Below are 57,671 nucleotides of genomic sequence, written 5' to 3'. Positions count from 1 at the left end.
CGCTGATCGTCACCAGCAACAAGCCCTTCGGACGGTGGGGCGAAGTGTTCGGCGACGACGTGGTCGCCGCCGCCATGATCGACCGCCTCGTCCACCACGCCGAAGTCATCTCGATGAAGGGCGACAGCTACCGGCTCAAGGACCGCGACCTCGGCCGCGTCCCCGCAGCCACCAAGACCAACGACTGAACATCAACAACCAGCGAGGGGGTCAACATTCGGCCGGAGCAGAGGGGTCAAAGTTCAGCCGGCGTTGACAGCCCGCAATCGGGGCGGCGATCTCCCCTCCTTGGATCAGCGAACCAGCGGCGTCTGGGACCCGGGGAGCAGACCGACGGTTCCGGCCGCGCTGGTCACGATGCGGAAAGCCGAGACGATGCGTAGACCGCGCACCAGCAGCTTCTACTGGACCTAATCTGGCAAGCGGCCGGAACTCCAGCGCCGGACAACGACTAACGCGACCGGCGACCTTGCCTGTTCGGGCTCGGCAGAGCCCCTGCCAATGCTCGTGAAAGGTACTGACCGATTGGATCGAACGCGCTGAGGAAGCCGAGGAGACGGGCGCTAGTGTAGGTCCATCTTGGACGTGCAAGCGGATCATGGGCCAAAGCCTCCAAGCGTGGGGACACAGGACAACCACGGCGAGCCCCGCCCAATGCACTGATCATTTGTATGGCCTGTTGCCGGCTAGCTCGCAAGCAGCCATCGGGCAAGAGCAGGCTTGAACCGTTGCACCCCGTCAACGGCGACCGGCCACGACCAGTCCATGTCCCAGGTTCTTCCCCGGGCTGGTGGGAACAATCATGATTGAAGTGCACAAGGAGGCCGGCCTCACACAAGGGACAAGCGGACAGACTGCTCCAGCGTTCGTTGACCTGGTGCCCGGCACTACCGTGCGGCACGCCCCAAACTGGCGATACCCTTCCCGCGAAACTGCACGGCCGATCGGAGGCGACACCATCGAACAGGCCGAGAAAACAGGCCCCGGCTGGCTCACGTCGCGGGCCAGCCGGGTCAGATCTCCGAGGAGTGGCTTCAGGCCAGAAGAGGATGTCGCCGAGATTCTGCTGATCACTGAAGGGCTGGCGGGATGGGCTTGAGGCACCGTCGAGGCTCACGGTGTACCAGCCAGCGGAGTCGTTGATCGCCACTCATCTTCTGTGGGGCGCGGGCAGGACCGTCGATCGGAAAGCCTTACTCGTCGGCGCCACCTGCTCGACCATCACCGTGCCCGCAGGCACGTCGACCGTAGCCAGAGCGACGCTGCCGTAGTACTGGCGCGAAACGTCGCGGGAAGAAGCACACAAGAACGGAGCCTCGTCGACCTGCGTCTTGCAGTTGTACCGGAAGCCTCCTGTCGTGGAGTCGAGCTGCTGAAGGCGACCACCCCACAGACCAGGAGATCCTTGTGTCTCACGCTGACGCAGCGCTGACTCACCGTCTCGGCGATCGTGCGGCTCTCGCAGGCTTCCGCGCGCTACCAACGGGTTGGGTCGTCTAGTCGACAGTGCCAGCGGGATAGAGCGTGAAACATTGGCTCTTGCCTCCAGTCCGAGGCAACCGGAGGAGTACCCGATGCCCAAGATCCCCGCCACTAAAGTGGTTCCCGCTAAGGCATCTAGAGCCCCAGTTGAGCAGGAAGGGGTTAGGCCAGAAGGTCCCTCTCGACACACCGATGACCTGGTCCGACGCGTTGACGAACTTCGGCGCACGTTTCAGACGGCAAGCGCGCTGCACCTACTCAATGACGTCCTGATGGGGCAGCCGGAACCGACCGACGCCCTAGCCGTCGCACACGCTCGGGTGCTGCTTGCTCGGCACCGGCCGGACGACGCCGCTGGAGTGCTTCGTCGCGCATACGAGTTGAATGGAGGCACGGCTGATGTGTCTGCCTGGCTGATTGCGAGCCTCAGCCGGGGGCACCACTACGTCGCGGCCACGAATCTGGCTGCCGAGGCATCCCAGATTCATCCCACGAGCGCACTAGTACGCATCTCGACCGGCCGCCTTTTGATCGACCAGTATCGGTTCGAGGAGTCTGTGCCGTACTTCCAAGAGGCATACACGCTCGATCGAGATGATCCACGAGCGCTCCGTTGGTTGCTGCATGGGCTACGCCAGACGCGCCGGTTCGACGAGGTCGATACGGTCGCCACCACGATCGGTCTGACCGCTGACCCGCCTCGCATCGAGTACGCCCGAAGTCTGCTAGACCGCTACCAGTTCAAGCGGGCACTTGCCGAACTCGACCTGGTCGCCGCCACTCCTGCAGAGGTGGCCGCCCTACAGGTACGACTGGAGGCGCTACGCGGCCTGCGCCGCCTGGCCGAAGCTGAGCGGTTGGCACACGACGCGATCGGTGAGAGGGAGGATGACCCTCGGCCCTGGCTCGAACTCGGACACGTCTTTCACGAAGGTCACCGCCACGAAGACGCTCTAGTGGCTTTCGAACGGGCTCATACCATCGACCCGAGCTCTGCCGACGCGCTTGAGTGGCGCACGACCGAGCTAAGGCGCTTGCGACGCTGGGACGACGCCGAGCGGAGCGCTCACGATGCCATTGCCCGCAGGCCGGACGCGCCGCTGCTGTACGTTGAACTAAGCTACTTGCACGAGGACCAGCACCTCTTTGAGCGTGCCATGGCGGCCGTCGAGCAAGCCCTTGCCATTGACCCACGCCTCGTTCCAGCCCTGAGTCAGCGGATCGATGTTCTGCGGCAGCTACGGCGGCTCGACCACGCCGAGCAGGCGGCTCTCCAAGCAATCGACGTCCGACCCGACTCGACGGTGCTGCGACTGGCTCTCGGCTACGTGTACGACGAGCAGCGCGACTGCGAGCGTGCCTTGACGGCCGCCGAGCAGGCCCTTGCCATTGACCCACGCTACGTTTGGGCCATTACGGGTCGCATCACGCAGCTTCGGCAACTTCGGCGTTTTGAGGAGGCCGAGCAGGCCGCCCGCGAAGCGATCAACGATCGCCCAGACTCCCCAGAGCCCTACCTCCAACTCAGCTATATCTACGACGATCAGTGCGACTACGAACGCGCCTTAACGGCCGTCGAGCAAGCCCTCACCATCGATCCACGGCACGAATCGGCCCTCGGCTGGCGAATTCTCGGCCTACGGCGGCTACGGCGTTTCGAAGAAGCCGAACAGGCCGCGCGCACGGCAGCCGACGCCCGGCCCGACTCCCCGGCCCCGTACCTCCATCTCAGCTACATCTACGACGAGCAGCGCGACTGCGAACGTGCCTTGACGGCCGCCGAGCAGGCCCTTGCCATTGACCCACGCTACGTTTGGGCCATTACGGGTCGCATCACGCAGCTTCGGCAACTTCGGCGTTTTGAGGAGGCCGAGCAGGCCGCCCGCGAAGCGATCAACGATCGCCCAGACTCCCCAGAGCCCTACCTCCAACTCAGCTACATCTACGACGATCAGTACGACTACGAACGCGCCTTAACGGCCGTCGAGCAAGCCCTCACCATCGACCCACGGCACGAGTGGGCACAGGCTTGGCGGGTCACAGAACTACGGCAGCTGCGACGTTTCGAAGAAGCCGAACAGGCCGCGCGCACGGCAGCCGACGCCCGGCCCAACTCCCCAGACCCGTACCTCCAGCTCAGCTACATCTACGAGGACCAGCACGACTACGAGCGCGGCTTGGCGTCCGCCGAGCAAGCCCTTGCCATCGACCCACGGCACGAATCGGCCCTGGGCTGGCGGATTTTCGGCCTACGGCGGCTACGGCGTTTCGAAGAAGCCGAACAGGCCGCGCGCACGGCAGCCGACGCCCGGCCCAACTCCCCAGACCCGTACCTGCAGCTCAGCTACATCTACGACGATCAGTTCGACTACGAACGCGCCTTAACGGCCGTCGAGCAAGCCCTCACCATCGACCCACGGCACGAGTGGGCACGGGTTTGGCGGATCACAGAACTACGGCAGCTGCGACGTTTCCAAGAAGCGGAGCAGGCCGCCCGCGAAGCGATCGACGATCACCCAGACTCCCCAGCCCTACATGTGGAAGCCAGTGCCGTTCACCGAGACCGACATGACGACGAGCAGGCTCTAGCAGCCGTCGAGCAAGCGCTCACCATTGACCCACGGCATGAATGGGCCCTGGTGTGGCGGGTTAGTGGACTACGGCGACTGAGACGCTACAACGACGCCGAGCAGGCCGCCCGCGAAGCGATTGAGAGGCGGCCCCAAACGCCCGCGCTATACCTTCAGCTCAGCTACTTGTACGACGATCAGTACGATTACGAGCGGGCCTTGACGGCCGCCGAACAGGCCCTCGCCATCGATCCCCGACACCAATGGGCACAGGCTTGGCGTATTACAGAGCTTCGGCAGCTGCGGCGCCTCGACGAGGCTGAGCGGGCCGCCCGCGAGGCGATCGACGCCCGCTCCGACTCGCCAGCCCTTCGATTAGAGCTGGCAAGCGTTGCGGAGGACAGGGGACAGTACCGACAAGCCCTCGACTGTGTACAGGGCGCCCTTGCCCTCGACGCACGCAATGATACGGCGCTCACAGCACGCATCCGGCTACTGCGCCTGTCGCACGACCTTGCCGGCGCGCTAGCCACCGCCGCGAAGGCGGTCGACACCCGCCCAGACAGTGTCGACCTGCTGAGTGAGTTGGGTCAGGTACACGTTGCTCGGCACGAACATCAGAAAGCTCTTGCCGTGTTCGATCAGGCCCTGGCCCTGGATCCTGGGCATGTGCAGGTCGTCGAGCGCCGGGTGAACGTACTTCAACAGCTTCTACGCCACTCGGATGCCGAGCAGGCCGCGCAGATGGCGTTGAGGCTGCGGCCGAGCGATCAGACGCTGCACCTAAGCCTCGGGCGGGTCTTCGAAGACCGACTACAGACGCGTCAGGCGCTCGCCTGCTACGAGGAGGCAGGACGGTACAGCGCGGCAGACCCTCGGGTGTTGGTGCGCCAATCAACCGCGCTGCGCGCCTTACGTAGTTACGCCGAGGCAGAGCGGTTGATCGCCCTGCTGGTACGTGAGCAGCCTCACCTACGTGAACTGGAGGTGGAACTGGCGCGGATTCAACACGACTCCGACAGATTATCGGCATCACGATCAACATTCGGCCGGCTAGAACGCACTGCCCTATCGGACGAGGAACGCGCTGCTTCCATCGCCGGCCTGGGTTGGGTCGAGTTCACGTCCGGCGACTATGTGGCCGCCGAGGAGCAGTTTGGCCGAGCGGTCGAACTGATGCCACACGACCGAGAGTACCGTTTGGGCAGGGCATGGGCGCTGGTACGGCAGGACGAGCGTGTCCAATGGGAACAGGCGGAGCAGATCTGCTTCGCATTGGTCGACGAGCAAGTCGACGCCGCCGCGTTGGTGTGCTTAGGCGTGATCGACTATCGGTTCGGCCGGCTGCCTGCTGCCGAGTACCACCTCACACGGGCGCTGGAGGTCGACCCATACAGGGGTAGCCACACAGACCTCGCTGCCTTGTATACGCAGTTGGGTCGTTACGACGAGGCAGAAACGCACTTGCGCATTGCCGTTGCACAGGATGCCCACAACGCCCCGGCGCACGTCGAACTGGGGCATCTGCGTCTGCTCACGGAAGAGCCGCAGGAGGCGGCCCGCCTTTTCCGGGGAGTGCTGCGTACGGATCCGTCAGTCCAGGAGGCCGCACTTGGTCTTGCCGAGGCGCTCACGGCGCTGGGGCAGTCGCGGGAAGCAGAAGACGTGTTGCGGGAGGGCCTGAGCAAGGCGGCCGTACCGTGGCGGCTGCACCTGGCCTTAGCCCGCCTGCTCTTCCACCAGGCCGACGCGACGCAGAATGACGACGTCTTTGCCGAGGCGTACGCCGAGGCCATTGAGGCGATTAAGGGCGTTCCCGCCGGTGAACCAGACCCGTACTACGTCGCGGCCGTCTGCAAGGCTCGGCTCGGTGGAATCTCGTCGGTCGGCGCAGTGGGCGACGCACATTCACGACGTCAAGCACTGCAACATCTTCGCCGCTGCTTGAAGATTGACGAAGGTCACGTGGACGCACAGCGCGTGGTCCAGTTGCTTGAACGGGAAAGCCGTACCGCCCGCAGCGCCGCTCTCGGCACGGCCACCGTCGCTGCTGTCGCGCTCGGTCTACTCTCCGTGATGTGGACCGCGTTCTTCTTGTCAAACCGCGTCACGGTCGTCATGATCACCACCATAACGCCGATCCTGGTAGGACTGGTCGCCGTCGCCGTCTTGCTGCCCTCGCTCGTCCGCCTCAAGCTGCCCGGTTTCGAGGCGGATCTCCAAGCCGGACTTGGCCCGATCACGTCGGGCCCCACTGGCGATGTCGCAATCCGTCCGGGCAACCTCGCGATAAGCGCAGGGCCGGTAGGGTATCCGCACAACCAGCGCCGTTGGGAGTACCGCGAGCGAAGGTGAGAGCATCCCTCGCAAATTCCTGAACCGAGGGTGCTGTTGTACACGGACGGCTTCGCGAATCGCTCCCACGTTGCGGGAGTTGGCCGCTACATTCAGCGCCGAGCGCTCGTGGGGGACGCGCAAATTTGATCCCAGGAGAACCTCATGTCGAGCCTCGTTCAAGGCTTGTCATTGCTTGTCAAAACCCCTTGTTACCAACAGTAAACGGATCAAGCTTGTCATTGCTTGCCGAAGATGGTCGTTGAGCTGTGAAACACAGCATGGCACTCATCGCCTCTTGTCACCCTTCGCCAATGATCGGGCGGGGTTTTCGGGGGGTAAACGGGGGTGAGTTGTGTTGGTGCGATGTGTGCGTTCGTCAGCCAGTTGGTCGCCGGGCGACGCTGCCAGGCCCAGTCAGTGATGCTGCCAGCTTTCGACCTGAAGCTTTGACAGCCAGTTGATCTGTGCGCAAGCTGCGGGGCATCGGGAGAGACCACCGGGCGGGTTGGCTGCTAGCGTTCGCCGCCATGTGGATCGAGGAGATCGTGGCCGGGCGACCGGCGTGGCGGCACATCCCGTCGGGAGTCGTATTTCGCGAGGTTCCGGGCGGCGTGTTCCGGATGGGGCTGTCCGAGGCGGAGCTCGATGCGGTACGCGCCATTGAGCGCAGCGGCGGTGTCGAGGACACCATCGACCCGTTCCTTGCCAGCGCCACGGGCGCACAACCGGTACGCGAGGTGCACGTCGAGTCGTTCCTGCTCGCCCGGCACCCGCTGACCGTGGCGCAGGTCCGGTCCTGGCTGCCCGAGTACGACGACAACTACGCCGAGGCGGACACCGGCACGGCTCGGCTCGAAGGCGACCTGGAGGGCCTGCTCGAGTTGTTGCCGTTCCAGCTGCCCAGCGAGGCGCAGTGGGAATACGCAGCCCGGGCCGGCACCACCACGCTGACCTTTCACGGTGACGGGAAACCCGACGAGGACCAGCTTCTCGACGATTTCGGCGACGAGACGCGGACGGCAGCCAGCGAGAACGCGTTCGGGCTGGCGGCGATGGGCTCGGCGAACGAACTCTGCGCCGACGTGTGGATCCCCGGCTTCGACGGCGCACCGTCGACCGCGCGACCGCGGACCGGAGACGGGCCCCGGACCGTACGCGGCGGAGCCGCCGATCTATACCCGTGGCAGGGCTGTGACGAGTGGCTGCTACTGCTCTCCGCCACCCGATACGAACACGCCGACTTCACAGCCATACGCCCGGCCGCACCACTGCCACCCCACTAAAAACTCCTAACTCTTTGAGCGCTGCAGCCGGCGCCAGCAGATGATGGCGCATGCGAGGGTGAGGAACGCTTCGTGGATGTCGTCGCGGATCTCTCAGCGGATCCGAAGGCGGCGGAACCAGTGCAGCAGATTGATGGACTGCTCCACGACCCCTCGTCGGGTGCCAAGCCCAGAACCGTGACCGACGCCGCGTCGGGCGATGACGGGTGTGATGCCGCGCGTGCGTAGCTCGCGTCGGTACTTGTCGAATTCGTAGCCGCGATCTGCATAGATTCGGTCGGGCCGTTGCCGGGGCCGGCGGCGGATGCCCTTGGTCCGGGGGAACCTTGTCGACTCAAGGGCAGCAGTTATGTGACGTCGTGCCGGTTCCCGGCGGTCAGGGACGCGGCGAGGGGGATGCCGCCCGCGTCGGTGATGACGTGGTGTTTCGAGCCTGGCTTGCGGCGGTCGACCGGGCTCGGACCGGTTTTGGGCCACCCTTGAGTGCCCGGATGTGGGAGCCGTCGATCACCGCCCGCGACATGTCCAACTGCCCGGCGGCCCGCAGTCTACCGAGCAACACCTCGTGCAGCTGCTGCCACACACCGGCGTCGTTCGAGTCCCGCAATCTACGCCAACAGGTCATCCCAGAGCCGAAGCCCAGTTCCTGAGGCAGGTACTCCCACGGGATCGCGGTGTGAAGCACGAACAAGATTCCGCACAACACATTGCGGTCGTCGAGGGGCTTACGGCCCGGAAACCGGTGCCGCCGTGGCGGGCGGGGTGGCAGCAACGGCTCGATCTCGGCCCAGAGTTCGTCCGAGACCGTTCACCTCGTCGACGTCGGCGACCATCGTCAGGGTCAGCAGTGGCGGCTCGACCACCTCGGCCAGGCAAGGCAGCAAGCCGGTCGTGCCCGTCGAGGCGCAGTCAGCCGCCGATGGTCTCCTGGGAACTCAGCGTTCAGCGACGAGATGGAATGTGGAAGCGCTAGCCACTGCTCAACTCCACTAACGATGCCCTGAGGCGGGCGAGCCGAAAGATCGCAGCGGGTCGCTGCTCAGCTGCCAGAACGGTAAACTGAATTTCTTCAAGGTCCACCTCCGCGAGCCGGACGAGCTCGGAAACTCTTGAGCGATCGTTCTCGAACAACGAAATTGCCGACTGCAAAGCAGCTTGGATCTCATCGAGAGTAAGCAATTCGGTTTCAAAGTCCCGGATGGCAGCGTTGAGGCGAGCTGCGATCTTGGCGTTGTATTCAGACATAATCATCGTGTCATCACCGTAATGACGATGCTGTCCTCGGTGACGACCTTGACGGTACCACTGTTATACATTAGTCGTGATTCACCCTTCGGCCCCTTCACGGGTACGCCTTCAATGTTCGAAAGGACATCATCGACAAAGCTCGGCGCAATGCCCCGTCCCTGACCCACAATCCCAGCTGGGCTACCCAACCCACCCGGCTGCAATCGATCTACGGCGTGTCGCGTGTAGAGCCGGTCCCCGACTTGGGCGTACTCGCGACCACCCTGCATGACCTTTGGATAATTCTGCCAGGAAGTCCATGGCACGCTCACTTTACCGCTCGCCGAACTAGCTTTGGCGGTGGTTCTGGCGGCGGTGACGGTGACGAGGGCGCGGCTGGCGACCCCGAATCCTCCGGCCATGGCGACTTCGGCCACGATTTCGCCGGCGTACATCATCGATTCGGGACACGCCGCGACGCCGCAATCCCATTCGAAGCCGTACTGGTTGAGGCAGTTGGTGTAGTCCAAGCGCCCACCGCCACACAGGATCAGGATCTCCGCTTTGATCGGGTCGAAGTCCTTCTCAACCACCGCCATGCGATACGTAAGGCAGTCACCCTCGTGAGCCTTGCAGTTGATGTTGTCGTCGGTGTAGGTCGCGAGGAAGGCGCCCTTTGCCGCAATTCGGGCTGCCTTTACGTTGTTGTCGCCGACGGCGCTGCTGCCACCCGACGACCCCTTGCTGCCGCCACCAGAGGCAGACGGCTTAGCCGCTTCTCTTTCTTGGTCAATCCGCTGGCCGCCGCCGGGGTCGAGGCCGCTGGGGTCGGAAAGGGTGATAGGGCTGTTGTTGGCGTAGGAGTAGGCGTTCCAGTGTTGTGGGTCGGTCAGGTCCATGAGCGGGTCGACCGAGATGAACCGACCCAGACTCTGGTCGTACTGCCGCGCTCCGATGTTGACGAGGTTGGTGGGGTCGTTGTCGCCGCCGACGAAGCCCTTGTTGTTGGGCCAGGTGGGATTGGACCCGCGCGGGGTTCCGTAGGGGGTTTGCCGGCGGATGTCTACCTTCTGAGTGCCGGCGTTGATGGCGATTTGTTGGGTGCCTTGGTGGTCGCTGTAAAGCCAGGTCAGGTCGGTGACCGCTGAGCCTGCGGTGCGGCTGGCGCAGGTCACTCCGGCGAAGTCGTAGTACCGGGTGCCGATGTTGGCGCCGCCTTGGCGGCGGATTTCCTGACCGGGTAGGTACAGGGTGGTGCCGGTGGTGTCGCGGCGGATGAGTCGGACACCGTTGGTGTCGTAGATGTTGGTCTCGATGGTCGTGCCGCCGGATGTGACGGTGGCGAGCTTGCCTTCGGGGTCCCAGCCCAGTGTTTGGCTGTTGGTGCCTGTTGCGCAGTCGTTGGCGGTGTTGCTGGCGGGCCGGCAGGTGGTGTTGCCCGCGTTGTCGTAGCCGTATTTGGTGGCCACCGCCGGTTGTCCGGGAGCCGCGGTGGTCATTTGGGTGACGGCGTGCGGGCGCACGACGCCTTGACCACCATTGGGTACGACGTAGTCGCGGGTAGTGTTCCCGCTGCTGGTACGGCTGGTCTCGTTGAGCCGGCTGCCGGTGTCGTTGACAGTCCAGTCATGCCAGTAGGGCGCCGGCCCACCGAGGTTGCCGACGGTGGGATCGGTGTCGCAGGAAACCTCGGGTTTCGGGGTCCACGCCGTCGTCAATCGGCCCAGGGTGTCTTCACGGAAGCACTGAACGTCCGCCTGACCAACCTCTGGGGTGTCAGTGATTGATTCGAAGTTGCCGGCGTCTTTGTAGAAGTAGCGGCGGTCCGAGACGGTGCCGACACTCGTTGATCGCTCGACTTTGATTCGGTCGACGCGGCGGGTCGATTCCTCCCGGTAGACAGTGTCCTGGGTGAACGATGCATTGTTGCCGGGGACCTTGTAGATCGACCCCTTACGCTCGCCGTAGGCGGTATAGGCGGCGGTTGCCATAGTGCTGGGGGTGGGAGAGCCGGTGATGCTGGTGTCCAGCCGGACGGGCATCCCGGTGGTGGCGTCGTAGTCGGTGGTCAGTTGCTCGGTGACCAGGCCGCCGCCACCTGGGTACGAGATCGTCGTCGGGGCGCCGGTGAACTGGGAGTATCCGTAGCCGTAGTTGTAGGTCGCGTCGAGGCCGGTCTCGACCGGCGGGATCACGTAGTTGGCCCCGGTCGGTTGGTAGCGCTCGGTGAACCCGCGTGCCTGCCACTTGTAGGCGCTTGCCGTGCCGGCTGAGTTGTATTCGTAGCGGATGCTCTGGGTCAGCTGCCCTCGGAATCCCGGCTGCCCGGTGTAGAGGGTGTCGTACTTCCATTCAGCGCGCAGTCGTCCGGTCGCTGAGTCGTCGCGAAGCTGTGTCTTGCGGCCCAGCTGGTCGTAGACGTACCACAGGGCCTCCCCTCGGGCGTCGACGGTCTTCCGTAGGGTGTCGTCGTCGTTGAAGGTGCTGGTCGTGGTGCCCTTGTCCGGGTCGGTGGTGCGCCATAGGCGACCCTTGGCGTCGTACTCGTTGATCCATTCGTTCTTGGCGGAGTCGGCGTGCTTTGTCGCCTGACCCTTGCGGTTGAAGACGTACGTCGTTTCGAGGTAGTCACCGTCGACACCGCTGGATGTGGTGTGTTGCCGCAGCGCGACGGTCCGACCCTCGACGTCAATGACCGTCGTGGTGGGGGTTCCGCCCTCCGGTGGGGTGACCTTCGTCAGGTCACCCTCGTCACTGGTGACGGTGCGCCATCGCTCGACGAGGTTTTTAACAATATCGTCGCCAGCAAGGAAGATGCTGTTGGTGGGACGTGATGCCTCGTCGTAGAGGGTTCTGGTCACCGCAGGAAGGGACCAGTCCGGCTCCCACCAGAGGGTGCCCGCCGGCGCCCCGGGCTCCGCGTGGGCGGCGTAGGTTGCCGCCTCACGCCCGATCTCGTCATAGATGGTGTCGGTGACGACCCGGTCGCTGCTCCCGCCCAGCGACGGCGTCTGGGTTTGGCGTGGACGCAAAAGACCATCAGTGATCTGGTACGACGTGATGTAGTTGCCGTCAGCGTTCAGGGTCTGCGACGTGACGTAGGGGTAGCTGTCGCGCCCGGCTGCGAACGTGTAGGTGTACCGGGCGGACGGGGTGTTCGGGTTGGCGGCGCTCGTCCACCCTTGCTTCCATACCCTGGCAACACGTCCGAGCGCGTCGTACTTCACCTCAGCGGTGATCTTGCCGTTGGGGTCGGTGGTTTTCGTCGTCGAGCCCCAGTAGGGGTTCGTCTCGACTTTCGACGACCAGCTCAGATGGTTGGTGCTGGTGACCAGCGTGATGGGTCCGCCCACAGGCGGCGTATACGTGGTGGTGGTGAGGTTGCCTCTGATGTCCGTGGAGGTCCGCTGCTTGCCAGCGAAGTCGTAGGTTGCCTGGGAGGTCGTCTGCCAGACCGTTCCGGTGCCGGCGACCCAGTCTTGAAGCTGTTCGGTCTTGGTCGTCGATCCGAAGGTGGGTGCGGTGTCGACGCTGGTCGCGCCGTCGTAGTAGGTGCGGGCGTCGGAGATGATGTCGTCGACGCTGGTGGGGTTCGTGCCGCAGGCCAACGCGGTGGTCGTGGTCTGCTTGACCAGTTGCGTGAGGTTCTTCCCTACGTTGCGGTTGTATGCGTAGCTCACGCACTTTTCGTCGCCAGCCTTCGGGAATTCACCGTCGTCCTGCGACCAGTTGGTGGTGCCGTACGTCTGGTCGTAACTGTTGGTGCTGCGGGACGTGCGCCACCCTCGGGAACCATCCACGCCAAGGGCGGTTGCGACGTATGTCGTTTGGGTGTTGACGAAGCGTGCTTCGACGGGATCGCCGTTGATGGTGCGGCTCGCGGTGGGGTTCGACCGCCACGGCACGTTCACGGTCTTCGACACCGGTTTGGTGTCGACACCGTTGTAGACGATCTGCTCGCGGACCTGCCCGGCGAACTGGTCCTCGTCATAGACGGTCTCCGAACCCAGCGACGCGGGCACGGTCACGCTGCGGGTGCCGCCGGAGGGGCTGAGCCTGTCGCCGTGCATGCCCCGTAGGAACGTCGTCTTGGTCAGCGTCTGCGGGTTTCCGTCGTCGCCGACTCGGGTGTTGACCTGGCTGTAGCCGCGCCACTGCCCCCACGTCTTACGATCCGGCCTGGTCAGGCCGTCATCGTCGTCGAAGTGCCACGCCGGGGAGCCTGGGTAGTCGTACCAGGTGTGCTTGGTCGGCGATTGGTGCCCGTCCTTGAGTTGGACGTCGTCCTCGGCCACGTGTTCGACCCGGTACTTGTGCCACCACTCGGTGACGAGCTTGTTGCCCGTCGGGTCGTTCGGGTCTGGCACCTTGACGGGGTAGCAGCGGCGCGTGTTGCTCTGCGGTGCCAGGGTGTCGACGATGGCGGCGGTGCATTCGGGTCGGGAGTAGTCGACCTTGATGCGGGCGCCGGTTTCCGTGACGATGCTCGATAGCCGCAGCCAGTTGTCGGTGGTGCCGTGCTCGGTGTAGACCCGGTTGGGCAGCGACTCGGCCTCGAACGTCACCGGCGGCAGGGTGATGGTTCCGCCGACCAGGCCCTTGTGGTCGATGCGATCCAGCCACAGCCCTCCGTGGGTGGAATCAGCGGTGGCCGAGAATGTGTGCCCCAGGGTCCAGGACTCGACGGGCTGCCAGGCCGGGGCAGTCTTCGCGGGGTCCCAGGTGTCCCACACCTGGGTGGTGACCGACTTCAACCGCTTGGCGGTCCAGAACGTCGGCGTGTACTGCTGGGGACAGGATGTGGCCGAGGCCTTGCACTCCTGGTCCCAGGGGGTGTCCTTCCAACTCGCTGTCACCGGGGCGGCCTCGGTGCCACAGTTGCTGAAGCAGCGCATGTCCGTCTCGAAGAGGACCTGTGCGTACGGGGTGGTGCTGCGCTCGGTGACACCGTGCGTCGCGGTCGTCCGGTCGTACGTGCCGTAGTCGATGCGCTTGAGGTAAGCCGCCCGGTCATAGGCAACGTCGTCGGAGTCGGTGACGTTACGGGCGTACTTGTTGGTCTCCTTGCCATACCAGAAGGACATGGTGTTGCCGCGCACGTCGACGACGTAGTCGAGGTTCCACCGCCACGCCTGCACACAGTCCGATCCGGCGAAGGTGCTCTTCGCGCACGGCTCGCCGGAATGGTTGCCGAACACGGGCACCGTCAAGGTGGAGTTCGTCGCGGTCGACTGGCCTGGCAGGTTGTGGCGGCCGAAGAAGTACTGGGTGCCGTCGGTGGTGGTCACCTTCCAGTACTCACCCACGTCACCGAAGGTCGCATCGCCGGAGTCCCCGTTGGTCGCACCCGTCAGCTTCTCGATCTTCGAGCCGTCCTCGGTACGGGAGTGCCACCCCTTACCGGCTTGGAATACCAGCTCACCGCCGCGGCCGTTGAGGCTCATCGTCGCGTTGTCGGACCGCCAACACTGATCGCCGGTCCTCGTGGTGTTGGTCGCCCCGTTCTTCATGTCGTCGGCGCAGGGTACGTACCGCCGCTCGATGTAGCCCGAGGAGTAGTCGAAACCCTCACCGATCCACGACGGCTGGTTGTTTGTGACCTCCGAGCGGCCATCCACGGTTGACGACGAGTAGCTCAGGGCGACCGATGGGGATGGGCCGGTCGCGGGCGGCACACGTAACGGGTAGTCCCACACGAAATCCCCGGCATTGCCGCCGCTGGACCAGGTCGACGAGGGTGCGAGGCTCGTCGCGCCGAAGTCACCGTCGGATCCGGAAGGTGCCGCGGCCAACATCAGGAAGGACCCGGCCGGGGCCGTGGCCGATGTGACGCTCACGTCGGCGGTGGCGATGCCTGCGGCAGCGTCGTTCTTAGTGGGCAGCAGCACTGCCCGGCAGCTCGGGCTGGCGGCGTCGCTCACCGCACACGGTGGAACCTGCCACAGGCGCAGGCGTGACGCCCAGGACCCGCCGGCGGCGTAGCGGAAGGAGTCGTAGTTGACCGACACCTTCGCCACGCCGGTCGGTGCACCCTGCGCGGCGCTCACCTGCAGCATCAGACCATCGCGCCACGCCTGTGGGAGGGTGGCCCGGTCCACGATCTTCACGTCGAGCTGTGAAAGGGGCTCACCGGCCTTGCCGGCGCCCCGATCGACCCAGACCGGTAGGGCACCTGCCCGCACGCCGCGGCCGCTGGCCGTGCGTGCTGACGCCGCAGCGAGGTCGACTCGGGCAGCTGCGGGCGCGGGCCACTTAGGGGCTGGCGCGGGGGCGGAGGTCACGCGGTTCTGCTGCCATGCCTTGCCACCGGCCACCGGGCCACCATCACGGTCGAGCTTTTCCGCCGGCGGCTTCGACGGCTGTCGCGCTTCGGCAGCGACCGCCGGTGCCGGGACGTAGGGCACCAGGGACAGCACCAGTGCCGCGACCACCGACCCGACCACTGTCAGCCGCCGACCGCTGCTACCACGATGACTCCGACGAACCCACCGCGAGCCGCGCGCAGACCGTGCCGACATGAGCTGTTCCTCTCAACAACCGCTACAAAGCTTGGGGATTCGAAAGGGCGAGACCGACTGGTCTCAGACCGACTGAGGGCTCCGGCCCGGCCCCGTACTAGGGCCGAGCCCGAAAAACGATGTTCTACTGCAGAACTACCGGTGCCACAGAACTGTCCCGCCCGGATCGACCAATACCAGGTCGCCTCCATCGCGCAGCACTAGTTGGCCTGCGGCTGTGCCCCCGGTTCTGGAGCTCCACAACGATCTGCGGTCACTGCTGTAGACAACCAGGTTGCCGTCCGTCTGCAAGATCGTGTAAGCGCCGGGATTGCCCCAGGTTCCGGTATCCCAGATCGGGAAACCCGCCTGGCTGAGCACGAGGTTGCCGTCGTCCTGCATGAGGAGTTGGTAGTTGCCGACATCGGAGCGAAGGTATTCACCGGCGGCGAGACTTTCGTCCTCGACCAGAGAGTTGGTGCCGGGAGTGGCCGGCACTCGGGAGTTGTATGAGTTGAGCACAGCGGTGTCGGTCATAGCGCCCTGAAACACGGCGACGTCGTCGATGCCGCCGGTCCATTGGTCAATCACCTGGTCGTGCCACAACGCGCGGCCTACCAGCAGCGGCCCGCTCGATGCCATCGGAGTGAACGGAACGTCTTCGACTCCATCGAGGACGCCGTTGACGTACAGTCGGATTTCCTTACGCCCTGCGTCGTATACGCCGGTCAGGTGGGTCCAGACCTCGCTTTCGGCGGCGTTGGTTGATCTCACGCTCATCGTCGAGGTTGTTGTCACATCCTCATCGCTCAGCACGAACTGCCACTTGGCGACATCGGACTGGTACTTCAACCAGAAGGCGCTTTCGTGGACCCCGCGCTGCGACACTGCGGTCCGCATCCCGACCGGGCTGCTCAACATGACCCAGGCAGACACCGTGAATGAATGGTCGGTTCGCAGAACGGGCTTTTCTTGCCACGTGTTCAGCTCATTGCCCTCGGCGTCTGTGTGGGGGGCGAGCTTGACAGCGCTGCGTCCGTATTCCTGTGTGCCCTCCTCGAAGCCGTCGTCGGGGAAGTACTGGTAGTCCAGCCACAGTCCCTGGCCCCCGCCGTAGCCCGCTGCGATCTCCGAACCCTTCGTCAGCGCCAACCATCGATCCCACAAGGTCACCGAATCAGGTGCCTCGCAGGAATCCCGAAAGTCGGTGACATAGCAGGACTGAGCGTCCTCGAAATCCCAGCTGCCGACGGTTATGGGGGTGATGATCCCCGGCTCGTTGAAACCTCCGGACAGGGGATCGGTCGCTGACTGGCCGGTGAAGTCTTGGGGAACCAAGACCCGGTCGAAGACCTGCACGTCCGCGAGGTTCCCGTGCCACCAGGCGGCCACCGACCTGCCGATGTAGAACGGCCGGGTCGCGTCGTTGAAGCCCACGACACCGGACGCCGTCGACTCGAGTGTCCCGTTGACGTAAAGCTTGAGGGTGTTCTCCGCTGAGTCGTACGCGGCGGCGAGGTGTGTCCAGGTGTTGGTCTGCGGCACGGAACTCGACCGTGCGTTCCACCAGGTGACCGTGCCCGAGGTCGCGGACGGCATCTGCGCCACCCACCGGTCCGTACCTTTCTGGTACTGGACATATAGCGACGCCCACCCGGATGCATCCTTACTCGCCAACGGCCGGTCTACCGACTTGTCCGTCAGCCGCACCCAGCCTGCGACACTGAACGATTTCGACGTGTCGACGGCCTGCCCGGAGGCTTGAGCGAACGATGACGTCCCGTTGAAGGTTGCCGTCTGGCCGGAGGCCAGACGGACGTCGTTGACCCATGTCATGTTCGATGCCGTCAGCGGGGAAGAGGTAGGAGACGGCACCCCGTCCGCTAGCGCCGCCGCCTGATTCATCCCTGGGTAGGTTTCCAAGCCCCACCTCGCCGTCGGTCCCGACGATCGAGCGACGGTGAACTCGACCGAGCCGTGGCCCTCGTTCAAGGTGGCATCCACGGCTTTGACCAGCAGCACGTTGCGGCCGAAACTCGCCGCCGTCACGTCCACCTCGGCGAACCGGGGGTTCGTTCCCTGCGCGTTGACAACGCGTGTTGCGGCGTCCCAGCCATACATGAACGTGGCAACGTCCGTGTCGCTGGACTCGATCCTGACCCTGCCCCTCATGCCTGGTCCTGCCGGAAGCGTGACCATCCGCGCCGACACTGACGGCTTCGAGGTGTCCACCTTGAACTGGCACCAGCCGGACCATGGACCCGTCAAGGAATAGGGGGCCTTGTCTGTGCCTCTAGCGCGGAACGCATACGTCGGACCCGTGGTCACAGACACCGCCGTGCTGGTGGCACGCGAGTTGGGGCTGATGCCGCTCTTGTTCGGTGGCGCCGTCTTACGGGCAGGGGACGTGTCGGTCACCGCGCCCATGCCATTGGCGGGCACTTGGATCCATTCGAAGGCAGCGGTGAGGGAGTCGGATTTATCCGCGTCGGGAAATACCGCCGAGAACGTTGGGGTCAAGGTGCCGATCGTCAAGGCACTGGAGGCGGGACAGGCCACACCCGCGACCTGCAGACCGTTCGGCACGCCAGGCTTTGAGTCATAGTCGACGTAAAGCTTGGCGTCGTTCGGGAGGAACTTCTTCCACCTTCCCTGCGTCGACTCACCAGACCCGTCTGACGCTCGCGCGGTGAAGCCGAAGGTGATGTTGTTCCAGCTCTTGGTTGCCGCGGTCTGAAGCTGCGCCGTCACCGTCGAACCCTCGAAGTTCATCTTCATGTTCGGCTGGATCGTGTCGCAGCCGCCGGCTTCGTTCGCGTGCCCGGAGGCGGTGTCTAGGAGAGTCGGGATCAACATCTTCGACCAGCTTGCCTTCATGGTCGAGTTGATCGCCGAGGAGAAGTACATAGACGCCACGGTGCTGTCACACGAATACGAGTGGGTCAAGTTCATCTCAACCCGCGCGGATTCGATGTGTTTTCCTTTCAGGGACACCCCGTTAGCGGCCGTCGAGAATTCGAAGAACGATCGGTACAGGGCATCGGTGTCCGGGTTCAATCCGACTCGCGCGACGGAGTATTCGGTGTTCGTGGAGCCGTTGTGAGTGGCGTAAGCCCACTTCGCCTTGTACACCGACCATGCCGGGTCGATGAAGATCGGAAAGACCGCGTCGGGTGCCTGCAGCAACTCCGTGTCGGGACGCAGGACGAGATCGGAGCCCGCCATCTCCACCGCCACCGGTGCCACCTGAGCGGCATCACCGGCGCCCGCTGGCGTCGACTCCGACTCCGACTCCGTCGGCGCAAGCCTGTTGCGTGCGGAGCCTCCGGCGCCCGCCCCTGTTCGGGAGTCCCACATCACCGCCGGCTCAGCCGAGGCGATAACGGACCTGCCGGCAGTGGCGCGCAGCCCTCCTCCCGACTCGGGACGCACCTCGACGTCTCCGCTCAACCCGAATCGGATCTGGCGCACTGCCGGATTCGCGGCGGCCGCCGCCGACTTCACCACCAGCGTATGGCCGAAACCGGTCCGGGTTGCCCGTACCACAAGGTCCACATCGGTCAACACGTCGTGGTAAGTGGCAGAGTCCCCCACCACGTCAGGGGCGGGCAAGGCGCCGCTGGGCCACGACATCATCATCGCCTTGCCACCGCGCTTGAGGGTCACCAGCGGGCCGTTGCCACCACCAGAAAAGGCCACGTCCGCCACCGACACCGCGGGACGCCACGTACCGTCCGCGTCCGCCGCGAGGTCGAGATCGATATCGGCCCAACTCCCAGACTTACGAGTGCGCTGCGGCGCGGCGGCCGACTCGAAGCGCAGCCTCCCATCAGGCTGTGCCACCACCTGCGTCAGTTCAGTGCGTGAACCGTCCACGAGCACCGGCGCACCGCAAGCCGCAGCCATCGCCGATGCCTCGGCCTCTGAAGGTGCGGCAGCCGTGCAGGTCGGAGCCGCCGCAGCGGCCCGTGCGGGGGTTGGTGTGACGAGCAAGCTGCCGACGACAGCAGCCACTATCCACGCAGCCAGCCCGCGATGGCATCGTCGGCCCATGCCACACGTCCAATCGATCAAGGAGCAGTGGCAGAGACGATAGAGCCAGTCATCTCTCCGCTCGGCCCCCTAGAGCCACACCTTGGCGTCGACCGTGGGCCTCTGACGAACGATTGATCATTCGCGATCGATTGCTGTGCCCCTCTGAACTGGCTTCATCACTTTGCGCAACCACAGCCAGATCGGCCAGCCTCCGAAGTGATATACATCACGATGGTCGTCAGTGGTTGAGTCGACGCGCCTCCGGGTTCTTCCGCGGACCATCCGCGCGTTCGATTTGCCAATGAACCTGCCGACGACGGCGTTGCCCCGTGCCGCTCTCCACCGCCGCACCGCGTCATCACCGCTTGGGTCTGGCGGTAAGGTCCGCGACGCAACTCCGGCACAGAGGCGACGGCGGTTGTGGCGTCGACGATGTCCCTGCCGGTCGTATCGGTTCCCTGTAGGACCCGAGAGCCCTCGGCGCCCGGCTACGCGGGGTACTCACCGGATATCAACACCCCCAAGATCACGGTTAGGCGTCGGGTCCGATCGAGCCGTTGACCCACCGGCGGTTCTCCCGTGTGCTGTGCGCCGGCAGCACACCCGAATCGAGAGGGCACGACAATGAAATCCACGGCTTCGGGACCGGAACCCGTTACGCCGTCGGGACCACGCCAACGTCGGCGATGGCTGGCGGTCGCGCTCACCGGGCTGCTACTCGCCGGGGCCGCCGGGGTGACGGCCTGGCGGACGAGCGCCACCCGCTCACCGGCATCCACCGAAGCCCCCGCCCTGGAATCGGGCCCGGAACTTTTCTCCGGGCTGCCCGACCGGCTGCTGCCACCGCCCACCCCGACCGCCCTGCCCACCGACCGGGCCGTCGGACGGGCAGCCCTCCTCTACCAAATCCGCGACCCCAAAAGCTTCACCGCGGCGAGCAGCGGCTTACCTCAACTGCCGACCTACCTGGTGACCGCAACCGGTGACCAATTCAGCGTCGGACCGACCACCATGGGCGAAGTCAATCAGTTGCTCTCCCCCGACGGGCAGTGGTTAGCCCAGCGCCGAGACCGGCAATGGTGGATCCGCGACCTGACCGGCACCACCGACCTGCCCGTCCCACCCGGGCACGAGGTGCGGCAGTGGTCGTCCGACGGACAAGCGATGCTGCTCGGGCAAAGCACCCGCACCAGCGAGACGTTCACGACATTCACCCTGCCCACCGGGGAGCTACGCCCGCTTGCGCTACCCGCGATGCCACCCCGCCGAATGCTCGCCTTCCTCGACGGACGCGAAGTAGCCACCACCGAGTTCAACCTCGGCCCAAACCACCAGCCGCGCAGCCAACTCACCATCGCGATCCAGGACATCGACGGCCACACCCGTTCGGTGTCGATCCCCACCACCCAACAGGTAGGACCCGGCGACATTCGCGACGCACTCGTCCCGCTCGTACGCGGCGGAGGCGATCCGCCGACCGTATGGGCTCTCGTCGCCTCTCAGGAAGACGTCCCGACCAGCCAACCGCAGAAAGCGTCCGCGGCGCTTCCCATGACGCTGGTCGGGGTCGATCTGCGGTCCGGCAAACCAGCCGGCCGCATCGACCTCGTAACGCCCCAAGGCGACGAGGGTGAGGAATTCATCGGCCTCGCCGGCACCGCAATCCTCCTGCAACGCTGGACCACAGACGCCGTCGAACTGGTCGCCGCCAACCCGACCACCGGCCAGCGTCGCGTGCTGACCTCGCTACCCGACCACGCGCGGGTAATCCTCCCCGGCGACTAACAATATGGAAGCCAGCCCAGCAGACGATGGGCAGCCCAGCCGAGGGTGGGAAGACCTCGCGGCCGTCGTCACCGATCTTCCGACGCCCAGCCAGGCGGCGAAACGAACCTGAGGCCCTCACCGCGTGCGCGTCGCGATGACTCCCGATACAGGTTCACCATCGGCGGACCTTGCTGCACGCAACGAACCTCTCGGTCAACGAGGCGCTGCTCTCAGCTGCGATGCAGCCAGGGAGCGGCTCGCTCGTAGTAACCTCCATGACCGATGCAAGCTCCGTCCCAGCGGCCAGGTGCTCGTGGGAGCGAGGGAATTGAACCCACGACGACCTCATCAAGGAAGAGACCGACACGAAAAGCGCCGCAGCGCAGCTCGGCCACTCCAGCGAGGAGGTCACCGCCACGTACTACATCGCCAAGCCCGCCCAAGCCCCGGACGTCTCGGACATCCTCGAGCGACTCGGCACCGATCACGGCAAGCGACACAGCCCCGCACCCGCAACGCCCAACGATGCCCATCGATGACAGATCTGGTTGTCGACCCCGGTAAAAGGGGGGTTTTCGGGGGGCGGTTCAAAACCCCATAGACAAGCTTAAAGCCCTGACCAGCGTTTCCGCTGGTCAGGGCTTTTTGTCTGTCGGGACGGCCGGATTCGAACCGACGACCCCTTGACCCCCAGTCAAGTGCGCTACCAAGCTGCGCCACGTCCCGCCCTCGCGTGGTTTCCCACTGCGACAGCCGGTACAGCTTAGCGCAGCAGTCGCGGCCCTTTCGCAGAGGCCCCACCCGCGCACCAGACGACTGCAGACCGCGCAACCGCACACCCCCTAAAGCGTCCTAGGAGGGTGGGGTAGGAGAAATGCCGGACGGGCAGTCTCGCCCATCCGGCATTCCTCGAGCAGAACTGCAGACGCGTCAGCCGTGTGCCTTGCCTCGACCGCCGGGGCCGAGCTTCTTCCTCGGACGGACCGAGATCTCGATGGGGCTGCCCTCGTACCCGAACTCCTCGCGGAGCTTGCGCTCGACGAAGCGCTGGTAGCCGGCATCGAGCGGGCCGGTGGTGAAGAGCACGAACCGTGGCGGTGCCACGCCGGCCTGCGTCGCGAACAGGATTCGCGGCGCCCGACCGCCACGCACGGGGTGGGGGGTGGCCTGCACCAGCGCGGTCAACCACTGGTTGAGGTGCGCGGTCGGCACCCGGGTCTCCCAGCTGGCGAGGGCCTTGTTCAGGGCCGGGGCCAGCTTGTCCACCGCACGGCCGGTCATCGCGGACAGGTTCAGGCGGATCGCCCAGGGGATGCGGCGCAGCTCCCGGTCGATCTCCTTGTCCAGGTAGTACCGACGGTCGGCGTCGACCAGGTCCCACTTGTTGAACGCGATGACCAGCGCGCGGCCGGCCTCGGTCACCATCGTCAGGATCCGCTGGTCCTGCTCGCTGATCGGCTCGCTGGCGTCCAGCAGCACCACGGCCACCTCGGCGGCCTCGATCGCACCGGCGGTACGCAGGCTGGCGTAGTACTCGGTGCCGCTGGCCTTGCCGACCCGCTTGCGCAACCCGGCCGTGTCGACCAGCTGCCAGGTCTGCCCGCCGATGTCGACCAGGCTGTCCACCGGGTCCACAGTGGTGCCCGCCACCGAGTCGACGACCGCCCGCTCCTCACCGGAGAACCGGTTGAGCAGGCTGGACTTGCCGACGTTCGGCCGCCCGACGAGCGCCACCCGGCGCGGCCCACGCGGACGGTTCTCCACGATCGTCGGCGCCTCCGGCAGCGCGGCGAGGATGGCGTCCAGCAGGTCACCGGAGCCACGCCCGTGCAGCGCGGAGACCGGGAACGGCTCACCGAGACCGAGGGACCACAGCGAGGTGGCCTCCATCTCGATGGAGTTGTTGTCGGCCTTGTTCGCCACCAGGATCACCGGCTTGGCGCTGCGCCGCAGCATCTTCACCGCGGCTTCGTCCACGTCGGTGGAGCCCACCATCGCGTCGACCACGAAGAGCACCACGTCGGCGGTGACGACCGCCGTCTCGGCCTGCGCCGCGATGGCCGCGGCGCGGTCCTTCGCGTCCGGCTCCCAACCGCCGGTGTCCACCACGGTGAACGCCCGACCGTTCCACTGCGCGTCGTACGGCACCCGGTCCCGGGTCACGCCCGGGACGTCCTCGACGACCGCCTGGCGGCGGCCGATGATCCGGTTGACCAGAGTGGACTTACCGACGTTCGGGCGACCGACCACGGCCACCACCGGCTGCGGGCCGCTCGGTTCCTCGACGGCGACGTCGGGCTCCCGCAGCTCGACCCACCCACCTGGATCGCTCATGCCGCTCCTCCGCTGCGCTCCGGACCGTCACGAGAGACATCCACACCCCGCTCGGTGAGCAGGTCGCGCAGTCGTGCCACGACCTCGTCGATGCCCAACTCGGTGGTGTCGAGCACCACGGCGTCGGGGGCCTGCGCCAACGGGTTGACCTTGCGGGTCGAGTCGAGCCGGTCCCGTCGGGCCAGGTCGGCGGCGGTGGCCGCCACGTCGGCGGCGTCCTCGGCGCTACGCCGGGCGGCGCGGGCCGCCTCGGAGGCGGTCAGGAAGACCTTGAGGTCGGCGTCCGGCGCCACGACCGAGCCGATGTCCCGGCCCTCGACCACCATCCGACCGGCGTTGGCGATCATCTCGCGCTGCCGGGAGACCAGCAGCTCACGGACGGCCGGCACGGCGGCGACGGCGGAGACCGCCCCGGTCACCTCCGCGCCCCGGATGTCGGCGTCGACGCCCACACCGTCGACGGTCACGGCGTACCCCTGCGGGTGGGTGCCGATGTGCAGCTTGACCTCGCCGGCGACCTTGGCCACCGACGCGGCGTCGGTGAGGTCCACGCCGGAGCGCAGCACGGCCCACGTGATCGCCCGGTACATCGCCCCGGTGTCCAGGTAGCGCGCACCGATGCCGGCGGCGAGCCGCCGCGACACGGTGGACTTACCCGAACCGGACGGCCCGTCCACAGCGACCACACATCGCCCGGCCCGTACGTTTTCCTCCACCGTGTCCTCCTCAGCCCGTACCTCACGGATCGCCCGGTGATTCGGCGCCGCAAGCGGTTCGTCAATCGTCATCAATCATGCCCGGGTCCTCTGACGGACCCGTACGCGACGCCACCGGAGGCGACCCACGCCACCTCCAGCGGCCGTCGTCCGGCCATCGGTGGAGCCTACCGGCAGCCGTACCCCGGAACCGGGGGTCAGTCACCCACCGCGTTGAACAGGGCGGCGACCTCCGCGTTGGTCAGCCTCCGGATCCGCCCGGTGCGCAGGTCACCCAGCCGGATCGGCCCGATCGAGGTACGCACCAGACGGGTGACCGGGTGCCCGACCTCGTCCATCAGACGCCGGACGATGTGCTTGCGCCCTTCGTGCAGGCTCAGCTCCACCTGGGCGCTCTTGCCCAGGGTGCCGACCACCTTGAACGAGTCGACCTTGACCGGCCCGTCCTCCAGCTCGACGCCCGCGAGGAGCCGCTTGCCCAGGTTGCGCGGGATCGGCCCGACCACCTCGGCCAGGTAGGTCTTCAGCACCTCGTACGAGGGGTGCATGAGCTTGTGGGCGAGGGTGCCGTCGTTGGTGAGCAGCAGCAGGCCCTCGCTGTCGGCGTCGAGCCGCCCGACGTGGTAGACCCGCTGGTCCAGCCGCCTGCCGATGAACTCGGCCAGCTCGTTTCGGCCCTTGTCGTCCGCCATGGTGGTCACCACACCGCGCGGCTTGTTCATCGCCACGTAGACCAGGCGGGTGTCGACCTGGAGGCGCTCGCCGTCCACGTGGATCACGGCGGTGGCCGGGTCGACCTTGTCGCCGAGCTTGGCGACCCGCCCGTCCACGGTGACCCGGCGGCGGAAGATCAGGTCCTCGCAGGCGCGCCGGGAACCCACACCGGCGGCGGCGAGCACCTTCTGCAGGCGCTCCGCCCCCTCGAAGACGGGGGCGTCGGGTTTGGGGGAACGGTTATCGGGTCGCATCAGCAAGCTCTTCTACGTCGTCGGGCAGGAAGGGTGCGAGGGGCGGCAGCTCGTGAACGGTGTTCAGCCCGAGCTTCTCCAGGAACAGCGTGGTGGTCTTGTACAAGAACGCCCCGCTGTCCGTTTCGGTGCCGCACTCCTCGACGAGGCCGCGAGTGACCAGCGTACGGATGACCCCGTCGCAGTTCACACCCCGGATGGCTGAGATTCGCGAACGGGTCACCGGTTGCTTGTAGGCGACCACGGCGAGCGTCTCCAACGCCGCCTGGGTCAGCCGTACGGACTGCCCGTCCAGAACGAACCGCTCGACGTACGTAGCGTATTCCGGCCTGGTGTAGAGCCGCCACCCGCCGGCCGCCCGACGCAACTCGAACCCGTGCCCGGCGGCGGTGTACCCGGCGGCGATGTCGTCGAGCATCGGGCCGACCCGCTCGGCCGGTTGCTCCAGCACCTGGGCCAGCACCAGCTCGCTGACCGGCTCGTCGACGACCAGCAGGATGGCCTCCAGGGCGCCGCGCAGCTCGGCGTCGGACAGCTCCGGTGCGGGCTCCGGCGCGGCCGTCATCCGCCGTCGCCCGGCTGCCTGCCGAGGGGGTACGTCCCGCGCACCGCCCGTCTCACGTGCCGCGACCGGCTCCGGGGCGTCCTGGCCCGATCCGGGCGGCGTGGTCGGTTCGGCGGCGACCTCGGTCACACCGGCTGCCGGGGCGTCCGGCGCGGGCGTCGGGGCTGCGGCGGCCTCGGATTCGGTGGCGTCAAGATCAGGAACCTCGGAACCGGCGGGCTCGGGGTCAGTGGGTTCCGGGTCGGCAGACTCGGAGCCGCCAGCCTCACGGTCAGCGGACCCCGAACCGGTGACCTCGGGTTCGGCGGTCTCGGGGACGAGTTCAGGGCCAGGGGCCTCGGGCGCGGGCTGCCGGGGGCGCTCCCACGGGGGAACCCACGCGGCGGCCTGGTCGGCCAGCGAGTCCCGGCGTTGCTCGTCACTCATCCCGCTCATCCTCCGTGGTTCCCGTCCCGTCCGGCCCGCCGGTCTCCCCTGCCGGGGTGCCGGCGTACTCGTCGACGTGCAGTTCGGTGTCCCCGTCGGCCGGGCCGGTCCAGCGGACCGTCAACTCCTCCAGGGCCTGCTCCTGGACGAAGGACACCAGGCCCTCCCGGTACAGCTCCAGCAGCGCCAGGAACCGGGCCACCACCTCCAGGGTGGCCTCGCAGTCGGCGCAGAGCAGCGAGAACGTGGCCGTGCCGGCCCGGCGCAACCGGTCGGTGAGGATCGCCGCGTGTTCGCGGACACTGACCCGGACCATGTGCACGTGGGCGATGGACACCTCGGGCACCGGTTTCGGGGTCATCGCCTTCACGGCCAGCTTCAGCAGTCGCTGTGGGCCGATGCCGAGCACCAGGTCGGGCAGCGCCTCCGCGTAGCGGGGTTCCAGACTGACCGCTCGCGGGTACCGTCGGCCGCCGACGGCCTCCAGTTCGGCGATGTGCGCCGCCGCCTCCTTGTACGCCTTGTACTGCAACAGCCGGGCGAAGAGCAGGTCCCGGGCCTCCAGCAGGGCGAGGTCGGCCTCGTCCTCGACCTCGGCGGCGGGCAGCAGCCGGGCCGCCTTCAGGTCCAGCAGGGTCGCGGCGATGAGCAGGAACTCGCTGGCCTCGTCCAGGTCCCAGTCGTCGCCCATGGCCCGGATGTAGGCGATGAACTCGTCGGTGACCGTGTGCAGGGCGACTTCGGTGACGTCGAGCTTGTGCTTGCCGATCAGTTGCAGCAGTAGGTCGAACGGGCCGGTGAAGTTCGCCAGCCGCACCGTGAACCCGGTGGCGGCGGGGTCGGCGGGCGGCACACCGTCGACCACGGGCGCAGCGGCGGCCTCGGGTGGGTCAACTGGTGGCGCGGTCACCGCACGACCGTAGTCCACGACAGCGGCACCGGGCGTTCCGGCTACCGCTCCGACTGGGCGGCGATCACCTCGCGGGCCAGCTGACGGTAGTTACGTGCGCCGGAGGACGCCGGGTCCATCGTCGTGATGGGGGCACCGGCCACGGTGGACTCGGGGAACTTCACCGTCTTGGTGATGACCGTCTGGTAGACCTTGTCGCCGAACGCCTCGACCACCCGCTGCAGCACCTGACGGCAGTGCGTGGTGCGGCTGTCGTACATGGTGGCGAGGATGCCTTCCAGCTCCAGGTCGAAGTTGAGCCGCTCGCGCACCTTGTCGATGGTGTCCAGCAGCAGGGCCACCCCGCGCAGGCTGAAGAACTCGCATTCGAGGGGGATGAGCACACCGTGCGCGACGGTCAACGCGTTGATCGCCAGCAGGCCGAGTGACGGCTGGCAGTCGATCAGGATGTAGTCGTACTCCTTGCGGACCGTGCGCAGCACCCGGGCCAGGGCCATCTCCCGGGCCACCTCGTTGACGAGCTGGATCTCGGCGGCGGAGAGGTCGATGTTGGCCGGCAGCAGGTGCAGGCCCGCCACGTCGGTCTTGATCAGGACGTCCTCGGCGGTCACGTCGTCCTGCATGAGCAGGTTGTAGACGGACAGGTCGAGGTTGTGCGGGTTGACGCCCAACCCGACCGAGAGCGCGCCCTGCGGGTCGAAGTCGACGAGCAGCACCTTGCGGCCGTACTCGGCGAGGGCCGCGCCCAGGTTGATCGTGGTGGTGGTCTTGCCGACGCCACCCTTCTGGTTGGCCATCGCGATGATGCGCGCCGGGCCGTGCCGGTCGGTGGGCATCGGCTCGGGGATGGGCTTGCGCATCGTGTAGGCGGCCGGATCCGCCGGACCCAGATCCGCGCCGAGCGTGGCCTGCTGCTCGCGGAGCTCCGACGTCCAGGTCTCGGCACGGTCACCGTTGCCTGCCATGTCCTCGTTGCCCCCTCCCGACGACCCACCCGGCGTCGGAGCCGTCCGACGTCCTTCGCGGCGCCGCTGCGCACCCCGGTCGTGTCGCTCCAGGAGGTCCGCGCCGATGCCGACTGTACGCCACCGACCAGCAGGGGGTTCGGCACCGGCCCGGCGTGTCGGGTCCGACCGCGACCGGGTTCAGCCGCGGGCGCGTGGGTGGGCGGTGGCGTACACCTCACGCAGCCGCTCCACGGTGACCAACGTGTAGACCTGGGTGGTGGTCACCGACGCGTGGCCGAGCAACTCCTGGACCACCCGGACGTCGGCGCCGCCGTCGAGGAGATGGGTGGCGTACGAGTGCCGCAGGGTGTGCGGGGACACGGCGGCGGGCCCGTCGACCGGCAGCCCGGCCCGCTCGGCGGCGCGCCGCAGGATGCCCCAGGCGCCCTGGCGGGACAGCGCGCCGCCGCGGGCGTTGAGGAAGACCGCCGGGGTTCCCCGACCGGCGGCGGCCAATGTGGGGCGGGCCCGCACGAGGTAGGCGCGGACGGCGTCGACGGCGTACCCGCCGATCGGCACCAGCCGCACCCGACCGCCCTTGCCGCGCAGCAGCACGGTGCCCTCGTCGGTGTCGAGGTCGTCCACGGCCGCGCCGACCGCCTCGGAGATCCGCGCGCCGGTGCCGTACAGGAACTCCAGCAACGCCCGGTCCCGCAGCGCGCGGGGGGCGTCATCGCCGGACGCGGCGACCGGGCCGGCGAGGTCCAGCAGCCGGACCACGTCGTCGACGGGCAGGGCCCGGGGCAACCGGCGCGGCGGGGTGGGCGGGCGGACGTCACGGCTGGGGTCGGCCCCGGCCAGCCCTTCGCGCATCGCGAAGCGGTGCAGGCCGCGGACCGCGCTGGCCGCGCGGGCGGCGGACGAGACCGCCAGCGGCGGGTGCGTGTCGTCGCCCGCGCGCAGCCGCGCCAGGTGCGACTCGACCAGGCCGGGGCCGACCGACGCGAGGTCGGCGACCCCGGCGTCGGCGAGCGTCGTCAGATAGCGGTCCAGATCCCGGCGGTACGAGGTGAGCGTGTTCGCGGAGAGGCCACGTTCGACGGTGAGGTGGTCGAGGTAACCGCGCACGGCGCGGCGCAACGCCGGCGCGGGCTCGGCGCCCACGCCGGCGGCGTCCGTGCCGCTGGTCAGCTCGCCACCGCTCAGGCCAGCACCTCGGTCAGCGGGAGCACGTCCATCCCGTGCGCCTCGGCGACCGGGCCGTAGGTGACCCGACCGTCGTGGGTGTTCAGGCCCAGCGCCAGCGCCGGGTCGTTGCGCAGCGCCTGCCGCCACCCCTGGTTGGCCAGCTCCAGGGCGTACGGGAGGGTGACGTTGGTCAGCGCGTAGGTGCTGGTGTTCGGCACCGCGCCGGGCATGTTCGCCACGCAGTAGAAGATCGACTCGTGCACCTTGTAGACCGGGTCGGCGTGCGTGGTGGGGCGCGAGTCCTCGAAGCAGCCGCCCTGGTCGATGGCGATGTCGACGAGCACACTGCCCGGCTTCATCCGGGAGACCAGCTCGTTGCTGATCAGCTTCGGGGCCTTCGCACCGGGCACCAGCACCGCGCCGATGACCAGGTCGGCGTCGAGCACGGCCCGCTCGACCTCGTACGCGTTGGAGGCGATGGTCTGCAGGTGACCCCGGTAGATGGCGTCGGCCGCGCGCAGCCGGGCGACGTTCTTGTCCAGCAGCAGCACCTCGGACTGCAGGCCCAGCGCGATCGCGGCGGCGTTCAGGCCGGACACGCCGGCGCCGATGACGACGGTCTTGGCCGCGTACACGCCGGAGACACCGCCGGGCAGCACACCCCGACCGCCACCGGTACGCATCATGTAGAACGCGCCGACCTGCGGGGCGAGCCGACCGGCGACCTCGGACATCGGGGCGAGCAGCGGCAACGACCGGTCGGGCAGCTCCACCGTCTCGTACGCGATGCCGGTGACCTTGCGGTCGACCAGCGCGTCGGTGCACTCCTTGGAGGCGGCCAGGTGCAGGTAGGTGAAGAGCACCTGCCCCTCGCGCATCCGGTGGTACTCCTCCGCGATCGGCTCCTTGACCTTGAGCACCAGCTCGGCGGTCTCCCACACCTCGTCGGCGGTGGCCAGGATCTTCGCGCCGGCGGCGGCGAACTCCTCGTCGGTGATGCTGGAGCCCTCACCGGCGCCGGACTCGACGAAGACCTGGTGGCCGCTGCGGGTGAACTCGTTGACGCCCGCCGGCGTGATCGCCACGCGGTACTCGTGGTTCTTGACCTCGCGTGGGATTCCGACCTTCACGATGCAGACACCTCTCTTCGGGGCCGCTCTCCCCCGACTGCTCGGTGCCGCAGCGGCCCCTTTGCCACCGCGGTCCACCGGTCCCGCCGGCGGCAGTCTAGGCGTGCTCCGCGCCGCCGAGAGCCAGCACAGTGACATCCGGTGCCCGAGTGTCCTGACGATCTGTCAGGCATCGAACCGGATTCGGCGGCGGATGGTCGCCTCAGCCGTCAGGACAGTGTTCGACCATCATCGTCCCATCTGTCGGGTGGCGCTGCGGACAGCGGACAAGTGGATCACTAGTGTGTCCGCCCATGACCACTCCTCCTTACCAGCCCGGGTACCCCCAGCCGGGCTACCCGCAGGGCGTCTCCGACAAGAGCAAGGTCGTCGCCGGGGTCCTCGGCATCCTGCTCGGCTTCTTCGGCGCCGGCCGGTTCTACATCGGCGACATCAAGATCGGTGTCCTCCAGCTCGTCGTGAGTGTCTGCACCCTCGGCTTCGGCAGCATCTGGGGCCTCATCGACGGCATCCTCATCCTGGTCAACGGCGGCACCGACGCGCAGGGCCGACCGCTGCGCGACTGATCCACCAGACGACGAACAGGGGCCCCGCGGCTGACCGCGGGGCCCCTGTCGTCGTACTCCCTCACCGGCGCGAACCGGCGGCGATGCTCAGCGGGGCAGCGGCGCGTCCGCCCGACGCAGCGTCGACCAACCGGTGTCCCGGGAGCGGGCCGCGGCGAGCAGCCCGGCCACCGCGGACGCGTTGGTGATCTCACCGGCCAGGACCATCGCGACGGCCTCGTCCAGGTCGATGCGGACGACCTGGAGGTCGGCCTCCTCGTCGTGGCGCTCGTGGCGCTCGCCGGCCGGCACCTCGGCGATGTCCCGGGCCAGGAAGACCCGCACCACCTCGTTGGTGAACCCCGGCGAGCTGTGCAGGTCGACGAGCACGTCGACCTGCCCGGCGGTGAGATCCGCCTCCTCGGCCAGCTCCCGCAACGCGGCGGCCGGCAACTCCTCACCGGAGACGTCCATCAGCCCGGCGGGCAGCTCCCACAGGTGCCGCCCCACCGGGTGCCGGTACTGCCGGATCAGCACCACCTGACCGGCGTCGTCGAGCGCCACCACGGCCACCGCACCGACGTGCCGGACCAGGTCCCGCACTCCGGTCCCGCCGCCCGGCATGGTCACCTCCTCGGTGACCACGTCGAAGATCCGCCCCCGGTAGCGCTCCTGCCGGGACCGCACCTCGTAGCGGTGCTCCACCCCGCTCACGCCGTCGCCTCGCTGCGCTCGACGACGGCGCGAGGCGCCACGCTGCTGAGCCTGATGGTTCGCTCGCTGCGCTCGCTCACGAGGCCGACGCGGCCTTCGTCGCGGCGCCGTTGCGGGCGGCCTTGCGCGTCGTCGGGGCCTCCGCCGTCGCGTCCAGGTCGACGGGCAGCTGGTCGGCCTGCGAGTACGCCACCGCGGCCTTGACGAACGACGCGAACAGCGGGTGCGGACGGGTCGGACGGCTCTTCAGCTCCGGGTGCGCCTGGGTGGCCACGAAGAACGGGTGCAGGCTGCGGTCCAACTCGACGAACTCGACCAGCCGACCGTCCGGCGAGGTGCCGGAGATGTGCAGACCGGCCTTCGTCAGCGCGTCCCGGTATGCGTTGTTGACCTCGTAGCGGTGGCGGTGCCGCTCGCTGATCTCGGTGCTGCCGTACGCCTCGGCGACGAGCGAACCCTCGGTCAGCGTCGCCGGGTACGCCCCGAGCCGCATGGTGCCGCCCAGGTCGCCCTTGCCGGCGACGATGTCCTCCTGGTCGGCCATCGTGGCGATCACCGGGTGCGCGGCCTTCTCGTCGAACTCCGCCGAGTTCGCGCCGTCCAGACCGGCCAGGTGACGGGCCACCTCGATGGTCATGCACTGCAGGCCGAGGCACAGGCCGAGCAGCGGGATGCCGTTCTCCCGGGCGTACCGGGCGGTGCCGATCTTGCCCTCGATGCCGCGCACGCCGAAGCCGCCGGGGATGAGGATCCCGTCGACACCGGCCAGGGCCGCCGCCGCACCGGCCGGGGTGACGCACTCGTCGCTGGGCACCCACCTGAGCTGCACCCGGGCCCGGTGACCGAAGCCGGCCGCCCGGATCGCCTCACTCACCGACAGGTACGCGTCGGGCAGGTCGACGTACTTGCCGACCACCGCGACGGTGACCGTGTGCCGAGGGCGGTGCACCCGCTCCAGCAGGTCGTCCCAGCTGGCCCAGTCCACGTCCCGGAAGGAGAGGCCGAGCCGACGCACCACGTACGCGTCGAGGCCCTCCCGGTGCAGCACCTTCGGGATGTCGTAGATGCTCGGGGCGTCCGGAGCGGCGACGACCGCCTCGGCGTCCACGTCGCAGTAGAGCGACAGCTTCTCCTTGAGCTTCACCGGGATCTCCCGGTCGCAGCGCAACACGATGGCGTCCGGCTGGATACCGATGTTGCGCAGCTGCGCCACCGAGTGCTGGGTCGGCTTGGTCTTCAGCTCACCCGACGGCGCCAGGTACGGCACCAGGGAGACGTGCAGGTAGAAGCAGTTGTCCCGGCCGAGGTCGTGGCGGACCTGGCGGATCGCCTCCAGGAACGGCAGCGACTCGATGTCGCCGACGGTGCCGCCGACCTCGGTGATCACCACATCGGGGAGCTGACCGTCCTCGTCCGGGTCGGCCATCGCCAGGATCCGCGACTTGATCTCGTTGGTGATGTGCGGGATGACCTGGACGGTGTCGCCCAGGTACTCGCCGCGCCGCTCCTTGGCGATCACGTCGGAGTAGATCTGACCGGTGGTGACGTTCGCCTTGCCGGACAGCGCCCGGTCGAGGAACCGCTCGTAGTGCCCGACGTCGAGGTCGGTCTCCGCGCCGTCCTCGGTGACGAAGACCTCACCGTGCTGGAACGGGTTCATCGTCCCCGGGTCGACGTTCAGGTAAGGGTCGAGCTTCTGCATCACCACGCGCAGACCGCGCGCGGTCAGCAGGTTGCCGAGGCTGGAGGCGGTGAGGCCCTTGCCCAGCGAGGAGGCGACGCCCCCGGTGACGAAAATGTGCCTGGTCGTCCGTGCTGATGGGGCCAAGGCCTGCTCCCGTGTCGTCTGTCGCGGTCATGCAGACCGCCGTGCTCGATCAGCAAAGTGATCACGCGATCCACGGGATTCGACGGTAACACCTCCCAGGCGGGTACTCGCAGGCCGCACCCCGGCTACGACACCTGCGGGTCATCCGGACGAGGTCCGGCGCTCAGGAGGCGGCAACCCCGCTCGACGACCGGGTGACCTGTCGGGGCGGCCCGACGGACCCGCCCCCGGCCGGTTCCGCCAGACCGTCGGCGTCGGCGTCGGCGTCGGCGTCGGCGTCGGCGTCGGCGGCACGATCGGTCTCGGCGTCCGGGATCGTGACCACCGGTGGGGCGCTCGCGGGCGGGCCGCTGATCGGCCGGGGGTGGGCCGCACCCAGCGGCCCTCCGCCGGTCGGACCGCCATCACCGCCGGTCGGAGAGACCCCGCCGGAGCCCGAGTCGTCGTCGGCGCCGCTCTCCCGGAACCGGCCCGGAACCGGACGGGTCCGGTCCGCGGCGTGCCCCAGCACCCGCAGCGACGCCAGCACGGCCATCGGCACCACCAACGCGGCGGCGGCGCCCAGCACGTCCAGCGCCGCCCCGTCGAGCAGACCACCGAGCACCGCGGCGACCACCGTCCCGGCCATCGCCGCCCGCACCGCCGGGTAGATGCCGAACAACCGCATCAGCCCACCCCAGGGTTGCAACAGGGCGAACCACACCAGCAACCCGGCGGCGACCGCCAGCACGGTCAGCGGGCTGTTGACCAACGTCTCGAAGTTCTCCGTGCTGGACCGGTGCACGGTGAACCCGCCGGTGCCGTCGCCGAGCGCGGAGAGGAACCGCCCGAGGTTCCCCCGCTCCGCCGGCGGGCGACGCAGATCCACCACACCGAAGCCGATACCGACCGCCAGGGCGGCCATGCTGGCCCACGCCAGCCGGCTGATCGTCAACCAGCCGCCCGCGCTGATCACCGCGGCGACGCTCACCCCGGCGGTGAGCGCGATCGCGCCGACCGGATCGGCGCCCAGGTACGCGCTGCCGACCACCACCACCGCGAGACCGCCCACGGCCACCGTCACCGCCGGCCGCCAACCCCGGTGCACCCGTTGGGCGAGCCAACCCCCGGCGAGCAACGCACCGGCGAGGAACACCCCCAACCCCACGGTGCTCAGCCCGGAGTACCGGCCGCCCTGCAACGCGGAATACCCGACCACACCGTTGAGCTGCAGGCGGGCCCCGGTGAGCACGTCCAACCCGACGACGAGGGTGGTGAGACCGGCCACCGCACCCAGCGGCCCGAGGGTGCCCGCGTACCCGGGGGCGAACCGCACCGCCGCGGTGCCCGCGGCCACCAGCAGCGCCGTCACCCCCGCGAAGATCCACCCGGGATGGTCGCCCTGCCACCAGGGCACCGCGTCGGCCAGCAACGCCGCCGGTACCGTCAACGCCACGGCGACGAGCAGCAGTTCCACCACCGCCGTGACCCGCCGGGAGACGGGATCCGGGCCGGTCGGCCCGGCGTGCGGGCGGGCCCGGCGCAGCAACGGCAGGACCCCGACCGCCAACAGCACCTGCACCCCGGCCAGCAGCGTGAAGAACACCCCGGAGACCTCACGCTGCGCGGCGGCCTCCCGATCGGCGTCGGCCGGTGCGTCGATCGCCTCGGCCAGATCGGCGGGACGCCCACCGGTGCTCACCGCCGGACGGCCCAGGAACAGCCGCTCCGGCATCGGCCGACCCAGCGCGGCGAGGGCGGTCGGCGCGAGGTCGACCAGTTGCAGGTAACCGTCGCGGCCGGTGCTGGCCGAGGTCAGCCACCCCCGCTCCCAACCCGGCCCGTCGGCGACCGCCACGTGCAGCCGCGACGGCTGGGCGGTGTCGGAGATCCCCGCGACCAGCACCAACGACCGCGGCGGCCGGGCCGCCACCACCCGGGCCAGTTGCGCGTCCGCCGCCCGCGCCTCCTCGGCACGGGTCGCCGGGTCGGTCCCCTCGACGGTGCCGAGGTCGACGATGCTCAGCACGCAGGAACCGAGCAGCGTCCGCGGGTCGGCGGGCAACGCCGGGGCGTACCTGTCCACGCGGCCGAACGGACGGGCGGCGGCCACCGCCGCACCCGGGCCCACCGCCACGGAGCAGCGCACCGACTCCGACAACGAACCGGGCAGGGCCCCCCACGGCAGGCGCTGCTGGTTGTACTGGACCACGCTCTCCTGGTCCGGCAGGTTCGCGCCGATGCCGTCCGGTTGCTCGACGGTCACCCCGGCCGGCGGGCACCCGCCCGGCGACCGGCTGCCGTTCCACGCGGCGAAGCTGCCCGCACCCAGCGTCAGCCAACCGTCCACCGGGCAGGTGGGTCGATGCGCGGAACGCACCGACAGTGAGCCGATCGACCCCTCCTGGGCCATCCGCCACAACGTCGGGGTGCGCTGCGGATCCACGTCCTCCCACCGCAAACCCGCGATCCCGGCGAGCACCACGAAGTCGGCGGTGCGTCGCGGGCTGTCCTGCGGCGGGCGGGCGGCGAGCGCGGCGACGCCCAGCGACACCACGAGGATGGTCAGCAGGGCGGGGGTGATTCGGCGCAGCATCACCGGTGTCCCGTTCTGGGGGCGTCGGAGCCCGGGGTGGCTGCCGGGCCGCCGCGGTCGGCGCCCAGCTCGGCGTAGAGGGCGGCCAGCACGGCCACGGTGTCCGTCTCGGTCGGCCACGTCGCGGCTCGTTCCGCGCCACGGCGGCCCAGCTCGGCCCGGGCCGCCGGGTCGTCCAGCAGCGCCCGGACCGCCGCGTCGACCGCGTCGACGTCCCCGGCGGGGATCAGCGTGGCGGCGTCGCCGACCAGGTCCGGCAGCCCGCCGACAGCGGTCGCGACCAGGGGCACGCCGGCGCGCAACGCCTCCTGCGCGAAGAGCTGCCGGGCCTCCCAGTCGCTGGTCACCACCGCGAGGTCGGCACCGGCGAGCAGGTCGGCCACGTCGGTGCGGTGCCCCAGCAGGGTCACCGGGGCGCGGGCCGCCGAGGTCCGCGCGGCCAGCGGCAGATACGCCGGCCCACTGCCCGCGATCACCACGACCGGCGGTGGGGTACGCGTCCGCCAGCGGGCCGCCGCGTCGATCAGCACGTCGTAGCGCTTCTGCGAGTGCAGCCGACCGACCGAGAGGATCAACGGCTGGTCCGGGCGCACCCCGAACTCGGCGCGGACCGCCGCCGGACGTCGACGCGGCGCGGGCAGCGTCGGCGCGGCGACCGGGGCGAGCCGGGCGTCGGCGGCACCCAGCGCGGCGGCTCGGGAGACCAGGTCCATGGACGCGCCGAGGGCCACCCGCGCACCCCGGGCCACCACGCGTTCCACGAGTCGGGACACCCCGCCGCGCAGGCCGCCCGCGAGCACCGCGTTGTGCCAGGTGACGATCAGCGGCGCGGCCGGACGGGCCAGCACGGCGACCAACCCGGCCCGCAGACCGTGGGCGTGCACGACGTCGACCCGCGTGGCGGTGAGGACCCGGCGCAGGGTGAGCACCGCCCGGGCGTCGGCCGGCGTCGGGCTGGCCGGGATCTCCACCGGCTCGAAACGCGCGCCGACAGCGGTGAAGTCGAACTGCTCCTGGGTGGCCGCCGGTCCGCAGACCAGGACGGATGCGCCCCCGGCGACGAGGCCACGCGCCACCGACCGGACGTGCTGGCCGACCCCGCCGGTGCTGGACGCGAGCACCAACGCGACGGTGCCCGACCACCCGGCGGACAGAGCTGGCTCAGTCATCGCGTCGCCGTCTCCTTCCCATCGCCCCGCTCCGGGGAGACCGCACCGGGCGTCGGACCGCCACCCCGCGGCCCGCGCCGACCCAGCCGCCGCAGCACCCCGGCGAGCAGTGGCGCCACGTCCCGCCGGTCGACGAACCAGAGCACGGCGAGGAACACCGCCCCGACCAGAGCCCCGGACAGCATGCCCTGACCGAGTGCCGCCGCCATCGTCGGGGTGCCGCCGCCCGGCGCGTCGAGCAGGCGGCCGAGGCCCAGCCCGGCGAGCGCGGCGAGCACACCGGCCAGCGCACCGGCGGCCGAGGCCCGCGCCGCACCGGCCAGCGCCGGTCGGCCCGCGCTGCGCCGCACCGCCACAAGCAGCAACGCCCCGAGCACCAGCATCCCCACCGAGTTGGCCGACGTCACCGCGAACACCCGGTCCCGCAGCGGCAGCAACGCGCCGAACAGCACGACGACGACCGGCACCACCAGGAAACCGACAGCGGTGGCGGCGGTCGCCGCCCGGGTCTCCCCCCGCGCGTAGAGCGCCCGGGTGAGCACCGCGAACAGCCCGTAACCGACCAGGCCGGGGGCGTACCCGATGATCGCGGCGGCGGCCGTGGACGCGGTCGACGCCGGGAAGAAGAAGTGCCCGACCGGGCCGGCGGTGCCGATCAACGCCGCGGTGCCGAGGCAACTGAACAGCAGCACCCCGCGCACGGCCGGCGCCAACGTCGCCCGGTAGGTGTCCTCGTCACCGGCGGCCCGCGCCGCCGCCAGCGTCGGGTACGCCGCGATGGCCAGCGGCACCGCCAGCACCGCCCACGGCAACAGGTAGACGGTCTGCGCCAGGTTGTAGACACCCGGGTTGCTCCGCGCACCGGCGGTGACCTGGTTCAGGCTGACGATCAGGGCGATCTGCTGCGTGGTGACGGTGACCGCGCCGGCCACCGCCAGCCCGCCGACGCGGGCCCGCGCGTCGGCCGGGAACCCGAACCCGGGCCGCAGCCCCAGGCGCAGTCGGCTGACCGGGACGAGCAGGGACAACGACAACACCACCACACCGAGTGTCGTGCCGGCCGACAGCAGCAACTCGCCACCGGGGCTCACCCCGCCGACCGTCGCGTTGCGGCCCTGCGTGGCGGTGAACCCCAGGTAGACGACGATCACGGTGAGGCTGGACAGCAGCGGCGCGAGCACCGGCCAGGCGAAGCGCCGGTGTGCCTGGAGCACCCCGGTGAGCACGATGCCCACCCCGTACAGCGGCAGCTGGGGTGCGAAGACCCGCAACATCCGGATGCCGCTCTGCTGCTGGGCGGCGGTCAGGTGGTGCCCGAGCGACTCGACTACCGGCTCGGCGAGCAGCACCACCAGCACCGCGAGCGGCACCAGCAGGGCCAGCGTCCAGGTCAGCAGCGCACCGGTGGTCCGGGCGACGGTCGCCCGGTCACCGACCGCGACGGCCCCGGCCAGCAGCGGCACGACGAGGCTGGCCAGCGCCCCACCGGCGACGATCTCGAAGATGAAGTTCGGCACCGCGTTGGCCACCACGTAGGTGCCACCGAGGTCGGTGGTCCCCAGGGTCCAGGTGAACACGGCGGTGCGGCCGAAACCGGCCAGTCGGCTGGCCACGGTGAGGACGGCGATGAGCGCGGCTGCCCCGGCCAACCGGCCGGCGCCGGCGAGGGGGGCCGGTCGGGTCACGTCAGTCGGCGCGTCGGCCCAGTGCGTCGAGCTCCCGCAACCCCGGGGTCCGCTGGATCACCGCCGTGAAGCTGACCTTCTCGCTGGCGGCGGTGAGCCCGGCCAGCACCGCCAGCAGACCCGCCCGCCCGAGCGGGCCGGTACGGGCGGCGAGCGCGACACCGAGCACCGCCCCGAGCGCGTTCGCGCCGCTGTCCCCGAGCATCACGTCCTCGGCGAGGTCGTCGCCGAGCAGACCGGCGGCGGCTCCGGCGGCGCCCGCGGCGATCCCGCCGTGCGGGCCACCGGCCAGCGGCGCGGCGAGCAGCAGACCGGACTTGATCGCCCGACCCGGTCGCAGGTCGAGCAGGTTGAGCAGGTTGGCCGTGCCGGCGATGACCCCGGCGCCGAGGAGCACGTCGACGCCCCGACCGAACGCGCCGTGACGCTGCCGACGCGGATGCGCCGCGACCCGGCGGTCGGCGGCCAGCAGCGCCGCCGCGCCCAGCCCGGCGGCGCCCACCCCGGCGACCTTGACCAGACCGGCGGTGACCCGCCCCTCGCGCAACGCGGCGAGGTGCCCGGCGAAGCCCTTCGCCGCCTTCTGCTCCGGCCGCGCGCCGACCACGTCGTCGTACAGACCGACGGCGCCCGCACCGAGACCGGCGACCACCGCCGCCCCACCGGACGCGCCGCCGGTCGCACCGAACGCGCCGACGGCCGCCGCACCCCCGGCCAGCGCCGGACCGGCGGCCAGGCTGACCGTGCGGCCACGGAAGTTGGTGCGCTCCAACGCCGGCCCCGCCGGCGAGCTGCGGACCTCACGCAGCGCGTAGCGGGCCACCGCCGCGCCGGCACCGGCGAGCAGCAGCCGACCCAACGTGCTCATGCCGCCACCCCGCCGCACGTCACGCTCGCCCGCTCACGCGAGTCGGATCCGGACACCCGATTACGTCGTTCGCTCACTGGGGCAGTCTAGGCAACAGCCCGGACGCGGCGTTGTCACCGACGCCGTACTGCCCGGCCTTCTTCTCGACGAGCTGCTGCACCAGGGCGAGGGTGCTCACGAACTGGCCCTGCCCGGTGTTGGCGTTGTCGACGGTCGAGATGGTCTGGGCGAGCACCGGGTCACCCCGGACCACGGACACCAGGTTGCCGCCGACGGAGCCGTTGCCGGCGACCACGATCGAACCGGTCCGGTCGAACTGCTCAGCGATCTTGACCACCGACTCGTCCCGCTTCTCGGAGTCCTTGTCGACGTACGGCTGACCGCTGACCACCACGACCGCCTCCGCCGAGCCGGTGACCTTGTTGCTGTCGGTGGTCAGGTAACCCGCGTTGTTGTACGCGGCGAGCACCGCCCGCCGGTCGGCGTCGCTGACCGGCGCGACGCCCTGGGCCCGGTCCAGCAGGACGCTGGCCAGCAGCGCGCTGGACGTCTCCACCCCGTGACCGTTACCCGGCAGGCCGGTGGTCTGCGCGGTCGGACGGGCCGCGGTGACGGCCAACTCCAGCAGGTTGGAGTTGTTGTCCGGGTTGACGAACTTGTCCTGCAGGTCGACCCGACCGGTGATGGTGGCCCCGGCGAGCTGGAGCTTCTTGAGCACGCCCTCGGTGTGGTCGCGACCGTTGGGCAGGCTGAGCACCACCACCCGACGCCCGGTGAGGGTGCCCGGCAGGACGACCTGGGACACCTCCTCGGCGAACTCCTCCTCCAGCCCGAGCTGCTTCTCCATGTTGCTGACCGTCTGACGCCAGTGCTGGTTGTCCTTGCGCAGACCGGTGACCTGCCCCTCCAGCGAGTCGGCGACGGGGCCGTTGAGAGCGGCCGTGCCGACCACCAGGCCGATCGCCAGAGCCAGGAAGACCGCGGTGAGGGACACCACGTGGTAGCGGAAGTTGATCACGCTTGCAGCCTCTTGATCGGTCGGGAACTAGAAGAGCCGGTACAGCTGGAACACGAAATTGTCCCACCATTCGGCGACCACGCCCAGGTACGCCTTCCCGACGGTGGAGACGGCCACCGCGGACGCCATCGCCGCGATCGCCGACAACACCAGCAGGAGCAGCGACGAACCGGAGATGCTCTGCCGGTAGAGCCGGCTCACACCCTTGGCGTCGACCAGCTTGCCACCGACCTTGAGCCGGGTCAGGAACGTCGAGGCCATTCCGCCGCGCCCCTTGTCGAGGAACTCGACCAGGGTGGCGTGGGTGCCGACCGCGACCAGCAGCGACGCGCCCTTCTCGTCGGCGAGCAACATCGCCAGGTCCTCGCTCGTCGCCGCCGCCGGAAACGTGATCGCCGGCACACCCAGGCCGTTGACCCGGGGAAGACCCGGCGCACGCCCGTCCGGGTACGCGTGCACGATCACCTCGGCACCGCAGCGCAGCACGTCGTCGGTGACCGAATCCATGTCCCCGATGATCATGTCCGGGGTGTACCCGGCCTCGACCAGCGCGTCCGCGCCGCCGTCGACACCGATGAGGACCGGCTTGAACTCCCTGATGTACGGGCGCAGCACGTCCAGGTCGGCCTTGTAGTCGTAACCGCGCACCACGATCAGGCAGTGCCGACCCTGCATCTGGGTCTCGATGTCCGGCACGCCCACACCGTCGAGCAGCAGGTCGCGCTCCTGGCGGAGGTAGTCCATCGTGTTGGCGGCGAACGCCTCCAACTGCACCGACAGCCCCTCCCGGGCATCCGCCATCGACTTGGCGACCGACTCGGCGTCCTGGAGGCTGCCGTGCGCCACCGGCTCGTCACCGGCGAAGACCGTGTTGCCCTCGATGCGCACCTGGTCGCCTTCGCGGATCCGCTCGAAGACGCCCTCACCCAGGTCGTCTAGGAGCGGAATGCCGGCGGCGATCAGGACCTCCGGGCCCAGATTGGGGTAACGGCCGGAGACCGACGGTTTGGCGTTGAGCACCGCGGCGACACCGACAGCGACCAGAGAATCCGCCGCCACCCGGTCCAGGTCGACGTGGTCGATCACCGCGATGTCACCAGGGCGCAGCCGACCGACCAGGCGTTTCGTCCGGCGGTCAAGGCGCGCGGTGCCGAGGACTCTGCCCGGTTCGGAGTTCCGGTTCCGGCGCAACGTGGGTAGACGCATCGTGACCATCCTGGCATGTGAGGCAGGCTTTTCTGTCGCGACATGCCTGAGCAGGGCCGCCTACCCAGGGAAGCACACGTCGGCACAAGCCGGTGTGCTTGCGCTCACAATACGCGGCGTCACAACCGCCTTTCCTTGGCGGCCACGGCCAACAACTCCTCGGCGTGGGCGATACCCAGATCCGAATCCGGCAAACCCGCCAGCATCCGGGCCAGCTCCCGCGCCCGCTCGGTGTCCTCCACGACCCGCACACCGCTCGTCGTCACCGCGCCACCGGTGTCCTTCGCCACCACCAGATGCCGGTCGGCGAACGCGGCCACCTGCGGCAGGTGGGTGACGACCAACACCTGGTGACTGCGCGCCAACCGGGCCAACCGCCGACCGATCTCCACCGCCGCCTGACCACCGACACCCGCGTCGACCTCGTCGAAGACCAACGTGGGCGGCCCACCCGACCCGGCGAACACCACCTCGATCGCGAGCATCACCCGGGACAACTCACCGCCGGACGCCCCACGCTGCAGCGGCAACGACGGCGCGCCGGGGTGCGCCAACAACCGCAGCTCCACCTCGTCGCCACCGTCCGGCGTGACACCCACCTCGACACCGTTCACCGACAGCGTGGGCTCCGCACGCCCCGTCGGGCGCGGCAGCACCGCCACCTCGATCCGCGCGTGCGGCATCGCCAGACCGGCCAACTCCACCGTCACCTGGTCGGCGAAACGGATCGCCGCCTCCTGCCGCGACGCCGACACCCGCCCGGCCAGGTCGGCCACCTCGACGGCGAGCCGCTGACCCTCCCGCTCCAACTCGTCCAGCAGATCATCGGAGGTGTCCAGATCGGACAGCCGGGTCCGCGCCCGGTCCGCCCAGGCGATCACCCCGTCGACGTCGTCGGCGTACTTACGCGTCAACGCCCGCAGCGCCGCCCGCCGCTCGTAGACGTGCTGCAACCGGGCCGGGTCCGCGTCGAGCGTCGCCAGGTACGCCGACAGCTCCGCCGACACGTCGGTGACCAGTGTCGCCGCCTCCTCCAGACGCGACGCCAACTCACCCAACGCCGGGTCGGTGCCGGCCTGCGCCTCCAGAGTCCGCCGGGCCGTGCCCAGCAACGACGCCGCGTCCGGCGTCTCGTCGGTGGCCTCCGCACCGCCCGCCACACACTGCTGGGCGATCTGCGCGGCCGTGCGCAACCCCTCGGCGTGCTCCAGCCGCTGCGCCTCGGTCTTCAGCTCGTCGTCCTCACCGGGCTGCGGATCGACCCGGGTGATCTCGTCGAGGCCCAGCCGCAGCAGATCGGCCTCCTGGTTGCGCTCGCGGGCGTTGCGCCGCCGGTCGGCCAGGTCGTCGACCACCCGCCGCCACCCCGTGTACGCCTCCCGCAACGCGTCGAGCAGCTTCTCGTGCGCGGGACCGGCGAACCGGTCCAACGCCGCCCGCTGCTCGGCCGGACGCAGCAGCCGCAACTGGTCGGACTGCCCGTGCACCGCGACCGCCTGCTCGCCGACCTCACTGAGCATCGACACCGGCATGCTCCGGCCACCGACATGGGCACGCGAGCGCCCCTCCACCGTCACCGTGCGGCTCAGCAGCACCGAGCCGTCCTCGTCGGGCTCCCCACCGGCCTCGGTGATCCGCGCGTGCACGGCGTCGGCGACCCGCCCGAGCAGGCGCAACCGCCCCTCCACCACCGCCCGGCCCGGTTGGGCACGAACCCGACCGGCGTCGGCCCGACCGCCGAAGAGCAGGCCGAGGCCGGTGACCACCATCGTCTTACCCGCACCGGTCTCGCCGGTGATGACGTTCATGCCGCCGGTCAACGGCAGCGTGGTGTCCTCGATGACGCCCAGTCCGGTGATACGCAGCTCTTCCAGCACAGCCACCGACAGTAGACGCGAGGGCCGACAGTTGACCAGCCGACGGGCCCCGGCGCGGCCGACACCCGGCCGACGTACAGTTCTGCCCCGTGTTGGACGTGATCGGCCTGACCTCGGCTGAGGAGGAGCTCTACCGCTGCCTGCTCCAGCTCACCGCGGCGCGCGTCGACGACCTGGTCCGTCGTCTGCACCGACCGCGCGACCAGGTTCTCGCCCAGGTCGAGACGCTGCGCGCCAAGGGGCTGGTGCAACCCACCGACGTCGACCCGGACGCGCCGCTGCGTCCGACCGCACCGGACGTCGCCCTCGGCGGGGCGCTGCTGCGCCGCCAGGAGGACCTGGAGGCCGCCCGACGGCGGGTCACCCAACTGGCCGAGGAATACCGGTCCGGGCTGCGCCGACACCACGTCGACCATCTCGTCGAGGTGATCGCCGGCGCCGGGGTCCTCCGCGACCGGCTGCGCGACCTGCAGAACTCGGCGCGTACCGAGGTGCTGTGGTTCTGCCGGGCCAACCCCCTCGCCATGGCCGGCCCGGAGAACGTCGAGGAGTTCGACGCGCTGGCCCGCGGAGTCAGCTACCGAGCCATCTACGAACGTGACCTGCTGCTGGAACCGGGAGCCCTCGCCGACCTGGCCAAGGGCGTCGCCGCCGGCGAACAAGCCCGGGTGCTCGACCGACTGCCGGTCCGACTGGCCATCGTGGACGCCAGCACGGCCATCTGCCCGCTGGTGCCCGACCGCGACGGCGGGGAGCCGAGCGCCGCCGTGATCGGCCGCAGCCAACTGCTCGACGCGCTGCTCGCCCTCTTCGAGAGCCACTGGCGGGTGGCCACCCGACTGCGGCTCGACGACCCCCTCACCGTCGCCGCCACCGAGGGGCGGCGGCCGGACCCCGAGGACCGCCCCGGCGACGGCTACCAGCCGGACGCCGACGAGGCGCGGCTGCTGTCGTTGTTCGTCGCCGGCGTACCCGACAAGTCCATCGCCTCGCAGCTCGGGGTGAGCCGCCGCACCGTGCAACGACGCATCGCCGACCTGATGGCCGCCGCCGGGGTGGACACCCGACCCGGGCTGGCGTTCCAGGTCGCCCGCCGCGGCTGGCTCTGACGCGTCGGGCCCGCCGTCGGTCGACGGCGGGCCCGACGGCCGGGGTGGGACGGCCGGTGGCCGCCCCACCCCACTCCGATCAGCGCAGCCCGTACGCCTGGAGCACCGTCTGGTCGACGGTGTTCCCGGCCCGGTCGGCGGCGTGCACCCGCAGCGACACCGTTCCGCGCCCCGCCGGCACGGTCACCGTGTACCGGGTACCCGACCCCTTCGTGTGCGCGTTGCGCCAGGTGACGCCCCCGTCGAAGGAGACCTGCACCCGGACGTCGGCGCCCTTCGGGGCGGGCACTCCGGCCGGCTGACGCAGGGTCAACCCCACCTGGTGCGGCCGGTTACCGCGCACCGTGCCGAGCAGGTCGGCCGGCACCTGGTAGTCCACCTGCAACAGCGACAACGGCGTGGCGGCCTCGCCCGCCGGCCGGGCCGAGGTGAACTCCCAGGCCGTGTCGGTACGGGTGCCGTACCGCCACTCCGCCGAGGAGCGCTTCGTGGTCAGGTCCAGCCGGTAGCGCGCCCGCCCCGGCGTGGTGGGCACCGGAGCCCACCCACCGGACAGGTCGGCGATCTGCTTCCCGTCCCGGCTGACCCGCGCCTCGACCGTGTCCGCCTCCTCGCTGTTCCCGGCCACCGCGTGGTTCCCACCGGCGTCGACGAACTCGGGCACCCGCAGATCCAGGCTGTCACCGGTACGGGTGGGCACCGGCGCCCCCCGGGCCGGCACGGCCGGGCGGACCACCGGCGTGTGCCAGGTCTCGGTCTCCCGGTCGTCGGCGGCGTAGCGCCGGGGCTCCTGGGTCAGGCCGCCGGTCAGACTCCCCCACTGCATGAACATCGACTTGTGCAGCACCCGGTGCTGCCACCAGTCGTCCCCGGCACTGACGAACTCCTGCCGGGTGGTGCCGTTGCGGACGATGCGCTGGTCGTCGTTCCAGGCGTACTCCTGCCACGGTCGCCACCCGAACCGCTCCTCGGTGGCCCACCCGGCGCCCATGTCGCCGTAGCTCGCCGTCACCTCGGCGGTGTTCTTCGCGGTGACCGTGTGCACGACGCGCTCCGGCACCCGACCCTTCGACACCTGCCACACGTCGTACAGGTAGGGGCTGTCCACGGTCAGCGTCAGGTCGAGCGTCGCCCGACCCGTACGCGCCGCCGCGATCAACCGCTGCCCGTCGTCGTAGGCCACCACCATCGCCGGGATCGGCAGCCGCTCCTCGGCGGGCCGCCAGACCGTCCACGCGGTCTGGTCCTGCGGGCGGACGATCAACACCACGGCGGCACCGGCTGCCGCGGCGGCGGCGACCTGGTCCTCCTCCGCGCGGTCCGGGTCGGCGGTGAGAAGCGCGGCGGCGCCCCGCACCCGGGCCAGCTCGGCGGGAGTGCCGACACCGGCCCAGACCAGCGGCAGCTTGCGCCGACCGGTCGGCGCCGGGGACCTACCGAGCAGGTTGATGTCCGACGGACCGGACACCCCGCTGACCGTCGCGTCCACCATCGGCGCGACGAGCTGCCAGCGCGACGCGAACTCGAACTCGCCCTGGCGCACCTGCCGGGTCGGCGTCACGTTGACCTGCTGGACGGTGCTGTACGCCATCACCCCGTGGTCGATCTGCCGACCGTTGCCCAACACCCGGTGCACGTAGTAGCTGAGCGTGGCCCGCTGCTCGCTGGGCTTCGGCGTCTCGATCCGCACCGGCGTGCCCTTACGGGCGTCGAGCACCACCGTCAGGTCCCGGTCGACGACCAGTTCCGGCTCGACGGTCTGGGTCATCTGCTCGTCCAGGGGAGCGCCGTGCTCCACCAGCGCGGTCAGCAGGTACGTGCCTTCCTCGACCCGCAGGGTGCCCTCACCCGGCCACCAACCCCAGAAGTCCGACTCGGGCTGCTCACCGAACATGGTGAACGCCGGAGACAGGGCCGGCTGACCCTTGAGGTCCAACACCTTCACGGTGACCTCGTGCAAGGGGCCGCTGACGGTCAACCCGACCGGCGTACGCACCGCCACGCCGTCCGCGCCGGTCGCCACCAGCCAACCACCGTGCGGGCCCCGGGCCAGCTTCGCCGGGTCGGCCCGCAGGGGCACCGTCACGCTGCCACCCGCCGCGACGGTCACCGTGGCGGAGCCGACGTCGACCCCGTCGGTCTCGGCCGCACCGCTGTCCAGGTTGCGCAGGTCCAGAGCGAGCCGCAGGGTCTGCGCGGCGGTCGTGCCGTTGGTGTACGTCACGGTCCGCTCCACCGCCGCACCGCCGGTGGAGATCCGACCGAAGTCGACGGTGGCCGACCCGTACACCCGCTGGTTGAGCGCCCGCGCCACGTCGACCCGACCGCCACCCTGCTCGAACACCGTCAACGCCGGGTTTGCCTTCGTGGTGCTCACCAGCGCGTCCTTGAGCTTCCCGGCAGCCCAGTCCGGGTGCTCCTGAGCGAGGATCGCCGCGGCGCCCGCCACGTGCGGGGTCGCCATCGACGTCCCGGACGCGGTCGTGTACGCGTCGCCCACCGGCGTACCCATCGTGGTGCCGGCGGCCCGCGCGGCGACGATGCCGACGCCCGGCGCGGTGATCTCCGGCTTGAGGCCGTTGTCGCCCAGCCGCGGACCACGGCTGGAGAAGTCGGCGAGGTTGTCGTCGCGGTCCACCGCGCCGACGGTGAGCGCCGCCGCCGCCGCGCCGGGCGAGCCGACGGTACGCGCAGCACCCGAGTTGCCGGCCGCGACCACGAACAGCGCGCCGGTCTCGGCGGACAGGTCGTTGACCGCCTGACTCATCGGGTCGGTGCCGTCGGTCGGATCGCCGCCGAGGCTCATGCTGACCACCTTCGCGCCGGAGTGGGCGGCCCACTCCATGCCCGCGATGATGGACGAGTCGTAGCCGGAACCACCGTCGTCGAGCACCTTGCCGACCAGCAGCTGCGCGCCCGGGGCGACGCCCTTGCGCAACCCGGCGGAAGCGGCGCCGCTGCCGGCGATGGTCGCCGCGACATGGGTGCCGTGGCCGTGCCCGTCGCGGGGGCTCCCACTGCCGGAGAAGTCCTGCGCCTCGGCGATCCGCCCGGTCAGGTCGGGGTGGGTGGAGTCGACGCCGGTGTCGAGCACCGCCACCTTCACACCGCTGCCGTCGCGGCCCGCCGCCCAGGCGGTGGGCGCGCCGATCTGCGGCACGCTGTGCTCCAGCGTCGGGCGGACCTTCCCGTCCAGCCAGATCCGGGCGATGCCGCCGCCCAACCGGGGCGCGGCATCCGTCGTCCGGGCGGTGGGCGCACCGGCGAGCGTGCCCCACAGGCCACCGAGGTCACCCTTGCCGACCCGCAGCGCCGCGCCGTTGATGCTCTCCAACGCACGGGCGTCGGTGGCGCCCGCGAGGGGTCGCACCCGGCCGGCGGCCGGCTCCTGGTAACGCACGATCAACGGCAGGTTGCCCCGCGCGGCGTCGCCGTAGCCGTCGGCCGCCAACTCCTGCACGTCGAACAGGTCGGCGTCGAGGACCCCGCTGCTCACGTAGGGCAGGGCGTCGCTGGGAAGCACCCGCAGCGTGCCGTCGACCTGCACGGTCTGGAAGAAGATCCGTTCGCGCCCGGGTCCCGGGCGGACGGTGGCGGCGACCCGACCGGGTGCCGCCGGTGCCAGGTCGACCTGGTCACCGGTGATCAGCGTGATACGAACGGGCGCGGCGCCCGGGGTGGGAGTGCCCGATGTCGGGCCGGTGGGCCGGGCGGGCGGGTCGGCGGACGCCGGTGCGGCGAGGCCGACCACCAACGCGCCGACCGCACCGACGGCCAGCCAGCGTGGGGACCAGTGCATGCGATGTGCTCCTCTACTCCTCCAGGCCCGCCATCCGTAGACGAGGGCCGATCGGAGTCTGCGTCGGAGCGTGTCACCGGGTCACTAGTCACCAGCCGCCGTAGCGGCGACATGTCGTCAGGTGGACACCCGACGTCCACCGAGGGTGTGCGTCACCGTCACCGGCGGCTGTCGCGCCGGCGAGCCACGGCCGGCGGTCAGCGGCGGGTGCCGGGCCGGCCGTGCACGAGCAGGCGATCAGCGGCGGCTGCCGCGCCAACCGTGCACCGGCAGACCGAACTTGGCGACCAGCCGGTCGGTGAACGGCCGGGGCCGCAACCGCACGATGCGGACCGGCAGGGCACCCCGACGCACCGTCACCCGGGCACCCGGCGGCAGGTCGAAGACCCGACGCCCGTCGCAGGAGAGCACGGCGAGGGTCGTGAACGGGTCGACCGTGATCACGAAGGTGGACGTCGGCGCCGTGACCAGCGGGCGGCTGAACAACGCGTGCGCGCTGATCGGCACCAACAGCAGCGCCTCCACCTCCGGCCAGACCACCGGGCCGCCGCCGGAGAACGCGTACGCGGTGGAGCCGGTCGGGGTGGCGCAGACGACACCGTCGCAGCCGTAGCGGGACAACGGACGCCCGTCCACGTCGACGAGCAGTTCGAGCATCTGCGCGCGCTCGCCCTTCTCGATGCTGATCTCGTTGAGCGCCCAGGACTCGATCGTCGGCCCACCGTCGAACTCGGCGGTGACGTCCAGGGTGAGCCGCTCGTCGACCGTGTAGTTGCGACTCACCACGTCGCGCACCGCGACGTCCAGGTCGTCGATCTCCGCCTCGGCCAGGAATCCCACCTTGCCGAGGTTGATGCCGAGCAGGGGCACCTTCGCCGGTCGGGCCAACTCGGCGGCGCGCAGGAACGTGCCGTCCCCACCGAGCGCGAAGACGATCTCCGCGCCCTCGGCGGCCTGCTGGCCGGCGACCGGCACCACCCCGGGCAGGTCGAGATCATCGGCCTCGTCGGCGACCACCCGTACCTCGAAACCCGCGTCGATCAGGTCGGCCGCGACCGACCGGGCGTGCTCCGTGCTCCGGCGACGCCCGGTGTGGGTCACCAGCAGAGCGGTCCGGCTCATCGGATCGCCCCGCCACAACCGCGCGTCGTCGTGGTGCCCTCGCTGCGCGCGTTCACCCTGCGACCTCCTCCGCCGCCGTCACGTCCGGCACGTCACCGGCCGCCGTCGGGCCGTCCGGCCCGGCCGCCACCACGGCCCGTACCCGTTGCGGGTCGGCCGGCGGTGCGCCCCGGCGCAACCATACGAAGAACTCCACATTGCCGCTCGGCCCGGGCAGAGGGCTGGCCGCCACGTCGGCCAACCCGAGACCGAGCCCGGCGGCCGTGGCGGCCACGTCCAGAACCGCCTCGGCGCGCAACTCCGGGTCGCGCACCACCCCACCGGCGCCGACCCGCTCCTTGCCCACCTCGAACTGCGGCTTCACCATCAACGCCAGATCACCGTCGTCGCGCGTGCAGGCGGCCAACGCCGGCAACACCAACCGCAGCGAGATGAACGACAGGTCCGCCACCGTCAGGTCGACCGCCCCACCGATCGTGTCCGGGACGAGGGTACGAACGTTCGTGCGTTCCAGGACCCGCACCCGCTCGTCGGTGCGCAGCGACCAGGCGAGCTGCCCGTAGCCGACGTCGACGGCCACCACCTCGGCCGCGTCGGCGCGCAACAGCACGTCGGTGAAGCCACCGGTCGAGGCACCGGCGTCCAGGCAGCGTCGCCCGGCGACCCGAAGCCCATCGAACGCGGCCAGCGCGCCGGCCAGCTTGTGCCCGCCCCGGGAGACGTACTCCTCGGTCGGATCCTCGCCGGTCACCAACAGCGGATCGGCGGGGTCGACCATCGCGGCGGCCTTACGCGCGACCACCCCGCGCAGGTGGACCCGGCCGGCCTCCACCAGCCCGGCGGCCTGCTCCCGGGAGCGGGCCAGACCGCGGCGGACGAGTTCGGCGTCCAACCGGTTACGACGTGCCATGGGTGGTTCTCCGGTCTGCTTCAGGACTGGTCGTGCCGCTCACGTCTGGTCGATGGTGGCGAGGGTTTCCCGCAGCGTCTCGTAGGCCGCCTCGTACTGCGCGATCTGGTCGGCCGGGGCGAGCGTCGCCGCGTTGGCCATGGCCTGCACGGCCGCGTCCACCGCCGGATGGCGCGCGTCGTCCCCGACGTCCGGCAGCGGACCGGGACGGACACCAGCGGGCGGCCCCGGCCGGGGCGGGAACGAGCCGCCCGTCGGCGGACCGGGACGCGCCGGGTACGACCCGCCACCGGGCGGGTGGGGCCCGCTCATTCGGCGGCGTCCGGCGGCTGCTTACGGACCGCCTTCTTGGCGGGCATGGCCACCGGGGTCGGGGCCTCGTCCTCGGTCCGGCTGATCGTCGCCGGCGGCTTCTTCGCGATGGCCTTCTTGGCGACGGCCTTCTTCGCGACCGCCTTCTTCGCCACCGGCTGCTCGGCCGCAGGCTTGTCGGCCGCAGGCTTGTCGGCCGGATGTGCGGAGACCGGGGCGCCCGCCGGGCCGTCGGACGGCACCAGACGATCTCCGGGACGGTCGGCGACGGTCGGGGCCGGTCGCCCCGACGGGCCGGCGGGCGGCGTGGTCGTCGGCTCGACGGCGCGCGCTTCGCGCAGTCGCCGTTCCAGGTCGTGCACCCGCCGGGTCAGCTCGGCCACCTCGTCGGCGGTGGCCAGGCCGACCGCCCCGAGAGCCCGGTCGACTTCGAAGCGGACCAGCTTGGTCAGCGCCTCCCGGTTGGCCGCACTGGTGCTGACCAGCTCCTCGCCGAGCGCCTGGAGTTGGGCGGCGGTCGCGCCACCGGAGCCGACGAGGCGTCGTGCCACGTCCTGGGCCTTCTTCCGGGGCGCCTCCGTGAGGCCCATGGCCAGTTCGAGGTAGGCGCGCCACGCGTCCTGCATGCCTGAGTCCTTCCGCGGGGCGGGGTGTGCAGGTGTCACGCTACCGGGCACCCCGGACCGTGCCGTGCGGTACGGTGCCGAGGACGGCGTGGCGATCGGCGAGGGGGACATGTGGCCAGCGTGGACGAGTGCCGGCAGGCGTTGCAGGAGCTGGCAGCCCGGCTGGACCGCAACGCGGAGACGGTGCGCGAACGGATCGACCTGGACCGGACGCTGGCCTGCCGGATCACCGACCTGGACGCCGCGTTCCACGGCCGCATCACCGGCGGTCGGCTGGTCGAGCTGACCGACGGCGACGACCCCAAAGCCAAGATCGCGTTGAGTACGTCAAGCGACGACCTACTCGCCCTGGTCCGCGGTGACCTGGACGTCACCAACGCGGTGACCACCCGCCGAGTGTCGATCAAGGCGAACCCGTTCGACCTGCTGAAGCTCCGCAAACTGCTCTGACGAACGCCGCACGATGACCCGGTTCGGGCAGCGGTGTGGCCAGGCGATGCGGCCAGCGGTCAGGCGGTGGCGGTCAGGCCGAGGCTCTCCACGGCGTGCGCCGCGTCCGGGCCGATCGGGCGGATCTTCGGCAGCGTCGGCTCCGACGCCGACCAGGCCACCGCGCAGAGCGCCGGCAGGGCGTCCAGCGGCCGACCCGACCCCGCCAACTCCAGCGCACCGTCGTGGTCGGTCACCGACCATCCGACGGCGTCCGCCGGGCCCGGGACCCGCACGACGGCCGCCGGGTCGAAGAGCCCCGCCAGGTCCCTCGCGACGTACGTGGGCCGCCGCCGTGGTTCTGCGGCCAACAGATCCGGTACGCCATGGACGCCGGTGAGCACCAGCAGACTGTCCAGGCCGGCGCGGCGGGCACCCTCGATGTCGGTGTCCAACCGGTCACCCACCACCAGGCTCCGGCCACCACCCGCGCGCCGGGCGGCGGTCTCGAACAGCGCCGACTCAGGCTTCCCGACCACCACGTCGGGGTCCCGCTCCAGCGCCGTGCGCAGCACCGCCACCAGGGAGCCGTTGCCCGGCAGTGGGCCACGCCCGCTGGGCAGCGTCCGGTCGGTGTTGGTGGCGATCCAGAGCGCACCGGCCCGTACCGCGACCGAAGCCTCGGCCAGGTCGGCCCACCCCACCTGCGGGCCGTACCCCTGCACCACCGCTGCCGGATTCTCGTCGGCCTTGCTGACCGGGGTCAGGCCGACCGCGCGCAACTCCGCGCGCAGGGCCTCCGCACCGACCACCAGCACCGGAGCGCCGGCAGGAAGCCGGTCACGCAGCAACTCGGCCGACGCCGCGGCGGAGGTGAGCACCTCCTCCGGTCGCGCCGGCACACCCATCCCCGTCAGCAGGGCGGCGACCTCGCTGGAGCGACGGGACGCGTTGTTGGTGGCGTACGCCACCGCCACGTTCCCGTCGTGCAGCCGGGCCACCGCCTCGACGGCGCCGGGGATCGGCCGGTCGATCAGGTAGATCACGCCGTCCAGGTCGAAGACGACCAGGGTGTACCCGTCGACCAGCCGCTCCCCGACGTCAGCGCTCATCGCTGCGTCGACCCCGACGCGTCATCCCCGGCCGGAGCGCTCCGGTCGGCGTTCGCCACGCTGCCGGACGGCGCGACGTCCCGGGAGTCGGTGTCCGCGTTGCGCGCGGCCTCGTCCGGGTGACGGTCCTCGTCCTCGTCGTCGAAACCCTCGTCGTCACCGGCGCTGCCCACGACGTCGTCCCGCTCGTCGGCGTCGAAGTCCTCGCGGTCGTCGTCGTCCTCGCGGTCGTCGTCGTCCTCGTCGTCGCGGTCGTCGGCCTCGTCGTCGCCGGTCAGGTCGGCGTCGGGTCGGGCCGGGACCGCGCCGGGAGCACCCGGCCCTGCGGCGATCTCCTCCGCGGCCTCGTCCTCCTCGTCGCCCTCGATGACGACACCGTCGAGTTCCAGCAGCCGCTCGGCCGCGTCGGTCTCACCCTCGGTGTCGACGTCGGCGGCGCGGGAGAACCACTCGCGGGCCTCCTCACGCCGGCCCACGGCGAGCAGCGCGTCGGCGTACGCGTACCGCAGTCGAGCCGTCCACGGCGCCGTGGCCTCGCTGGTGAGGTCCGGGACCTGGAGCATCGCGACCGCGGCGTCCTTCTGCCCGAGGTCCCCCCGCGCACCGGCGGCGACGATCAACAGCTCGATCGCCACGGCCTGGTCCAGCTTCTCCCGGTCGGCACCGCGGAACAGGTCGATCGCCCGCTCCGGCCGACCCAGAGCCCGCTCGCAGTCCGCGAGCACGGCCAGGTGGCTCTGCAGCCCGCTCATCCGGTGGTACGTGCGCAGCTCGGCGATCGCCGTCTGCCACTCCCCCGCGTGGTACGCGGCCAGGCCGACCGCCTCGCGGACGGCCGAGATACGCGACGCGAGCCGCCGTGCGGCCAGCGCGTGCGCCAACGCCTCCGCCGGGTCCTCGTCGATCAACTGACCGGTCGCGACCAGGTGCCGGGCAACCGTCTCGGCGACCGGCTTGTTCAGCGAGAGCAGCTCAGCGCGAACGTCCTTGTCGAGGTCGGTCGCGTGGATGTCGTCCGGCAGCGCCGGCGCGGAGCTGCGGCCACCCTCGAACGACTCGCCGCCGGCGGCGCGGTCGTCGCGGCGGAACTCGCCCTCGCGACGCGGCCGCTCGTCGGCGCGGGGAGCACCCGCCCGGTCGCCGCCACGGAAGCCACCCTCGCGGTCACCACCACGGAAACCGCCCTCGCGACGATCGCCACCCCGGAAGCCACCCTCGCGGTCACCGCCACGGAAACCGCCCTCGCGACGGTCACCGCCCCGGAAGCCACCCTCGCGGTCACCGCCACGGAAACCGCCGCCCTCACGACGGTCACCGCCACGGAAGCTGCCGCCGTCACGGGAGGCACCCGGCCGAGATCCCTCGCGGGAGCCGCCTTCGCGACGGTCGCCACCGCGGAACCCGCCTTCGCGGTCGCCACCACGGAAACCGCCTTCGCGACGGTCGCCACCGCGGAAGCCACCCTCGCGGTCGCCACCACGGAAACCGCCTTCACGACGGTCACCGCCACGGAAGCCACCCTCGCGGTCACCACCACGGAAGCCACCCTCGCGACGGTCACCGCCACGGAAGCCACCCTCGCGGTCACCACCACGGAAACCGCCCTCGCGGTCACCACCACGGAAACCGCCCTCGCGACGGTCACCGCCACGGAACCCACCCTCGCGGTCGCCACCACGGAAACCGCCGCCCTCACGACGGTCACCGCCACGGAAGCTGCCGCCGTCACGGGAGGCACCCGGCCGAGATCCCTCGCGGAAGCCACCCTCGCGGTCGCCACCACGGAAGCCACCTTCGCGACGGTCTCCACCGCGGAAGCCACCCTCGCGGTCGCCACCACGGAAACCGCCTTCGCGACGGTCTCCACCGCGGAAGCCACCCTCGCGGTCGCCACCACGGAAACCGCCTTCGCGACGGTCTCCACCGCGGAAGCCACCCTCGCGGTCGCCACCACGGAAACCGCCTTCGCGACGGTCTCCACCGCGGAAGCCACCCTCGCGGTCGCCACCACGGAAACCGCCTTCGCGACGGTCTCCACCGCGGAAGCCACCCTCGCGGTCACCACCACGGAAACCGCCGCTCTCGCGGGATGGGCCGGAACGCGGGCGGTCTCCGCCGCCCTGATAGCCGCCTTCACGACGGTCACCGCCCCGGAAACCGCCCTCGCGGTCACCACCACGGAAACCGCCCTCGCGGTCACCACCACGGAAGCCACCCTCGCGGTCACCACCACGGAAACCGCCTTCACGACGGTCACCACCGCGGAAGCCACCCTCACGGGGAGCACCGGAGCGAGATCCGTCGCGGTCACCACCACGGAAACCGCCCTCACGACGGTCACCGCCACGGAAGCCACCCTCACGGGGAGCACCGGAGCGAGATCCGTCGCGGTCACCACCACGGAAACCGCCCTCACGACGATCGCCACCGCGGAAGCCACCCTCACGGGGAGCACCGGAGCGAGATCCGTCGCGGTCACCACCACGGAAACCGCCCTCACGACGATCGCCACCGCGGAAGCCACCCTCACGGGGAGCACCGGAGCGAGATCCGTCGCGGTCACCACCACGGAAACCGCCCTCACGACGATCGCCACCGCGGAAGCCACCCTCACGCGGGGCGCTGGAGCGCGAGTTGTCCCGGTCTCCGCCACGGGAACCGGAGTCGCGACCGCCGGCGTATCCGCCTCGGCTGCCGCCGCTGTCGCGGTCTCCCCGGTACGAGGGCCGGTCCCGGTCGTCGCGGCGTGGGCCGCGGTCGCGTCCGCCCGCACCGTCGGTACGGTCTTCGTAACGACGGGGACGGTCTCCGCCCTGCGGTCCTGAACTCACAGGTACATCCTTCCTGATTGCGCCACCAATGGCGCTACGCAGTCGAGGGCCGACCCGGATGGGGCGGCCCTCGACTGGAAGATTGTCCGGCGGCGTCCTACTCTCCCACACCCTCACGAGTGCAGTACCATCGGCGCTGGAGGGCTTAGCTTCCGGGTTCGGAATGTAACCGGGCGTTTCCCCTCCGCCATGACCGCCGTAACTCTATGAACATATCAAACAACCCCGGACACGGATCTCACGTGGGTGTTCGCTCGTTCAGAGTTGCACAGTGGACGCGTAGCAGCTTAGTAGTCAAGTCCTCGGCCTATTAGTACCGGTCAACTGAACCCGTTACCGGGCTTACATTTCCGGCCTATCAACCCAGTCGTCTAGCTGGGGGCCTTACCCCACCAAAGGTGGGTGGGATACCTCATCTTGAAGCAGGCTTCCCGCTTAGATGCTTTCAGCGGTTATCCCTTCCGAACGTAGCTAACCAGCCGTGCCCTTGGCAGGACAACTGGCACACCAGAGGTTCGTCCGTCCCGGTCCTCTCGTACTAGGGACAGCCCTTCTCAAGTATCCTACGCGCACGGCGGATAGGGACCGAACTGTCTCACGACGTTCTAAACCCAGCTCGCGTACCGCTTTAATGGGCGAACAGCCCAACCCTTGGGACCTGCTACAGCCCCAGGATGCGACGAGCCGACATCGAGGTGCCAAACCATCCCGTCGATATGGACTCTTGGGGAAGATCAGCCTGTTATCCCCGGGGTACCTTTTATCCGTTGAGCGACACCGCTTCCACTCGCAAGTGCCGGATCACTAGTCCCGACTTTCGTCCCTGCTCGACCTGTCAGTCTCACAGTCAAGCTCCCTTGTGTACTTGCACTCAACACCTGATTGCCAACCAGGCTGAGGGAACCTTTGGGCGCCTCCGTTACCCTTTAGGAGGCAACCGCCCCAGTTAAACTACCCACCAGACACTGTCCCTGAACCGGATAACGGTCCGAAGTTAGATACCCAAATCAACCAGAGTGGTATTTCAAGATTGCCTCCACCCATACTGGCGTATGGACTTCACCGGCTCCCACCTATCCTACACAAGCTAATTCGAGTACCAATGTCAAGCTATAGTAAAGGTCCCGGGGTCTTTCCGTCCTGCCGCGCGTAACGAGCATCTTTACTCGTACTGCAATTTCGCCGGGCCTGTGGTTGAGACAGTGGGGAAGTCGTTACGCCATTCGTGCAGGTCGGAACTTACCCGACAAGGAATTTCGCTACCTTAGGATGGTTATAGTTACCACCGCCGTTTACTGGCGCTTAAGTTCTCCGCTTCGCCCCGAAGAGCTAACAGGTCCCCTTAACGTTCCAGCACCGGGCAGGCGTCAGTCCATATACATCGAATTACTTCTTCGCATGGACCTGTGTTTTTAGTAAACAGTCGCTTCCCCCTGCTCTCTGCGGCCATACAACGCTCCACCCGCGCGGGGCTTCACGTCTCCGGCCCCCCTTCTCCCTAAGTTACGGGGGCAATTTGCCGAGTTCCTTAACCACAGTTCGCCCGATCGCCTC

The 57,671-nt window shown here is 69.5% G+C and carries 35 protein-coding genes, 1 tRNA gene, 2 rRNA genes and 1 pseudogene (2 of these 39 running past the window's edge); 7 read left to right on the top strand and 32 right to left on the bottom strand.

Features of this window, described 5'->3' with window-relative positions:
- The 3 genes from istB to O7616_RS16860 form a co-directional block, all read left to right on the top strand.
- Positions 1–188, top strand: partial view of an IS21-like element helper ATPase IstB gene (istB, locus tag O7616_RS16870; RefSeq protein WP_282302843.1) — the 3' end only. The gene continues 601 nt to the left of window position 1, outside the view; only the last 188 of its 789 coding nucleotides appear in the window; its start codon lies off the left edge, out of view; the stop codon is at positions 186–188.
- 1,695 nt (positions 189–1,883) lie between these two features.
- Positions 1,884–6,407 (top strand): tetratricopeptide repeat protein, encoded by a 4,524-nt coding sequence (locus tag O7616_RS16865; RefSeq protein WP_282302842.1) that lies wholly within the window; start codon positions 1,884–1,886, stop codon positions 6,405–6,407.
- A gap of 509 nt (positions 6,408–6,916) precedes the next feature.
- Positions 6,917–7,672, top strand: coding sequence for an SUMF1/EgtB/PvdO family nonheme iron enzyme (locus O7616_RS16860; protein ID WP_282302841.1), 756 nt, complete (start codon positions 6,917–6,919; stop codon positions 7,670–7,672).
- 6 nt (positions 7,673–7,678) lie between these two features.
- On the opposite strand, the pseudogene O7616_RS16855 reads toward O7616_RS16860, so the two are convergent.
- The 4 genes and pseudogenes from O7616_RS16855 to O7616_RS16840 all read right to left on the bottom strand — a co-directional run bounded on the left by O7616_RS16855 (position 7,679) and on the right by O7616_RS16840 (position 19,410).
- A pseudogene (locus tag O7616_RS16855) lies at positions 7,679–8,453 on the bottom strand (IS5 family transposase).
- Positions 8,454–8,641: 188 nt separating this feature from the next.
- Positions 8,642–8,917, bottom strand: a complete 276-nt coding sequence (locus O7616_RS16850; RefSeq protein WP_282302840.1) for a hypothetical protein — start codon at positions 8,915–8,917, stop codon at positions 8,642–8,644.
- Between the two features lie 2 nt (positions 8,918–8,919).
- On the bottom strand, positions 8,920–15,330 hold the full coding sequence (locus tag O7616_RS16845) for an RHS repeat-associated core domain-containing protein (protein ID WP_282302839.1): 6,411 nt from the start codon (positions 15,328–15,330) through the stop codon (positions 8,920–8,922).
- 222 nt (positions 15,331–15,552) lie between these two features.
- Entirely contained in the window at positions 15,553–19,410 is a 3,858-nt protein-coding gene (locus O7616_RS16840) for a LamG-like jellyroll fold domain-containing protein (protein ID WP_348773817.1), read from the bottom strand.
- A 645-nt stretch (positions 19,411–20,055) separates the two neighbouring features.
- Between O7616_RS16840 and O7616_RS16835 the strand changes: the two genes are divergently transcribed.
- The gene (locus tag O7616_RS16835) at positions 20,056–21,216 is read left to right on the top strand and encodes a hypothetical protein (protein WP_282302837.1); all 1,161 of its coding nucleotides are present in this window, start codon (positions 20,056–20,058) and stop codon (positions 21,214–21,216) included.
- A gap of 634 nt (positions 21,217–21,850) precedes the next feature.
- Here O7616_RS16835 and O7616_RS16830 read toward each other — a convergent pair.
- The 9 genes from O7616_RS16830 to ald all read right to left on the bottom strand — a co-directional run bounded on the left by O7616_RS16830 (position 21,851) and on the right by ald (position 30,382).
- Positions 21,851–21,924, bottom strand: a tRNA-Pro gene (locus tag O7616_RS16830).
- A gap of 204 nt (positions 21,925–22,128) precedes the next feature.
- Complete coding sequence (gene der, locus O7616_RS16825; RefSeq protein ID WP_282302836.1) at positions 22,129–23,532, bottom strand: ribosome biogenesis GTPase Der; 1,404 nt, start codon at positions 23,530–23,532, stop codon at positions 22,129–22,131.
- Positions 23,529–24,248: a (d)CMP kinase gene (gene cmk, locus O7616_RS16820; protein WP_282302835.1), complete on the bottom strand. Its 720-nt coding sequence runs from the start codon at positions 24,246–24,248 to the stop codon at positions 23,529–23,531. The genes der and cmk overlap by 4 nt, the downstream gene beginning before the upstream one ends.
- Positions 24,249–24,445: 197 nt before the next feature.
- Positions 24,446–25,216 carry a pseudouridine synthase gene (locus tag O7616_RS16815; protein WP_282302834.1) on the bottom strand — a complete coding sequence of 257 codons (771 nt, stop codon included), beginning with the start codon at positions 25,214–25,216 and terminating at the stop codon, positions 24,446–24,448.
- Complete coding sequence (gene scpB, locus O7616_RS16810) at positions 25,203–26,207, bottom strand: SMC-Scp complex subunit ScpB (RefSeq protein WP_282302833.1); 1,005 nt, start codon at positions 26,205–26,207, stop codon at positions 25,203–25,205. The genes O7616_RS16815 and scpB overlap by 14 nt, the downstream gene beginning before the upstream one ends.
- Positions 26,200–27,117, bottom strand: a complete 918-nt coding sequence (locus tag O7616_RS16805) for a segregation/condensation protein A (protein ID WP_282302832.1) — start codon at positions 27,115–27,117, stop codon at positions 26,200–26,202. The genes scpB and O7616_RS16805 overlap by 8 nt, the downstream gene beginning before the upstream one ends.
- A gap of 41 nt (positions 27,118–27,158) precedes the next feature.
- Entirely contained in the window at positions 27,159–28,082 is a 924-nt protein-coding gene (locus tag O7616_RS16800) for an AAA family ATPase (protein ID WP_030334877.1), read from the bottom strand.
- 180 nt (positions 28,083–28,262) lie between these two features.
- Positions 28,263–29,228 carry a site-specific tyrosine recombinase XerD gene (locus O7616_RS16795; RefSeq protein WP_282302831.1) on the bottom strand — a complete coding sequence of 322 codons (966 nt, stop codon included), beginning with the start codon at positions 29,226–29,228 and terminating at the stop codon, positions 28,263–28,265.
- Between the two features lie 38 nt (positions 29,229–29,266).
- Positions 29,267–30,382: an alanine dehydrogenase gene (gene ald, locus O7616_RS16790; RefSeq protein WP_282302830.1), complete on the bottom strand. Its 1,116-nt coding sequence runs from the start codon at positions 30,380–30,382 to the stop codon at positions 29,267–29,269.
- 293 nt (positions 30,383–30,675) lie between these two features.
- On the opposite strand from ald, the gene O7616_RS16785 reads away from it, so the two are divergent.
- Complete coding sequence (locus tag O7616_RS16785) at positions 30,676–30,948, top strand: TM2 domain-containing protein (protein WP_282260764.1); 273 nt, start codon at positions 30,676–30,678, stop codon at positions 30,946–30,948.
- An 87-nt stretch (positions 30,949–31,035) separates the two neighbouring features.
- On the opposite strand, the gene O7616_RS16780 is transcribed toward O7616_RS16785, so the two are convergent.
- From O7616_RS16780 to recN, 9 genes are all read right to left on the bottom strand, one after another.
- On the bottom strand, positions 31,036–31,641 hold the full coding sequence (locus O7616_RS16780) for an NUDIX hydrolase (RefSeq protein WP_282302829.1): 606 nt from the start codon (positions 31,639–31,641) through the stop codon (positions 31,036–31,038).
- Between the two features lie 76 nt (positions 31,642–31,717).
- Positions 31,718–33,469: a CTP synthase gene (locus tag O7616_RS16775; protein WP_282302828.1), complete on the bottom strand. Its 1,752-nt coding sequence runs from the start codon at positions 33,467–33,469 to the stop codon at positions 31,718–31,720.
- Positions 33,470–33,632: 163 nt separating this feature from the next.
- Positions 33,633–36,044, bottom strand: coding sequence for a hypothetical protein (locus O7616_RS16770; RefSeq protein ID WP_282302827.1), 2,412 nt, complete (start codon positions 36,042–36,044; stop codon positions 33,633–33,635).
- Positions 36,044–37,213: a glycosyltransferase family 4 protein gene (locus tag O7616_RS16765; protein WP_282302826.1), complete on the bottom strand. Its 1,170-nt coding sequence runs from the start codon at positions 37,211–37,213 to the stop codon at positions 36,044–36,046. The genes O7616_RS16770 and O7616_RS16765 overlap by 1 nt, the downstream gene beginning before the upstream one ends.
- The gene (locus O7616_RS16760) at positions 37,210–38,898 is read right to left on the bottom strand and encodes a lipid II flippase MurJ (protein ID WP_282302825.1); all 1,689 of its coding nucleotides are present in this window, start codon (positions 38,896–38,898) and stop codon (positions 37,210–37,212) included. Before O7616_RS16760 ends, O7616_RS16765 begins: the two co-directional genes overlap by 4 nt.
- A 1-nt stretch (position 38,899) precedes the next feature.
- On the bottom strand, positions 38,900–39,766 hold the full coding sequence (locus O7616_RS16755; RefSeq protein ID WP_282260772.1) for a hypothetical protein: 867 nt from the start codon (positions 39,764–39,766) through the stop codon (positions 38,900–38,902).
- Positions 39,767–39,839: 73 nt separating this feature from the next.
- A complete protein-coding gene (locus O7616_RS16750; protein WP_282302824.1) occupies positions 39,840–40,784 on the bottom strand; it encodes a copper transporter in 945 nt (314 codons plus the stop codon).
- 27 nt (positions 40,785–40,811) lie between these two features.
- Positions 40,812–41,990 carry a putative cytokinetic ring protein SteA gene (gene steA, locus O7616_RS16745; protein ID WP_282260774.1) on the bottom strand — a complete coding sequence of 393 codons (1,179 nt, stop codon included), beginning with the start codon at positions 41,988–41,990 and terminating at the stop codon, positions 40,812–40,814.
- A 119-nt stretch (positions 41,991–42,109) separates the two neighbouring features.
- Entirely contained in the window at positions 42,110–43,867 is a 1,758-nt protein-coding gene (gene recN, locus O7616_RS16740; RefSeq protein ID WP_282307656.1) for a DNA repair protein RecN, read from the bottom strand.
- An 89-nt stretch (positions 43,868–43,956) separates the two neighbouring features.
- Here recN and O7616_RS16735 point away from each other — a divergent pair, with 89 nt between their 5' ends.
- Complete coding sequence (locus O7616_RS16735) at positions 43,957–44,976, top strand: helix-turn-helix domain-containing protein (protein ID WP_282302823.1); 1,020 nt, start codon at positions 43,957–43,959, stop codon at positions 44,974–44,976.
- A gap of 79 nt (positions 44,977–45,055) precedes the next feature.
- Here O7616_RS16735 and O7616_RS16730 read toward each other — a convergent pair whose 3' ends face one another.
- From O7616_RS16730 to O7616_RS16710, 5 genes are all read right to left on the bottom strand, one after another.
- Positions 45,056–48,775 (bottom strand): S8 family serine peptidase, encoded by a 3,720-nt coding sequence (locus tag O7616_RS16730; protein ID WP_282302822.1) that lies wholly within the window; start codon positions 48,773–48,775, stop codon positions 45,056–45,058.
- Between the two features lie 237 nt (positions 48,776–49,012).
- Positions 49,013–49,897 carry an NAD kinase gene (locus tag O7616_RS16725; protein WP_282260778.1) on the bottom strand — a complete coding sequence of 295 codons (885 nt, stop codon included), beginning with the start codon at positions 49,895–49,897 and terminating at the stop codon, positions 49,013–49,015.
- A 52-nt stretch (positions 49,898–49,949) separates the two neighbouring features.
- Complete coding sequence (locus O7616_RS16720) at positions 49,950–50,807, bottom strand: TlyA family RNA methyltransferase (protein ID WP_282302821.1); 858 nt, start codon at positions 50,805–50,807, stop codon at positions 49,950–49,952.
- A gap of 39 nt (positions 50,808–50,846) precedes the next feature.
- Positions 50,847–51,119, bottom strand: a complete 273-nt coding sequence (locus tag O7616_RS16715) for a hypothetical protein (RefSeq protein WP_282302820.1) — start codon at positions 51,117–51,119, stop codon at positions 50,847–50,849.
- Entirely contained in the window at positions 51,116–51,745 is a 630-nt protein-coding gene (locus tag O7616_RS16710; protein ID WP_282302819.1) for a hypothetical protein, read from the bottom strand. Before O7616_RS16710 ends, O7616_RS16715 begins: the two co-directional genes overlap by 4 nt.
- Before the next feature lie 111 nt (positions 51,746–51,856).
- On the opposite strand from O7616_RS16710, the gene O7616_RS16705 reads away from it, so the two are divergent.
- Positions 51,857–52,195: an SCP2 sterol-binding domain-containing protein gene (locus O7616_RS16705; RefSeq protein ID WP_282260782.1), complete on the top strand. Its 339-nt coding sequence runs from the start codon at positions 51,857–51,859 to the stop codon at positions 52,193–52,195.
- A 59-nt stretch (positions 52,196–52,254) separates the two neighbouring features.
- Here the strand turns inward: O7616_RS16705 and O7616_RS16700 are convergent, their stop codons facing one another.
- From O7616_RS16700 to O7616_RS16680, 5 genes are all read right to left on the bottom strand, one after another.
- A complete protein-coding gene (locus O7616_RS16700) occupies positions 52,255–53,286 on the bottom strand; it encodes an HAD-IIA family hydrolase (protein WP_282302818.1) in 1,032 nt (343 codons plus the stop codon).
- Positions 53,283–54,257 carry a Replicase polyprotein 1ab gene (locus tag O7616_RS16695; RefSeq protein ID WP_282307655.1) on the bottom strand — a complete coding sequence of 325 codons (975 nt, stop codon included), beginning with the start codon at positions 54,255–54,257 and terminating at the stop codon, positions 53,283–53,285. Before O7616_RS16695 ends, O7616_RS16700 begins: the two co-directional genes overlap by 4 nt.
- Entirely contained in the window at positions 54,245–55,882 is a 1,638-nt protein-coding gene (locus O7616_RS16690; RefSeq protein ID WP_282307809.1) for a hypothetical protein, read from the bottom strand. Before O7616_RS16690 ends, O7616_RS16695 begins: the two co-directional genes overlap by 13 nt.
- Before the next feature lie 319 nt (positions 55,883–56,201).
- Positions 56,202–56,318: ribosomal RNA gene (gene rrf, locus O7616_RS16685) — 5S ribosomal RNA — on the bottom strand.
- An 89-nt stretch (positions 56,319–56,407) separates the two neighbouring features.
- Positions 56,408–57,671: ribosomal RNA gene (locus O7616_RS16680) — 23S ribosomal RNA — on the bottom strand; it runs 1,847 nt beyond the window's last position.

Source organism: Micromonospora sp. WMMD964, assembly GCF_029581455.1.
In the GTDB taxonomy this organism is placed as follows: Bacteria; Actinomycetota; Actinomycetes; order Mycobacteriales; family Micromonosporaceae; genus Micromonospora.
This window is presented reverse-complemented; position numbering and strand designations above follow the sequence as displayed.

Bases quoted from the DNA above. Each gene is read 5' to 3' on its own strand.
- O7616_RS16850 (WP_282302840.1), bottom strand. From the start codon at position 8,917: ATGTCTGAATACAACGCCAAGATCGCAGCTCGCCTCAACGCTGCCATC.
- O7616_RS16770 (WP_282302827.1), bottom strand. From the start codon at position 36,044: ATGCTGCGCCGAATCACCCCCGCCCTGCTGACCATCCTCGTGGTGTCG.
- O7616_RS16755 (WP_282260772.1), bottom strand. From the start codon at position 39,766: ATGAGCACGTTGGGTCGGCTGCTGCTCGCCGGTGCCGGCGCGGCGGTG.
- O7616_RS16730 (WP_282302822.1), bottom strand. From the start codon at position 48,775: ATGCACTGGTCCCCACGCTGGCTGGCCGTCGGTGCGGTCGGCGCGTTG.
- O7616_RS16710 (WP_282302819.1), bottom strand. From the start codon at position 51,745: ATGCAGGACGCGTGGCGCGCCTACCTCGAACTGGCCATGGGCCTCACG.
- O7616_RS16835 (WP_282302837.1), top strand. From the start codon at position 20,056: ATGAAATCCACGGCTTCGGGACCGGAACCCGTTACGCCGTCGGGACCA.
- O7616_RS16800 (WP_030334877.1), bottom strand. From the start codon at position 28,082: ATGGCAGGCAACGGTGACCGTGCCGAGACCTGGACGTCGGAGCTCCGC.
- O7616_RS16860 (WP_282302841.1), top strand. From the start codon at position 6,917: ATGTGGATCGAGGAGATCGTGGCCGGGCGACCGGCGTGGCGGCACATC.
- O7616_RS16815 (WP_282302834.1), bottom strand. From the start codon at position 25,216: ATGCGACCCGATAACCGTTCCCCCAAACCCGACGCCCCCGTCTTCGAG.
- O7616_RS16715 (WP_282302820.1), bottom strand. From the start codon at position 51,119: ATGAGCGGGCCCCACCCGCCCGGTGGCGGGTCGTACCCGGCGCGTCCC.
- O7616_RS16765 (WP_282302826.1), bottom strand. From the start codon at position 37,213: ATGACTGAGCCAGCTCTGTCCGCCGGGTGGTCGGGCACCGTCGCGTTG.
- der (WP_282302836.1), bottom strand. From the start codon at position 23,532: ATGAGCGATCCAGGTGGGTGGGTCGAGCTGCGGGAGCCCGACGTCGCC.
- steA (WP_282260774.1), bottom strand. From the start codon at position 41,990: ATGCGTCTACCCACGTTGCGCCGGAACCGGAACTCCGAACCGGGCAGA.
- scpB (WP_282302833.1), bottom strand. From the start codon at position 26,207: ATGAGTGACGAGCAACGCCGGGACTCGCTGGCCGACCAGGCCGCCGCG.
- O7616_RS16720 (WP_282302821.1), bottom strand. From the start codon at position 50,807: ATGGCACGTCGTAACCGGTTGGACGCCGAACTCGTCCGCCGCGGTCTG.
- O7616_RS16785 (WP_282260764.1), top strand. From the start codon at position 30,676: ATGACCACTCCTCCTTACCAGCCCGGGTACCCCCAGCCGGGCTACCCG.
- O7616_RS16700 (WP_282302818.1), bottom strand. From the start codon at position 53,286: ATGAGCGCTGACGTCGGGGAGCGGCTGGTCGACGGGTACACCCTGGTC.
- O7616_RS16725 (WP_282260778.1), bottom strand. From the start codon at position 49,897: ATGAGCCGGACCGCTCTGCTGGTGACCCACACCGGGCGTCGCCGGAGC.